The 57,671-nt window shown below is 45.4% G+C and carries 41 protein-coding genes and 1 pseudogene (1 of these 42 only partly in view); 16 read left to right on the top strand and 26 right to left on the bottom strand.

From position 1 onward, the window contains the following. Positions 1–483, bottom strand: the beginning of a protein-coding gene (locus AB4589_RS10730; RefSeq protein WP_029222962.1) for an isochorismate synthase MenF. Its footprint begins 825 nt before the window's first position; 483 of the gene's 1,308 nt are visible here — the first part of the coding sequence; it begins with the start codon at positions 481–483; its stop codon lies off the left edge, out of view. Positions 484–779: 296 nt separating this feature from the next. Between AB4589_RS10730 and AB4589_RS10725 the strand changes: the two genes are divergently transcribed. The 3 genes from AB4589_RS10725 to AB4589_RS10715 all read left to right on the top strand — a co-directional run bounded on the left by AB4589_RS10725 (position 780) and on the right by AB4589_RS10715 (position 4,326). After that, the gene (locus tag AB4589_RS10725) at positions 780–2,012 is read left to right on the top strand and encodes a pyridoxal phosphate-dependent aminotransferase (protein ID WP_372100380.1); all 1,233 of its coding nucleotides are present in this window, start codon (positions 780–782) and stop codon (positions 2,010–2,012) included. Positions 2,013–2,343: 331 nt separating this feature from the next. After that, complete coding sequence (gene yfbR / locus AB4589_RS10720; protein WP_009847276.1) at positions 2,344–2,928, top strand: 5'-deoxynucleotidase; 585 nt, start codon at positions 2,344–2,346, stop codon at positions 2,926–2,928. A gap of 54 nt (positions 2,929–2,982) precedes the next feature. Next, positions 2,983–4,326, top strand: a complete 1,344-nt coding sequence (locus AB4589_RS10715; protein ID WP_371707646.1) for an anti-phage deoxyguanosine triphosphatase — start codon at positions 2,983–2,985, stop codon at positions 4,324–4,326. A gap of 26 nt (positions 4,327–4,352) precedes the next feature. Here the strand turns inward: AB4589_RS10715 and AB4589_RS10710 are convergent, their stop codons facing one another. After that, positions 4,353–4,952 (bottom strand): tRNA-uridine aminocarboxypropyltransferase, encoded by a 600-nt coding sequence (locus tag AB4589_RS10710; RefSeq protein ID WP_372100378.1) that lies wholly within the window; start codon positions 4,950–4,952, stop codon positions 4,353–4,355. A gap of 9 nt (positions 4,953–4,961) precedes the next feature. On the opposite strand from AB4589_RS10710, the gene rrtA reads away from it, so the two are divergent. Further along, positions 4,962–5,504, top strand: coding sequence for a rhombosortase (rrtA, locus tag AB4589_RS10705; protein WP_102582478.1), 543 nt, complete (start codon positions 4,962–4,964; stop codon positions 5,502–5,504). Here rrtA and AB4589_RS10700 read toward each other — a convergent pair. The 8 genes and pseudogenes from AB4589_RS10700 to AB4589_RS10665 form a co-directional block, all read right to left on the bottom strand. After that, positions 5,501–5,800, bottom strand: coding sequence for a ComEA family DNA-binding protein (locus AB4589_RS10700; protein WP_012604502.1), 300 nt, complete (start codon positions 5,798–5,800; stop codon positions 5,501–5,503). The two genes, rrtA and AB4589_RS10700, sit on opposite strands and share 4 nt — an antisense overlap. 221 nt (positions 5,801–6,021) lie before the next feature. Further along, positions 6,022–7,887: a peptidylprolyl isomerase gene (gene ppiD, locus AB4589_RS10695; protein ID WP_372100376.1), complete on the bottom strand. Its 1,866-nt coding sequence runs from the start codon at positions 7,885–7,887 to the stop codon at positions 6,022–6,024. Positions 7,888–8,108: 221 nt separating this feature from the next. Next, complete coding sequence (locus AB4589_RS10690) at positions 8,109–8,402, bottom strand: HU family DNA-binding protein (RefSeq protein ID WP_012604504.1); 294 nt, start codon at positions 8,400–8,402, stop codon at positions 8,109–8,111. A gap of 170 nt (positions 8,403–8,572) precedes the next feature. Then, a complete protein-coding gene (gene lon, locus AB4589_RS10685; protein ID WP_372063527.1) occupies positions 8,573–10,924 on the bottom strand; it encodes an endopeptidase La in 2,352 nt (783 codons plus the stop codon). A 132-nt stretch (positions 10,925–11,056) separates the two neighbouring features. Beyond that, positions 11,057–12,337: an ATP-dependent protease ATP-binding subunit ClpX gene (gene clpX / locus AB4589_RS10680; RefSeq protein WP_009847283.1), complete on the bottom strand. Its 1,281-nt coding sequence runs from the start codon at positions 12,335–12,337 to the stop codon at positions 11,057–11,059. A gap of 81 nt (positions 12,338–12,418) precedes the next feature. Beyond that, positions 12,419–13,045 carry an ATP-dependent Clp endopeptidase proteolytic subunit ClpP gene (clpP, locus tag AB4589_RS10675; RefSeq protein WP_004736080.1) on the bottom strand — a complete coding sequence of 209 codons (627 nt, stop codon included), beginning with the start codon at positions 13,043–13,045 and terminating at the stop codon, positions 12,419–12,421. A gap of 105 nt (positions 13,046–13,150) precedes the next feature. Continuing rightward, positions 13,151–14,449: a trigger factor gene (tig, locus tag AB4589_RS10670; protein WP_004736079.1), complete on the bottom strand. Its 1,299-nt coding sequence runs from the start codon at positions 14,447–14,449 to the stop codon at positions 13,151–13,153. Between the two features lie 294 nt (positions 14,450–14,743). Further along, positions 14,744–14,926 (bottom strand): annotated as a pseudogene (locus AB4589_RS10665) (hypothetical protein); the annotation flags it as partial. Between the two features lie 163 nt (positions 14,927–15,089). Between AB4589_RS10665 and AB4589_RS10660 the strand changes: the two are divergent. From AB4589_RS10660 to AB4589_RS10650, 3 genes are all read left to right on the top strand, one after another. Then, a complete protein-coding gene (locus AB4589_RS10660; protein WP_017103217.1) occupies positions 15,090–16,898 on the top strand; it encodes an ATP-binding protein in 1,809 nt (602 codons plus the stop codon). Between the two features lie 60 nt (positions 16,899–16,958). Beyond that, entirely contained in the window at positions 16,959–18,308 is a 1,350-nt protein-coding gene (locus AB4589_RS10655) for a sigma-54-dependent transcriptional regulator (protein WP_372100375.1), read from the top strand. Between the two features lie 77 nt (positions 18,309–18,385). Next, positions 18,386–18,559: a hypothetical protein gene (locus AB4589_RS10650; RefSeq protein ID WP_017101579.1), complete on the top strand. Its 174-nt coding sequence runs from the start codon at positions 18,386–18,388 to the stop codon at positions 18,557–18,559. Between the two features lie 32 nt (positions 18,560–18,591). Here AB4589_RS10650 and AB4589_RS10645 read toward each other — a convergent pair whose 3' ends face one another. The 3 genes from AB4589_RS10645 to AB4589_RS10635 all read right to left on the bottom strand — a co-directional run bounded on the left by AB4589_RS10645 (position 18,592) and on the right by AB4589_RS10635 (position 21,772). Further along, on the bottom strand, positions 18,592–19,953 hold the full coding sequence (locus AB4589_RS10645) for a TRAP transporter large permease (RefSeq protein ID WP_004736074.1): 1,362 nt from the start codon (positions 19,951–19,953) through the stop codon (positions 18,592–18,594). A gap of 2 nt (positions 19,954–19,955) precedes the next feature. After that, entirely contained in the window at positions 19,956–20,711 is a 756-nt protein-coding gene (locus AB4589_RS10640; protein ID WP_009847290.1) for a TRAP transporter small permease, read from the bottom strand. A 65-nt stretch (positions 20,712–20,776) separates the two neighbouring features. Further along, positions 20,777–21,772, bottom strand: coding sequence for a TRAP transporter substrate-binding protein (locus AB4589_RS10635; RefSeq protein WP_012604509.1), 996 nt, complete (start codon positions 21,770–21,772; stop codon positions 20,777–20,779). Between the two features lie 345 nt (positions 21,773–22,117). On the opposite strand from AB4589_RS10635, the gene AB4589_RS10630 reads away from it, so the two are divergent. After that, on the top strand, positions 22,118–22,525 hold the full coding sequence (locus tag AB4589_RS10630; RefSeq protein WP_009847292.1) for a thioesterase family protein: 408 nt from the start codon (positions 22,118–22,120) through the stop codon (positions 22,523–22,525). A 20-nt stretch (positions 22,526–22,545) separates the two neighbouring features. On the opposite strand, the gene AB4589_RS10625 is transcribed toward AB4589_RS10630, so the two are convergent. Further along, positions 22,546–23,373 carry a 4'-phosphopantetheinyl transferase superfamily protein gene (locus AB4589_RS10625; protein ID WP_372100373.1) on the bottom strand — a complete coding sequence of 276 codons (828 nt, stop codon included), beginning with the start codon at positions 23,371–23,373 and terminating at the stop codon, positions 22,546–22,548. 527 nt (positions 23,374–23,900) lie between these two features. On the opposite strand from AB4589_RS10625, the gene AB4589_RS10620 reads away from it, so the two are divergent. Genes AB4589_RS10620 through pfaD form a run of 5 tightly spaced genes read left to right on the top strand, consistent with a single transcriptional unit; the run spans position 23,901 to position 41,588 of the window. Then, entirely contained in the window at positions 23,901–24,092 is a 192-nt protein-coding gene (locus AB4589_RS10620) for a hypothetical protein (protein ID WP_081324588.1), read from the top strand. Continuing rightward, positions 24,092–31,906 (top strand): phosphopantetheine-binding protein, encoded by a 7,815-nt coding sequence (locus AB4589_RS10615; protein WP_372100368.1) that lies wholly within the window; start codon positions 24,092–24,094, stop codon positions 31,904–31,906. Before AB4589_RS10620 ends, AB4589_RS10615 begins: the two co-directional genes overlap by 1 nt. Further along, complete coding sequence (locus AB4589_RS10610; RefSeq protein ID WP_372100366.1) at positions 31,906–33,954, top strand: PfaB family protein; 2,049 nt, start codon at positions 31,906–31,908, stop codon at positions 33,952–33,954. Before AB4589_RS10615 ends, AB4589_RS10610 begins: the two co-directional genes overlap by 1 nt. Next, positions 33,951–39,920 (top strand): beta-ketoacyl synthase N-terminal-like domain-containing protein, encoded by a 5,970-nt coding sequence (locus AB4589_RS10605; RefSeq protein ID WP_372100364.1) that lies wholly within the window; start codon positions 33,951–33,953, stop codon positions 39,918–39,920. The genes AB4589_RS10610 and AB4589_RS10605 overlap by 4 nt, the downstream gene beginning before the upstream one ends. 30 nt (positions 39,921–39,950) lie before the next feature. Further along, positions 39,951–41,588 carry an eicosapentaenoate synthase subunit PfaD gene (pfaD, locus tag AB4589_RS10600; RefSeq protein ID WP_372100362.1) on the top strand — a complete coding sequence of 546 codons (1,638 nt, stop codon included), beginning with the start codon at positions 39,951–39,953 and terminating at the stop codon, positions 41,586–41,588. A gap of 94 nt (positions 41,589–41,682) precedes the next feature. On the opposite strand, the gene rnd is transcribed toward pfaD, so the two are convergent. The 8 genes from rnd to AB4589_RS10560 form a co-directional block, all read right to left on the bottom strand. Beyond that, positions 41,683–42,801 carry a ribonuclease D gene (gene rnd / locus AB4589_RS10595; RefSeq protein ID WP_372100360.1) on the bottom strand — a complete coding sequence of 373 codons (1,119 nt, stop codon included), beginning with the start codon at positions 42,799–42,801 and terminating at the stop codon, positions 41,683–41,685. Positions 42,802–42,943: 142 nt separating this feature from the next. Next, on the bottom strand, positions 42,944–44,638 hold the full coding sequence (gene fadD / locus AB4589_RS10590; protein WP_009847299.1) for a long-chain-fatty-acid--CoA ligase FadD: 1,695 nt from the start codon (positions 44,636–44,638) through the stop codon (positions 42,944–42,946). A gap of 106 nt (positions 44,639–44,744) precedes the next feature. Then, positions 44,745–45,596 carry an alpha/beta fold hydrolase gene (locus tag AB4589_RS10585; protein WP_372100358.1) on the bottom strand — a complete coding sequence of 284 codons (852 nt, stop codon included), beginning with the start codon at positions 45,594–45,596 and terminating at the stop codon, positions 44,745–44,747. 47 nt (positions 45,597–45,643) lie between these two features. Further along, complete coding sequence (locus AB4589_RS10580) at positions 45,644–46,204, bottom strand: Slp family lipoprotein (RefSeq protein ID WP_372100356.1); 561 nt, start codon at positions 46,202–46,204, stop codon at positions 45,644–45,646. Between the two features lie 39 nt (positions 46,205–46,243). Further along, on the bottom strand, positions 46,244–46,549 hold the full coding sequence (locus AB4589_RS10575; RefSeq protein WP_009847302.1) for a hypothetical protein: 306 nt from the start codon (positions 46,547–46,549) through the stop codon (positions 46,244–46,246). Positions 46,550–46,621: 72 nt separating this feature from the next. Next, positions 46,622–47,323 (bottom strand): tRNA (adenosine(37)-N6)-threonylcarbamoyltransferase complex dimerization subunit type 1 TsaB, encoded by a 702-nt coding sequence (tsaB, locus tag AB4589_RS10570; protein WP_371709051.1) that lies wholly within the window; start codon positions 47,321–47,323, stop codon positions 46,622–46,624. A gap of 59 nt (positions 47,324–47,382) precedes the next feature. Then, positions 47,383–49,311 (bottom strand): ATP-dependent DNA helicase, encoded by a 1,929-nt coding sequence (locus AB4589_RS10565; RefSeq protein ID WP_372100354.1) that lies wholly within the window; start codon positions 49,309–49,311, stop codon positions 47,383–47,385. Between the two features lie 150 nt (positions 49,312–49,461). Next, complete coding sequence (locus AB4589_RS10560) at positions 49,462–49,662, bottom strand: hypothetical protein (RefSeq protein WP_009847305.1); 201 nt, start codon at positions 49,660–49,662, stop codon at positions 49,462–49,464. A 300-nt stretch (positions 49,663–49,962) separates the two neighbouring features. On the opposite strand from AB4589_RS10560, the gene purU reads away from it, so the two are divergent. Further along, entirely contained in the window at positions 49,963–50,796 is an 834-nt protein-coding gene (purU, locus tag AB4589_RS10555; RefSeq protein ID WP_012604522.1) for a formyltetrahydrofolate deformylase, read from the top strand. Between the two features lie 297 nt (positions 50,797–51,093). On the opposite strand, the gene AB4589_RS10550 is transcribed toward purU, so the two are convergent. Beyond that, positions 51,094–51,690 carry a VOC family protein gene (locus AB4589_RS10550; protein WP_009847307.1) on the bottom strand — a complete coding sequence of 199 codons (597 nt, stop codon included), beginning with the start codon at positions 51,688–51,690 and terminating at the stop codon, positions 51,094–51,096. Between the two features lie 349 nt (positions 51,691–52,039). On the opposite strand from AB4589_RS10550, the gene argS reads away from it, so the two are divergent. Together argS and AB4589_RS10540 are read left to right on the top strand one after the other, a co-directional pair. After that, complete coding sequence (gene argS, locus AB4589_RS10545; RefSeq protein ID WP_009847308.1) at positions 52,040–53,773, top strand: arginine--tRNA ligase; 1,734 nt, start codon at positions 52,040–52,042, stop codon at positions 53,771–53,773. A 106-nt stretch (positions 53,774–53,879) separates the two neighbouring features. Then, positions 53,880–54,308, top strand: coding sequence for an HIT domain-containing protein (locus AB4589_RS10540; RefSeq protein WP_065110960.1), 429 nt, complete (start codon positions 53,880–53,882; stop codon positions 54,306–54,308). Between the two features lie 136 nt (positions 54,309–54,444). On the opposite strand, the gene AB4589_RS10535 is transcribed toward AB4589_RS10540, so the two are convergent. Genes AB4589_RS10535 through AB4589_RS10525 form a run of 3 tightly spaced genes read right to left on the bottom strand, consistent with a single transcriptional unit; the run spans position 54,445 to position 57,167 of the window. Beyond that, complete coding sequence (locus AB4589_RS10535; protein WP_017103228.1) at positions 54,445–54,675, bottom strand: FeoC-like transcriptional regulator; 231 nt, start codon at positions 54,673–54,675, stop codon at positions 54,445–54,447. After that, on the bottom strand, positions 54,672–56,945 hold the full coding sequence (feoB, locus tag AB4589_RS10530; RefSeq protein WP_372100351.1) for a Fe(2+) transporter permease subunit FeoB: 2,274 nt from the start codon (positions 56,943–56,945) through the stop codon (positions 54,672–54,674). The genes AB4589_RS10535 and feoB overlap by 4 nt, the downstream gene beginning before the upstream one ends. Beyond that, positions 56,946–57,167 carry a FeoA family protein gene (locus AB4589_RS10525; protein WP_004734203.1) on the bottom strand — a complete coding sequence of 74 codons (222 nt, stop codon included), beginning with the start codon at positions 57,165–57,167 and terminating at the stop codon, positions 56,946–56,948. Positions 57,168–57,671 lie beyond the last annotated feature (504 nt).

The raw sequence follows: 57,671 nt of genomic DNA, 5'->3' as shown, positions 1-57,671 counted from the left end.
AACGTGGTTAATCTGCTCAATGTGCGCCGACAAAGGGGCCAATATCGCCGCTTCGACAGAAAGCTTATTTAGAGCATTAATAGAAGCAACGCGATCAGGAGATAAGTTGACGGCTAACGACCAAGTCTTGTCAAAGCGGATCAGTTCAACCTGAGGAAGGAAGAAAAACGATTCCATGCAACGACGGTTTTTTGCGGTGTGCCCGTCAAACGAGCGCCCACCCCAGATTCGTTGGTCTTCACCAAGAATTGCGTACGCGGGAGCGGGATCAGAAAAAGTATGTAATTGCCCGAGCGCAACGACCTCTTCACGAGTATCACGTGACTGCCAGTAGAACTTTGGAAAGAGCGGTTGAGCATGAAGCCATTCTATAAATGCAAACGATGGTTTTTGCGTTAGAACTTCAACACAACGAACTTCACTTGCTTGGGCATTTTGTACTCGCTCAATCAAAGCGGAGATAGTTTGCTGGAAATGTGACAAATCGACCTCGTTCACATCTAAATTATTATTATATTAGTTTGATACTTTATGGGCAGCACCCACTTAGATCAAGAATCTACTATATCTTTTGAACATTCGTGTGATTTTAAGCGATCTAGCCCCTTTATTCACCTTAGCCAATAACAAAGAAAGCGATTAATTAAAATTTAGAAAAGAGTGACAACAAAAAGACCAAACGTGACACTGAAATACGACATTCATCAGATTTTTATTCTATCAAACGTCATTTTGCGGTACTTTAATAAAGTATTTAAATTAATTTCAGGAAATCGGCAATGCAAAATATCGGGATGTCGTCAAAACTCAACAGCGTATGCTACGAAATCAGGGGGCCTGTACTCAAACATGCTAAGCGCATGGAAGAAGAAGGGCATAAAATACTGAAGCTTAATATTGGTAACCCCGCCCCATTTGGTTTTGACGCCCCTGATGAAATCCTTGTTGATGTAATCCGTAACCTACCGACATCTCAAGGTTACTGCGACTCAAAAGGCATCTATTCAGCCCGCAAAGCGGTTGTTCAGCACTACCAGAAAAAAGGCCTACGTAACCTTGATGTAGAAGACGTTTACATTGGTAACGGCGCATCAGAGCTTATCGTTATGTCTATGCAGGCGCTACTGGATAATGGTGATGAAATCTTAGTTCCCGCTCCAGACTACCCACTATGGACAGCGTCTGTTGCGCTTTCTGGTGGTACACCGGTTCATTACATGTGTGATGAAGATGCCGATTGGTACCCAGACCTTGATGACATGCGTGCGAAGATCTCACCAAAGACTCGCGGCATCGTTCTTATCAACCCGAACAACCCAACAGGCGCTGTATACAGCCGTGATTTCCTATTACAAGTTGTTGAAATTGCTCGTGAGCATGGGTTAATTATCTTCGCTGATGAAATCTACGACAAAGTGCTTTACGACGGTGCGGTACACACTTCAGTTGCAACGCTTGCCGAAGATGTATTAATGGTCACATTCAACGGTCTGTCTAAGGCTTACCGTGTATGTGGTTTCCGTGGTGGCTGGATGTTCTTAACGGGTCCAAAACACATAGCGAAAGGCTACGTTGAAGGGCTAGAAATGCTCGCCTCGATGCGTTTGTGTGCCAACGTGCCAATGCAACACGCGATCCAAACCGCGCTCGGCGGCTATCAGAGTATTAATGAACTGATTCTGCCAGGCGGTCGACTACTTGAGCAACGCGACCGCGCATGGGAGCTGATCAACAAGATCCCTGGCGTTTCTTGTGTTAAACCGAAAGGCGCAATGTACCTGTTCCCTAAGATCGATACCAAGATGTACGCCATCAAAGACGATCAGAAGTTTGTGCTCGACTTCCTTAAGCAAGAGAAGGTGCTATTGGTTCAAGGTACTGGCTTCAACTGGCCAAAACCGGATCACTTCCGCATCGTGACTCTGCCACATATCGAAGACCTAGAAATCGCGATTGGTCGTCTAGAGCGCTTCTTACAGACTTACAGCCAAGATGAGCTCACAGTCGATTAATTAACGCAAAAAGTTATGACTACAATTTGCTGTTTTAAAAGACTTTAACTTGTATTCATTCACTTCTATGCTTAAAAGGCTCCTGTTTGGGAGCCTTTTTTGTATCCGCTGTCTCGTGTCCCTGTGCAAACACAAGATACGAGTGGAGCATTGCTTATACCAATCACAGTAAGTAAGTGTTCAGAAATAGCGCAGGGAAAAAACTTGAGAACAAGGCAGGATTTTTTGGTAAGTAGTTATTCTACAATCAAAAATTCTAACAAAGTTATCGAGTTTTTTAACAAGCTAGGATGACCAGTTATTTACTACGATTGGTACTATAAGGACATTTATGAAACAGAGCCATTTCTTCGCCCATCTTGCCCGTATGAAGCTGATTCAACGCTGGCCTTTGATGCGCTCAGTCTCAAGCGAGAACATTTCAGAGCATAGCCTACAGGTCGCTTTCGTCGCCCACGCCTTGGCGCTTATCAAAAACAAGAAGTTTGATGGCAAACTCAACCCCGAGCACATTGCTCTGCTTGGCATGTACCACGATACCAGTGAAGTGCTAACAGGTGATTTACCGACGCCAGTTAAATACTACAATCCAGACATCGCACAAGAGTATAAGAAGATAGAAGCGGCAGCAGAGCAAAGACTGCTTTCAATGCTGCCAGAAGAGTTCCGAGACGACTTCTCCCCGTTTTTGATATCTGGAACAGCAAACAAAGAAGAGCAAAGCATCGTTAAGCAAGCCGACACTATCTGCGCTTACCTCAAGTGTTTGGAGGAACTCAGTGCGGGCAACCATGAGTACGAACAAGCGAAACGCCGACTAGAAGAGACTCTCGAACAGCGTAAAAGCCCGGAAATGGACTACTTTCTCACCACATTTGCGCCGAGCTTTGAATTATCACTAGACGAGATAAGCTAGCTGGGTATAAGTTGAGTGTAATTAGCTAAATAAATCAATTTGATAGGTGCTATTTTGAATTCTCCACTCGAACCACCATTTGAACTCGAACAAGAATGGCAACATCGAAATGACGATGAACATAAAATAAGGCGTGATGACCACCGTAGCCCGTATCAACGCGATCGTGCGCGGGTGCTTCACTCTGCCGCTTTTCGCCGCCTCCAAGCAAAAACCCAAGTTCATGGCACCACGGTAAACGATTTCCACCGAACTCGCCTTACTCATTCGCTAGAAGCCGCTCAGCTAGGTACCGGTATCGTTGCCCAGCTGAAAAAAAAGCAGCCCGAGTTTCGAGATTTGTTGCCTTCAGACAGTTTGATTGATTCATTGTGTCTTGCTCACGACATTGGCCACCCACCTTATGGGCACGGTGGCGAAGTCGCGTTGAACTATATGATGCGCGATCATGGTGGCTTTGAGGGCAATGCTCAAACATTTCGCATTGTCACGCAGCTAGAACCTTACACTGAACATCACGGGATGAACCTATCTCGACGCACTTTGTTAGGTCTGATTAAGTACCCTTCTCTGCTGAGTGAGGTTCAAGCTAAATTACAGTCTGAGCCTGTTAAGCATCAACGACAGCTCCGAGCCAAAGATTGGATGCCAGCAAAAGGCATCTACGATCATGATGAAGAACTTTTTAACTGGGTGCTTGAACCGCTTTCAAGCAGCGACCAACAGCTCCTAAAACAGAAAAGAAAAACACACACCGAGCCTCTTGAACATAACAAGACCAAATATAAGTCGCTGGATTGTTCGATTATGGAGTTGGCTGATGACATCGCGTATGGCGTGCACGATTTAGAAGATGCGATTGTGCTTGGCTCTGTCACCAAATCTCAATGGGTCGAGTCGGCTTACCCTCAACTTAAAGAGATGGCCGACCCTTGGGTTTGTGAACACCTAGATTCAATCACAGAGATGCTTTTCTCTGGTGAGCAGTATCGTCGAAAGGATGCGATTGGTGGGATAGTCAACGCACTGTTGACCAGTATTTCGATTGAACGAGTAGATGCTAGATTTGAGAATGTACTGCTTGCTTACAATGCGGTGCTTGAACCGAGCATGGACGCCACACTCGACAAACTGAAACATTTTGTCAGCGAGTTCGTGATTCAAGTGCCACAGGTTCAAGTGATCGAATATAAAGGTCAGCAGATTATCATGGATATGTTTGAAGCATTCAGCGCAGATCCTGAACGCTTGCTGCCACTACCTATCAAGAAGCAATGGCTACAACATCAAGATGAGTCTCGAAAAATGCGCGTGATTGCGGATTACATTTCATCAATGACCGATGATCTTGCGCAGAAAATGCATCAGCAACTGTTCTCAGCTCATACCGAGTTTTAATTCCTGGCTCACTTTACTGAAACAGCTTAATCTAAGTAGTTTTTCTCAAACACGCCCGGTGGCATTTGATTGATTTGAAACTGAATCATTCGGTCAAATGCCGTTAGCAGAGGGCTAAAGTCTCGATCATTTTCTAACAAGCTCAACAGATGATAACCCGCCTCTACTGTCGAAAGGCTGTTTTCACTTGGCGCTTTGCGAATTCGGTAATTACCCTTGAGATCTTTCGGCAAGTGAACCGTATTCAGCGCATGCAAGTTACTCGATACTTGCCACATTTTGAACGCCTTCTTCCACGTGCCATCCAATAAAATCACACGCAACTTCTTATTTGGAGATGTTGCCGACTCAACTGAAACAGAGTTTTCACTTGGGTATAAAATCACATGTTGGTAATGTTCATCGGCCAGCAATGCGTTCAATTGTTCGTTGTCTGAAAAATCTTCACCGACAAGCGTCACGCTGTTATTTAGAGATAACGAGAGGATACGCGCAGTTCCCATCGGGCGATGCTCTTCTGATGGGTGCTGAAGAATGATAAGCTCAACATTCGATTCGAGTGGTGTAACCCACTGACAAATACAAGCTTTCAAAGCCTTGCTGCATTGGGGGCAATAACGAGACATGGATTTAATGTGTACCCTGTTTTAATTTTCACTTCACTTTTATGCGTCTTATTCCAATTTGAGCCAATACAAGCTTGGGTCGTATGGGATAGCAATGCGATTGCCGAGGGGCAATGGTGGCGGATCCTAACAGGAAACTTTTCACATACCAACTACTCGCACCTTCTGATGAATCTAGCAGGCTTATGGATCATCAGCTATCTGTTTCAACCGAGTAAAAAACAGCTTGTTCTTGCTCTGCTTGTGATTAGTTTAGTGACTGGAATCGCTCTGTTGTTTTCGAGTATTCAGATCTATGTTGGCCTATCTGGCACTTTGCATGGGTTGTTTGGCTTATTCGCGCTCAGTGAGGCTTTAAACGGTAGGAGATCAAGTTGGCTGTTAGTATTGGGATTAATCGCTAAAATCGCTTGGGAGCAGCTTATTGGCCCTTCTAGCACGACTGGCGAACTGATTAATGCTCGTGTCGCGATTGAAGCCCACCTAGCAGGTGCATTGGCCGGAGGCTTCATATCTATCGCTTCATTTCTAACAAGTAGACAAACGGATTAAAGTTGAATTCTTTCGCGGTTCTTTTTAACCGTGGCTTCACCTATCCCTTTCACACTCACCAAATCATCAGCAGTCGTAAATGCCCCGTTTTGATCCCTGTAATCGACGATCTCTTGAGCTTTCTTATCCCCAACACCAACCAATAGCGCTGACAGCTCTTCAGCTGTCGCGGTATTGATATTGACCGTAATCTCAATGCCATCGTAAAGCTCTGCCTTAGTTGGGCTGTCTGCATACGCTGCGGGGCTTAACAGAATCAGAAATGTAAGAAATAATGTTGAATATATCGTGCGCATAAACCGTTCCTTTGTTCAAAAAACGTAACTTATGCATTTGCTGCGCTAGATAAAACACTCACCAGACAAAAATAAAGCGGGTCACCTAAGTGACCCGCTTCGTTATACATCTAATTTTCATCAATTTGTTAGCTAGCTCGCAAACCGAGTTGCTGCACTACTTTCAAGTTGTATTCTCAAGTTGCATTACTCGGCAGAAGACTACCGAGTAAATTCAAAGCTTATTGAGCTTGACCAACGATGTAGTATTCAACGTCTGCATTTTTACGCAGTACGTTTAGTACATTAGTAAGGTCTTGTTGATTACCAACGCGCTCTAACTGTGCACCAAGTTGTGTGCTGTAAGCAGGGTTGATTTCAGCCGTTACTTTAGAAAGCTCAACAACAACGATGTTACCGTCTTGATCTTTAGATTGACCGAACACAGCTTGGCCGGCTTCTGGTTTCACTAGAGCGAATACAGATGCAGCTAATGGAGAATTACGGTCAATGGTTTCAAGTTCAGTAAACTCAAGGCTGTTATCCGCCAGTACCGCTTCATTACCTTGCTTAAGTTCGTTTACTAGAGAAACACCTAGCTCTACCGCTTGTTGCTCTGCTTTTACAGCAGACAATGCAGCTACAACTTGATCTTTCACTTCTGCTAAAGGAAGAACTGTTTCGTCGCGAGTCTCTTCTACACGTACAACAATAACGTGCTCAGGAGCCACTTCGATAACTTCAGAGTTCAAACCGTCTTCTTTCACTTCAGGGCTCAAGATAGCTTGCATTACTGCAGGCGTCATCAGAACTTCTGGAGCGTCAGCTTGAGAGATGAAATCAGTCGTCGTGATCTTCGCGTTGATAGCTTCAGCAGAGTCGTCTAGAGAATCTGGGAATTCAAACGCTACTTTTTCAAGTTCAGTTTGTTGCTCGTAGAACTGATCAACGGCGTGTTGGTCTAGAAGCTCTTGCTTAATATCAGTAGCAACTTCAGTGTAAGGCTGAGCTTGAGATGCTTTTACTTCGTCTAGCTTGATGATGTGGTAGCCAAAATCAGATTTAACTAAGCCAGTCGTATCGTCAATATTCTCAAGAGCGAAAGCCGCCTCTTCGAATGCTGGGTCCATAACATCGCGTTCAATCCAACCTAGGTCACCGCCAACATCGGCACTACCGAAGTCGTCAGATTTTTCTTCTGCTAGCGTAGCAAAATCAGCACCTGCATTTAGCTCGTCTAGGATAGACTTAGCTTTCGCTTCTTCATCACCTTGAACTAGAATGTGGCTAACTTTACGTTGCTCTTCAGTAGAGTACTTGTCTAGATGCTCTTGGTAATATTTCTGTGCTTCCTCATCGCTAACTTCAAGTTGCGATTTAAGTGCTTCAGCAGAAAGTTCGATGTAAGACACCTTAGCCTGCTCTGGACGAGTGTAAGCCGCAGGGTTCTCTTGGTAATACTGTTCGATTTGCTCGTCAGTTAACTCGATGGTTTTCGCTAGGTCAGCAACAGACAGTGTCACTGTGCGAATGTCACGAGTTTGAGCAATAAGCTTGCTCTGAATATCAATTTCGCCTTGAAGAACAAATTCACTGCCTTGAAGCGCAGTGACAAGCTGATTACGCATTAGGTCACGACGCATGTATTCTGCGAAGCTTTCTGCGCTGAAACCTGCACGACGTAATGCTGATTGGTAAACTTCTTGGTCGAATTGACCAGCCGTTTGGAACTGAGGCATTTCTAGAATCATGGTACGGATTTGAGAATCACTGATTCGTAGGCCTAGAGATTCTGCTTGCTGCTCAAGTAGAACATCGTTGATCATGCGATCAAGTACTGACTTACGGAAAGACTCCACGTATGCAGGGTCTGCAAGCATTTGAGCGAAGTAATCGCCAAGTTGAGATTGCATGCGATTACGTTCGTTTTGGTAAGCTTGTTCGAACTCACCACGAGCAATTTCTGTGTTGCCAACTTTAGCTGCTGCGTTGTTACCGCCACCGGTGATGTAGCTGCCTACACCTGCGAATACGAATGACAGGATAATCAACCCAAGGATAATTTTTACCGCGATGCTATTCACGCCTTCGCGTAATCGATCCATCATAATTTAAGTGCTCTCCGGATATGAAGCATTGGCTTCAAAATAAAAATCTATTCACGCGATATTATCAGAAAAAGAAATGCGCATCAGTAGGATGCGCATAATTTAAATAAGTTCAATGTGCTTTGCACATATACTGTTTGAAAATGAAACATCATTGTTCAAACAGTAAACGCATATTACTGCCTTCTCCTCACAAAAACTTGAGGTTTCAGCAACAAAAATTAGTTACATGCGTCTTTAAGTGCTTTACCCGCTTTGAAGCCAGGTACTTTAGCTTCTGCGATTTGGATCTCTTCACCAGTTTTTGGGTTACGACCTGTACGAGCAGCACGAGTACGAACACTGAAAGTACCAAAGCCAACAAGTGCAACTTGGTCGCCTGATTGTAGCGTTGTGCCAACTGCTTCGATGAAAGCGTCTAGAGCGCGACCAGCTGAAGCTTTAGAGATGTCTGCGTTTTCTGCGATTGATTCTACTAGTTGTGTTTTATTCACTGTTTTTCCCCTATGTGTCATCTGTGACTACTTCTCGATGACTGTACGTTCCATTTTGGTTTTAATTTAGCCGCAAGCCTTATTACAAAAGGGCTGCCGCTTTAGTCGAATAACTTAGCGTCCAAAAAAAACGCTGACAAGCCTTTTCGGGTCTATCAGCGTAATTCTTTACTTATTTTTGCTATGCATCACTATTTTTTCACGTCAAACTCGACCCCTGACGGATCTCGTTCTAGCGCGACTTTAAGTACTTCATCAATCCATTGGACCGGAATCACCTTTAAGTCAGCGATTACATTGTCTGGAATCTCTTCCAAATCACGCTCATTGTCTTTAGGAATCAAGACTGTTTTAATGCCACCACGGTGCGCTGCAAGCAGCTTTTCTTTCAAGCCACCGATAGGTAAAACTTCACCACGAAGGGTAATTTCACCGGTCATACCAACCTCTGCTTTTACAGGGTTACCCGTTAAGCTAGAGACCAATGCAGTACACATTGCGATACCCGCACTCGGGCCATCTTTTGGCGTTGCACCTTCCGGTACGTGAACATGAATGTCACGTTTCTCGTAGAAATCGGTGTTAATACCCAGATTTTCTGCACGAGAACGAACCACTGTCATTGCCGCTTGAATCGACTCTTTCATCACATCGCCTAGTGAACCGGTTTGCGTTAGCTTACCTTTACCTGGCATTGATTCAGTTTCGATGGTCAGTAGATCGCCACCTACTTGCGTCCATGCTAAGCCAGTTACTTGGCCGATACGGTTGCTTTCATCCGCTTTACCGAAGTCATGACGTTGCACACCTAAGTACTCTTTCAGGTTATCAATGTTAACCGTTACAGATTTAAGGCTGCTGTCTAACAAGATATTCTTCACTGCTTTACGACAGATCTTAGAGATTTCACGCTCTAGGCTACGCACACCCGCTTCACGCGTGTAGTAACGAATGATGCCGATGATTGCAGAGTCTTCAATCTCAATCTCATTAGGCTTAAGACCGTTGCGTTGAACTTGCTTGTCCAATAGGTGGCTCTTAGCAATGTTCAGCTTCTCATCTTCTGTGTAACCCGACAGACGAATCACTTCCATACGGTCCAATAGTGGGCCCGGAATATCCATCGAGTTAGACGTTGCAACAAACATCACATCAGATAAATCGTAATCGACTTCTAGGTAGTGATCGTTAAATGCGTTGTTTTGCTCAGGGTCTAGCACTTCTAGAAGCGCAGAAGATGGGTCGCCACGCATATCAGAAGACATCTTATCGATTTCATCTAATAGGAACAGTGGGTTCTTAACACCAACTTTAGACATCTTCTGGATTAATTTACCCGGAAGTGAACCGATGTACGTACGACGGTGACCACGAATCTCAGCTTCATCACGAACGCCGCCTAGCGCCATACGTGTGTACTTACGACCCGTTGCCGCGGCAATCGAACGGCCTAGTGAAGTTTTACCAACACCAGGAGGACCTACAAGACAAAGGATTGGACCTTTTAGTTTGTTGATACGGTTTTGTACTGCCAAGTATTCGAGAATACGTTCTTTAACACGTTCTAAGCCGTAGTGATCTTCGTTTAAGATCTCTTCCGCTTTCGCTAAATTCTTTTTAACTTTTGAACGCTTAGCCCAAGGAACGCCTACCATCCAATCAATGTAACTACGTACTACTGTTGCTTCAGCAGACATTGGCGACATCATTTTCAGTTTTTGCAGTTCTTGCTCAGTTTTTTCACGAGCTTCTTGAGGCATCTTAGAATCTTCGATCTTCTTCTTCAGAGTCTCGAATTCATCAGGCGCGTCGTCCATCTCGCCCAGTTCTTTCTGAATCGCTTTCATTTGCTCATTCAGATAGTACTCACGCTGAGACTTTTCCATCTGTTTCTTAACGCGGCCACGGATGCGTTTTTCAACTTGCAGGATATCAATTTCTGACTCCATTTGGCCCATCAAGAATTCCAGGCGTTCCGTCACATCTGAAATTTCTAGAACGTGCTGCTTATCTACCAGTTTAAGTGGCATGTGCGCAGCAATCGTATCAGCAAGGCGAGCAGCCTCATCAATACCGTTCAGCGAGGTTAGAACCTCTGGTGGAATCTTTTTGTTCAGCTTAATAAAGCCTTCGAATTGATTGATCGCACTGCGAACAACCACTTCTTGTTCTTTTTCGTCAAGTTCTGAGGTTACAACGTATTCGGCATCCGCTAAGAAAAACTCACTCTCTTTGAACTGGTGAATTTTTGCACGCTGCTGACCTTCGACAAGTACTTTTACGGTACCATCTGGCAGCTTTAGCAACTGAAGAATAGTAGCGACTGTACCTACGTTAAATAGGTCGTCGATTGAAGGCTCATCAGTGTCCGCTTCTTTCTGCGCTACAAGTAGTACTTGTTTGTTAGCTTCCATTGCCGATTCAAGGCAAGTAATCGATTTTTCACGACCAACAAACAATGGAATAACCATGTGTGGGTAAACCACTACATCACGTAGAGGTAGCACGGGGATTTCGATACGCTCGGAACGTTCCAAGTTCATATATTTCTCTCTTCCGCTTTAACTTATAAAGCAGTATATGGGGCTTAAACGACTGGATTCAATGGAAGAATAAAAAAAAGGAGGTAATTGCTTACCTCCTTTTTCAATTTGAGTGTGTAGTCTTAAAAAGACCTACTCTGCAACAGCTGCTTGGTTATCTGAGTTACTGTAAATCAATAGTGGTTCTGACTCACCATTAATTACCGACTCATCAATCACAACCTTGCTTACATCAGTTGAAGATGGCAGTTCGTACATAGTTTCTAGTAGAACACCTTCCAAGATAGAGCGTAGACCACGAGCACCCGTTTTACGGTTCATTGCTTTCTTCGCAATTGCGCGTAGGGCGTCTTCACGGAATTCTAACTCTGTATCCTCAAGTTCAAATAATGCAGCGTACTGTTTTGTCAGTGCATTCTTTGGCTCACAAAGGATTTGGATTAGCGCTTCTTCATCAAGCTCTGTCAGTGTTGTTGTAACAGGTAGACGACCAATGAATTCTGGAATCAAACCATACTTCACTAGATCTTCAGGTTCTACTTGAGTGAACAGTTCACCGATAGTTTTGGTTTCGTCTTTTGAACGCACTTCTGCGCCAAAGCCGATACCTGAACCTGTTTCTACACGTTGCTCAATCACTTTATCTAGGCCGGCAAACGCACCACCACAGATAAATAGGATCTTAGACGTGTCCACTTGCAAGAACTCTTGCTGTGGATGCTTACGACCACCTTGAGGTGGAACTGAAGCCACTGTACCTTCAACAAGTTTTAATAGAGCTTGCTGTACACCTTCACCAGACACGTCACGCGTGATCGATGGGTTTTCAGCTTTACGAGAAATCTTATCGATTTCATCGATGTAAACAATGCCGCGTTCCGCTTTCGCTACGTCGTAATCACATTTCTGAAGCAACTTCTGGATGATGTTTTCAACATCTTCGCCCACATAACCCGCTTCGGTTAGTGTTGTTGCATCTGCCATTGTGAAAGGAACGTCTAGGAAACGAGCCAGTGTTTCAGCCAGTAGGGTTTTACCACTACCAGTAGGACCGATAAGAAGAATGTTACTCTTACCTAGCTCTACGCCTTCAGCCGTCGTATCACCATTACGTAAACGCTTGTAGTGGTTATATACTGCAACTGCTAGCACTTTTTTCGCGTATTCTTGACCGATTACATAGTCGTCAAGATGCTCACGAATCTCACGCGGCGTTGGCAGCGATTCCGATTCTTTCTTTGGAAGAACATCTTTAATTTCTTCACGAATAATGTCGTTACAAAGATCGACACATTCATCACAAATGTAAACAGAAGGACCTGCGATTAACTTGCGAACTTCGTGCTGGCTTTTGCCACAGAAAGAGCAGTAAAGCAATTTACCGCTACCACCCTCTTTGCTTTTATCTGTCATTCGCTAACCTCTTAGCCTTTACTCTCTATGTTTGAGTGTATATCAATTTGAATCACTTTGCGTTAAACAATTGCCCTGCAATTATTGACCGCGGTGATTAAGAACTGAATCCACCAAACCGTATTCTACAGCCTGATCAGCAGACATGAAATTGTCACGATCTGTATCACGCTCAACAACCTCTAGAGGCTGACCTGTGTGCTCTGCCAATAGTTTGTTTAGCTTTTGCTTGATCGTTAGGATCTCTTGCGCGTGAATTTGAATATCAGACGCTTGGCCTTGGAAGCCGCCAAGTGGCTGGTGAATCATTACACGTGAGTTTGGAAGCACGTGACGCTTACCCGGAGTACCACCCGCTAGTAAGAATGCACCCATAGAGCAAGCTTGACCCATACATACTGTGCTCACGTTTGGCTTGATGAACTGCATTGTGTCATAGATAGACATGCCCGCTGTTACGCTACCGCCAGGTGAGTTGATGTAAAGATAGATATCTTTGTCTGGGTTTTCTGATTCCAAGAAAAGCAGTTGAGCCACGACAAGATTTGCCATGTGGTCTTCCACTTGACCTGTTAAGAAAATGATACGTTCTTTTAATAGACGAGAATAAATATCGTAAGAACGTTCACCACGGGAAGTCTGTTCAACCACCATAGGAACTAGTGCGTCCATAATCGATGGCATTGTATTTTTTTCTTGGTAGCTCATATTCTTATGTCCCTAAAATAAATGGCCCGAATGATTAAATCATACGGACCATTGTTAGCAGAATTGTTGACCGTACGTCAACCTTCTACGTCAGATATTACTATATTAAGCAGGTTGCTGATTCATTAGCTCGTTGAAGCTAACTTCTTTATCAGAAACTTGAGCTTTAGCGATGATTGCATCAATAGCTTGCTCTTCTAGAGCAACATTGCGCATGTTGTTCATCATTTGCTCGTTTTGCTCGTAGTAAGCAATAACTTCTGTTGGATCTTCGTATGCTGTAGCCATCTCTTCGATGATAGCTTTAACTTTCTCGTCATCAGCTTTTAGCTCTTCAGTCTTGATTACTTCACCAAGAAGAAGACCTACAACTACGCGACGTTTAGCTTGCTCTTCGAACAGCTCACGTGGAAGTTGGTCAGCAGCTTCAGTGTTACCACCGAAACGTTGAGCAGCTTGTTGACGTAGAACACCGATCTCTTGATCGATTAGAGCAGAAGGTACGTCGATGTTGTTTTCGTTAACTAGACCGTCGATTGCTTGCTCTTTGATGCGGTTCTTAACTGCTTGCTTAAGCTCACGCTCCATGTTCTTACGAACTTCAGCTTTAAGGCCTTCAACGCCTTCAGCTGCGCCGAACTTAGAAACGAATTCTTCGTTTAGTTCTGGAAGCTCACGAGCTTCAACTTTGTTCAGCTTGATAGAGAACTTAGCAGCTTTACCTTTTAGGTTTTCAGCGTGGTAATCTTCTGGGAAGTTTACTTCGATTTCGAATTCCATACCTGCTGTTTTACCAACGATACCGTCTTCAAAACCAGGGATCATGCGACCAGCGCCCATCTCTAGTGGGAAGTTCTCAGCTTTGCCGCCTTCAAACTCTTCACCGTCGATAGAACCAACGAAGTCGATAGTTGCACGAGAACCAGCGTCAGCAGCAGCTTCAACTTCAGTCCAAGTCGCTTGTTGCTTACGTAGAGTTTCGATCATCTCTTCAACGTCAGCTTCTTTAACTTCTACTGCTGGTTTCTCAACAGTGATGTTTTCTAGACCTTTCAGCTCAACTTCTGGGTAAACTTCAAAAGTTGCGTTGAATACTAGGTCAGCGCCTTCGTTGTTTTCAACTGGTGCGAAAGTAGGTGCGCCAGCTGGGTTGATTTTCTCTTTAACGATCGCTTCGATGAAGTGACGTTGCATTACTTCGCCCATCACGTCTTGACGTACTGCTTTGCCGTACATTTTAGCAACCATCTTCATTGGCACTTTGCCTTTACGGAAGCCATCGAAACGACGGTTTTTCGCGATGTTGCGTAGTTCAGCTGTAACTGCATCTTCGATGTTAGCAGCAGGAACAGTAATATTAAGACGGCGCTCTAGGCCTTCTAGCGTTTCAACAGTAACTTGCATTATATAAACCTCAAAACTGGCTCAGTAATCTGAGCATATGAGCCGTAACTTAGCTTTAATTCAAAAGCCGACGTTGTTGGCTGCATCCTTGTGTAGTGCTCTATCCGAACACCTAATTTAAAATCGAGCATTGATGTCTGAATTGATTATTCAACCAAACACCAGACTAATCAGCGATATCTTCGTTCTTCACGCGTCGATTAAAACGCAATAAAGCTTGTTTTCGAAAACAAGAAAGGTATCTCCGATTAGCCTCAGGACAGAAATTTTAGACGCGACATTCTAGCGATCTGTTTAATCTCTGTCGAGCCGTTCACCTCTGCATGATGATGAATGCTCTAAATTCGTCCAACTAAATGATACAAAAACGATCAAATCATCACTTAGCACAACAGAAATGGGGACAATAGCGACTTTTTCAAGGGAATCGAGGGCTTTTTTTGCTAAAAACCTTAAAAAGAGATCTTGCTCTTGTTTTACCCCTCAGAGTCGATAACTTTTTCAACAATCCCCGTTACAAACCCTTAACCTACATCCATCTGGCGACTGTCTACTTTCAGCAAACACTACCGCTATTTGCTACCATAAACGAGAGAAGACAGGCTTGATTATTTACCAAAGAAATGAGCGGAGAGCCTTCATGTTTCAAGCTTTGAGAATCCCAATCCTATTAATGGCCACATACAGTTTACTAATGGTGTTCGGCGGTCATTGGGTGTGGAACACAAGCCATGAAAGTTTGTTAAATGATCATCAATCTAAGCTAGACCGATTTTCGGTTCATATTTCAAGCCAACTCGACAAGTTCGCGCACATTCCCGAGCTGCTTTCAAAAGACAAAGAGTTGGTCGATGCTCTTCACTCTCCAAGTAACTCTGCGCAAATCGAACTCACCAATCGCTACCTAGAACACGTAAACTCGGTGATTCAAGCATCGGACACCTATCTGTTAGATAGCATTGGCACCACCATAGCAGCCAGTAACTGGAATCTACCGCGTTCTTTTATTCGGCGAAATTTCGCTTTCCGTCCCTACTTTCAAGAAGCGATTCTTGGCAATGAAAATCAATATTTTGCGCTAGGTTCAACCTCTGGGAAACGAGGCTATTATTATTCTTACCCCGTCGCCTATGCCGCCGAGATTATTGGCGTCATTGTCGTAAAGATGGATTTATCGCTGATTGAAGCAAGTTGGAAAGGCAAACAGAGTTTTTTTGTTGCTGACGATAAAGACCAGATCGTATTTATGTCGAGTAATCCCGAGTGGCTGTTCAAAAGCCTTCAACCATTAAGCGAAGAACAACACACTCGAATTCAAGAAAGCAGGCAGTATCTCGATACAAAAATAGAAAGCCTGCACTTCTCCGGTGACTTAGAGAGTGCTACTAGCAATATTGAGTCTCCCCACAAGCTCGTCCAAGAGCAGTTCTTTAACTCCTCACGCTTCCTAGCCGAGCCAAAACTCACCATACGAGTATTTTCTCCGACCCACTTAGTTTGGTGGGACTTGGTTGCTTACCTTGTGGTTTTGAGCCTTATTTTTGCGATTATTTATCTAACGATGCAACTCAATCACCATCGACAACAAAGACGAGCTCAGATAGACAGACTGCAATCCGAAGCCAAGCAAAAGCTAGAATTTCAAGTGCTTGAACGAACATCAGAGTTGCATGTCGAGATTAAGCACCGAATCGAAACTGAACATGTACTGAGGCAGACACAAGACGAACTCATCCAAGCCGCCAAACTGGCAGTGTTGGGGCAAATGTCAGCAAGCATCAGCCATGAACTGAATAACCCGCTTGCTGCGATTCGCAGTTATGCCGACAACGGCCGACTGTTTCTTGCCAAAGAAAAAACCGAGCGTGTCGATGACAACCTATCGCGAATCTCGGCGCTCACTGACCGTATGGCTAAGATAAGCCACCAGCTTCGTTCCTTTGCAAAGAAATCCACTGCGGAAGAGCTGCACACGTTACAGATACTGCCAGTATTGCACTCGTCAAAAGAACTGATGAAACCACAACTCAAGAGTGAACGAGTAAAGGTCAACGAACTTCCTGAAACCTTTGATGCTTGCGTGCTCGCCAACGCCATTCAATTGGAACAAGTGATCATTAATTTGCTGACTAACGCGATTCAGGCGATGGAACAACAAGACGACAAACAATTAGCTATTCTGTTAGAGATTAGGAAGCCCGACCATCAACAAGCCAAGACCTTGCTGATTCATGTCGATGACAATGGCCCAGGCTTCACCTCCCCTTCTAACGGAAATTTTTTTGAACCCTTCCATACCACCAAGAAAAATGGACTTGGACTTGGGCTATCGATTTCTCAACAAATAATCAGCGGAATAAATGGCAAGCTAGTTACCGATCACAGCCCACAAGGTGGTGCTCGATTTAGTATCGAGTTACCCATAGTTCCAACAAAAGAATCAGATTAGTCGCTAAGCAAACCAGTACACCTTCACCAACAATAAAAATAAAAGATTAAAGGAATAACTATGTGTCACGTCTATTTCATTGATGATGAATCCGATCTGAGAATGGCTATTGAACAGAGCTTTGAGCTCGCCGATATTGATGCCGAATTCTTTCCCGATGCGGAGTCTGCTCTGCTCGCGATTCAAGAGAACGGCTTACCTCACGTCATCATCACTGATATCTGTCTACCGGGCCTTTCCGGGCATGATCTGCTCAACACCGTGATGCACAAAGACAAAGAGATCCCCGTGATTATGATTACTGGTCACGGCGATATTTCGATGGCTGTACAAGCGATCCAAGATGGCGCCTATGACTTCATCGAAAAGCCGTTCGCCAATGAACGTCTAATCGAAACCACCAAACGAGTAATAGAAAAACGTCAACTCACACTCGAGAATCTTGAATTGAAGCGCTCTTTAAAGGCCAGTAAAGCGCTTGGGCCGAGAATCATTGGTGACACGCAATCAATGACCGACCTGCGTTCTATCATCACTCATGTGGCAGATACTAACGCTGACATTTTACTCTTTGGTGAAACTGGCACAGGCAAAGAGTTGGTCGCACGCTCTCTACATGAACAAAGCAGCCGGCGAGAACAAAACTTCGTCGCCGTCAATTGCGGTGCGGTACCTGAAAACCTGATAGAGAGTGAACTGTATGGTCATGAGAAAGGTGCGTTCACTGGCGCAGAAAGCAAGCGAGTGGGTAAATTTGAATTTGCTCAAGGCGGAACTCTATTCTTAGATGAAATTGAGTCCATGCCGATGCAGGCACAAATTCGCCTGTTGCGCGTCTTACAAGAGCGCGTTATTGAAAGGGTTGGCTCAAACGGTTTAGTGCCTCTCGATATTCGAGTAATCGCCGCAACCAAAGTCGACCTAAAGAAGGCGGCTGAAGAAGGCGTTTTCCGCCAAGACCTCTATTATCGACTCAACGTTGTCACCTTGGATTTACCGCCGTTAAGAAGCCGTCAAGAAGATATCCCAGCACTCTTCCACCACTTCTTACTGGTCGCTGCTGCACGTTATGGCAAGACAGCACCAGCACTTCCACAAAAGGAGCTGCACGCGCTTTTAGCCCATGATTGGCCGGGAAATGTACGAGAATTGCGTAATACAGCTGAGCGGTTTGTACTTTTAGGTAAGCTTTCTCACTTATCAGACAACACCAATCAAGTCACTCAAGAACTGTCTTTGGCAGAACTGGTGTCTGACTTTGAGAAAAACACGTTAAAACAAGCGCTTATTGAATGTAATGGCAGTATTAAACAGACTATGGATAGACTGCAACTTCCACGTAAAACCCTCTACGATAAAATGCAAAAACACCAACTGGTTAAAGAGTCATACCGACAGAGCGAAAACTAAATTAAATTTGGGAGCAAGATCACCTATACTTATTTCACAACAGGATGTTATGCAACCAAGGTGGTAAGGAGGTCATTATGGGTGAGAAAACAAAAGTTCCCTCGATCACCGATACGTTTGAAATTGACGGTATTTTTTACACTGACAATCATGTCAACTTAGACACGCCAGAATTAGAGGCAAAAAGAGCGCTGTATGAGCCGATTGATTCTGGCTCTCGATATGGAAAAATCATTGATGAGGAGGTTTAGCCCTCCCCATCACTTCGCTATGATTTCACTCTCTATTTCGTGATGATCTCCGGCCCCATCAAGGTAGTCGGTAACCATGTTGATACCCAAGGTACGTAGGTTACGATAATCAGGAATAAGAACATCACGCCAACCCATGGCAGTGCGGCTTTTACTACGTTCATCATCGACATCTTCGCGACCCCTGCGGTCACAAACAAGTTGAGCCCCACAGGCGGTGTTATCATCCCTATCTCCATGTTCACCACCATCATGATACCTAGGTGAATTGGGTCGATGCCCAGTGCAATTGCAATTGGGAATACCAACGGCGCAACGATGATCAGCAAGCCTGATGGCTCCATGAACTGCCCACCAATCAAGAGTAGAACGTTCACCACAATCAAGAAGGTGATCGGCCCTAAACCTGCAGACAACATGGATTCCGTGATCATCTGAGGAATGCGTTCTTCTGTCAGTACATGCTTAAGAATCAGAGCATTGGCAATGATAAACAACAACATGATGGTCAGCTTACCCGCATCATAGAGCGTGTCTTTGGTGTCTTTATGGAAAAACGTTTGGAACACTTTCACCAAAGCAGGCTTTGTATTCTTCTTGTCCGCAAACGGTCCCATATCTTTATAGATAAAGTTGGCAATGAAGAACGCGTAAACCGCTGCAACAGCCGCCGCTTCTGTCGGAGTAAAGATACCTCCGTAGATACCACCTAAAATGATAACAATCAGCAACAAGCCCCAGCTCGCATCCTTCGCGGCCGCGAACATCTCACCCCAGCCCACAAATGGCTGTGCAGGAATTTTCTTAATACGTGCTGCAATGTAGATAGCTATCATCAACATCACGCCCGCCAACAGTCCAGGAATCACACCGCCTAAGAACATACGACCCACAGATACATCCGTCGCCGCAGCGTAAACCACCATAACGATAGATGGTGGAATCAAGATACCCAACGTACCCGCGTTACAGATAACCCCTGCCGCGAACTCTTTTGTGTAGCCGTTTTTGATCATACCTGCGATAACAATACTACCGATGGCCACTACCGTTGCAGGAGACGACCCAGATAACGCTGCGAACATCATACACGCCACAACCGATGCCATTGCTAAACCGCCGCGGAACCAACCCACCATTGCAATAGCAAAACGGATAATACGTTTCGCCACACCACCTGTGGACATGAAGCTAGAGGCCAAGATAAAGAAAGGAATCGCTAAGAGAGTGTAGTGGCCTGCAAATGCATTAAACAGCGTTTGTGCAACGGATGCCAAAGAAGCATCTGAATGCATCAATAAGAATATGACGCTTGATAAACCGAGGGAAATCGCAATTGGTACACCGACCAACATGAAAGCAATTACCATTAAAAATAGAAATAACATTGCCATGATTAGTCTTCCTTACCGTTAGATTTTGTACCCGACTCGTTCGCCTTGTTTTGCTTAGTCGAATCCAATACCGCTGTCGCGTCTTCATCAGAACCCGCTAACACATCAGCTTTCAATGCATCCAGCTCTTCTTCGGCTTCATGCCCCGCAATCATGCGATCAAGCTTGCCTGTGACTACTTGGTAAGCAACTTGGGCAAAACGGAACGTCAGCATTGCCATACCAATAGGCAGTGCCATGTAAGGAATAAAACGTGGCAGTTTCTCGTATCGCTCGCCTTCATTCATCCAGTCGGCAAGGAACTGAAGCATCTCTGGCATTGGAATATCATCGGTCTCGTACCAAGCGCGCTCAGTCGCGAACGGGTACCAGTAATTCCAAGAACCTATAAGAAGTAAGATTGAGAATGCTAGGCAGCTTGTGACGGCGATTAACGCATACACTTTGCGTAGCTTTTCTGGGGCAAGGTTGATGATCACATCAACACCAATGTGGAAGTGTTTTTTAACGCCATAAGATGCGCCCACTAACACCATCCAAGCGAACATGAACACAGTCAGTTCTAGTGCCCATAAGATATTGCCATTGAATGCGTATCGAAATACCACATTGGCAAAAGTAAGTAGCGTCATTGCGCCAAGGAAAAATGCGATTAATGACTCTTCAATCACATCCGTAACTCTTCCGACTTTGGAAAAAAAAGAGGTTTCCAGTGCTGATTCGCTAGAATTTGGCTGTTCCATTTGAGGATTATCCATAATTGACTCCGCTTATAGTTATTTTAATTAGGAGTGGCGAAATTCACGCCACTCCTTTAGCGGTGTTATTGGTTTGAAGCTAACGCTGCATCGATAAGATCTGAACCGATGTCTTTTTCAAACTTCTTCCATACTGGTTGAAGCGCAGTTACCCATGCTTCACGCTGTTCAGGCGTAAGCGTACGAACCTCACCACCCGCTTCGATGATGTTGTTTTTGTTCGCTAGGTTAACTTTTGAAGATTCTGCGTTACGAGTCTCAGACACTTCTTGAACGATTGTGCCAAGTTGCGTACGTACATCTTCAGGTAGGTCTTTCCAGAAGTCGTTCGACGTTACTACCAGGTAATCAAGGATACCGTGGTTGGTTTCAGTTACGCCGTCTTGTACTTCAAAGAACTTCTTACCGTAAATGTTTGACCATGTGTTCTCTTGGCCATCGATAACCTTAGTTTGTAGGCCACCGTATACTTCTTTGAAAGACATCTTCTGTGGGTTAGCACCTAGCTGTTCAAACTGAGCAACCAATACGTCTGATGCTTGAACACGGAATTTCAAACCTTCCGCGTCTTCAGGATTGATAAGAGGTTTGTTTGCTGACATCTGTTTCATGCCATTGTGCCAAAACGCTAGTCCTTGAAGGCCACGACGCTTCATCGCGTTCTTCAGCTTTTCACCAGACTCTGAGTTTTGGAAACGGTCAACAGCTTCTACGTCTTCAAATAGGAAAGGAAGGTCAAAAATGCGGTATTTCTTAGTGAACTTCTCAAATTTAGACAGCGATGGTGCCGCCATTTGAACATCACCATTTAACAGGGCTTCCAGTACTTTATTATCATCGTAGAGTGTTGAGTTAGGGAAAACTTGCATACAAGCTTTGCCATTCATTTCCGTGTTTACTCGCTCTTCCAGTAAAGAAGCGGCAATGCCTTTCGGGTGCTTATCGGTATTGGTTACATGACTGAATTTAATCACGATTTCACCTGGGTCACAGTTTGCAGCAGCATTAAAACTTGTGAGCGCCAGAGCAGATACAGACAGCAGGGTAAGAGGCTTAAACATTATTATTCTCCTTAGTAAACAAAGCAGCCCTTCAATGGGAACTGCGTGCTTTCACTAAGGCAATTAACGCGCCACATTGAAACAAAACATTAACAAGCCTTTAACTATAAGGCTTCATGATATCTGCCTGCAGCAGTCACTAACTCGCTGCAAAAATCAATGGGTGGAAAATGACACATAGAATATTTGTAAATGGGTGGAAGCTGACCAATGTATTAGTGATGAATGAGGTCTGACCAAAAGCCCCATTCACGATGATGCCTTGAAGTAATTTCTACCTATCCTGTAGAGTGCTGCACAACTTAGTCAGATTAACTGATCCACTATTTACCAGAGTTGATACCAATGAGTCAGATCTACCATCACCCAGTACAAATTTACTATGAAGATACCGATCACTCAGGTGTGGTTTATCACCCTAACTTTCTAAAGTACTTTGAGCGTGCACGCGAACATGTATTGGGTAGCGATAAACTGGCAACATTGTGGAATGAACATGGGTTAGGTTTTGCGGTCTATAAAGCCAACATGACTTTCCAAGATGGGGTTGAGTTCGCTGAGATCTGCGACATCCGAACCTCTTTTGAACTTGATGGCAAATACAAAACGCTATGGCGACAAGAAGTGTGGCGTAAAGATGCAACCAAACCTGCGGTGATTGGTGATATCGAAATGGTTTGCCTAGACAAAGACAAGCAACTACAGCCCGTGCCAGCTGAAGTATTAAAAGCGATGCTTGGCGAAACGAGCTAACTTCACCTCACCAAACTCGCTTAAAAGAGATGAGACGACGAAAAGGTTCTCATCTCTAATTGCATTGGTAGACTCGCCCCACCAAGCGTAACCGCAAAGCGATACTGCTCATCCAGCCGCCCTAAGCAACATTGCCAACTTGTAGAACTATAGGTTTGCTCAGTAACATCCACCCCAACTCCACTGTATATGCTGATTTCACCATGCAATCTAATTTCATCCTGCAAGTTTGGTTGAAAATCCGAAGCGTGAAGTGACAGTGTTTGCTCCGTCAGATTGGAGAAATCGAACGAAAAGCTTCGCAACGATGTGGCTAGCCCTTTACCTGTCGCTTTGATATACGACTCCTTCAGCGCCCAAAGATCGAAAAAACGCTCTCTCTGCAGCTCTTTACTAAGTTCAAGTAAATCCGCTAGTTCTTTATCTGAAAAATAGTGCTTTATGATCGAATCGATATTGGTCGAGCTTCTTGCATGTTCGATATCGACACCTAATTGGACTGGCTTCCCTACTCGTTGGCAAACTGCAATCAACAAATGTTCTTTGCTATGACTGATATTGAAATTTAGCCCCGTCATGAGTTGCTGTTCGGCGACTAAACTGGGCTTTCCTTTCTCGCCATATTCAAAGCGCCACGCTTCGGGCATTAAATCAGAATAGCTAGACAACACCTTTCTTAGGTAGTTGCGAACATATAGGGCTTGAACTTGAGATGAGGGCATTCGATACCGCTCGACTTTCGCTATTTCATCAGCTGTGAGTGTCTGTTTGAGGTGTGACTTACTGCCTACATCATCACGCAAATTACTCAAAGAACATAGCCACAAATCAACAACGGGAGTTTTCATTTAACTCGAACTCACTTCTATAAATCACTCTTCAAAACACGATTGGAACAACCCAATCGAACAAATTTAACTCACCTATAAATTAAGTGGAACCTAGAGAATACGGGAGGAAAACCCCCTTCACATGAGGACTTAAAACTAATTTTTCAAATAATAACAAATTAAAACACAGATCACACTTAGCCTTACACAAGAGGCATCCATTAAATGTTACTTACAAAAATATGACATAGATCTCACCAAGTCAATATATAGAGTAAAAACACTAGAAAACAACCCATAACCGTTAATTATCAATAAGTTAATTAAATTAAAAATACAAAAATTAAAACCATGCCAAATTCATCTGGTCTGAACAGATCATAGTGGCCTCTGGGAGCATTGTATCGACCACTCACCTCGGGTAGCCTGCTCAACCATTAAACAAATTCACACGTTTTCTTTGCGGATACCGACTTGTCGTTTAGTCAGACTTTGAACAGGATTTTAATGGACATCGCCTCAACATTTGAATGCCACCGTCGCGCATGAAACACCTCCCCCACACTCGTAAGTCAACGCACTTCGAAAAACTAATTTCTATCTGGTTGCCGCCACTCAGCAACCTGAATTTTCAGCTGCGCTTCCCTAAGTCTGTTTCAGATTTTCTTTCTATAGCTTTAAAAGCGCAGCCTCAAAACACGACATCACTTTCTGTGATTTCTAGTGGAGACTCATAATGAGCCAACCCGAGACAAATACACCGGAATCAGTCGACGATTCTCGACTGAATAAACGCCTTAAAGATATGCCTGTCGCTATCGTTGGTATGGCGAGCATGTTTGCAAACTCTCGCTACCTGAATAAATTTTGGGATCTTATCAGCGAAAAGATCGATGCGATTACTGAAGTACCAGATACGCACTGGCGTCCAGAAGATTACTACGATTCAGATCGTACTACGCCAGACAAGTCTTACTGTAAGCGCGGTGGTTTCATCCCAGAAGTAGACTTCAACCCTATGGAGTTCGGTCTTCCGCCAAATATCCTAGAACTGACTGATACTTCACAGCTGCTTTCTTTGATCGTTGCAAAAGAAGTACTTGAAGATGCCAAGCTGCCTGAAGGCTACGATCGCGATAAGATCGGTATCACGCTCGGTGTTGGTGGTGGTCAAAAGATCGCTCAAAGCCTAAATGCTCGTCTTCAATACCCTGTTTTGAAAAAAGTCTTCAAGAGCAGTGGTATCAGCGACGACGACAGCGAAATGCTGATCAAAAAATTCCAAGACCAATACATCCACTGGGAAGAGAACTCATTCCCTGGTTCATTGGGTAACGTAATTTCAGGTCGTATTGCTAACCGCTTTGACCTTGGTGGCATCAACTGTGTAGTAGATGCTGCGTGTGCAGGCTCTCTAGCCGCAATGCGTATGGCTCTAAGTGAGCTGGTTGAAGGCCGCAGTGAAATGATGATCACAGGTGGTGTGTGTACTGATAACTCACCAACCATGTACATGAGCTTCTCTAAAACACCTGCGTTTACCACCAATGAAACCATTCAACCTTTCGACATCGACTCAAAAGGCATGATGATTGGTGAAGGCATCGGCATGGTTGCTCTTAAGCGTCTTGAAGATGCAGAGCGCGACGGCGACAGAATCTACTCAGTGATAAAAGGTGTCGGTTCTTCTTCGGATGGTAAGTTCAAGAGTATTTACGCACCTCGCCCTGAAGGACAAGCAAAAGCACTAAAACGTGCTTACGATGATGCTGGTTTCGCACCGCACACACTTGGCCTTTTAGAAGCGCACGGTACAGGTACTGCAGCGGGCGATGTGGCTGAATTTGGTGGCTTAAACTCGGTATTCAGTGAGAACAATGAAGAGAAGCAACACATTGCATTAGGCTCTGTGAAATCTCAAATTGGTCACACTAAATCAACCGCGGGTACTGCAGGTTTAATCAAAGCTGCATTAGCACTGCACCACAAAGTACTGCCGCCAACGATTAACGTATCGGCTCCGAATCCTAAGTTGGATATCGAGAACTCGCCGTTCTACCTAAACACACAAACTCGTCCTTGGATGAAACGTGTCGACGGCACACCGCGCCGTGCAGGTATCAGCTCATTTGGTTTTGGTGGCACTAACTTCCACGTGGTATTGGAAGAGTACACACCTGAGCACGCTCGCGGTGACAAATACCGTCAACGCCAAGTACCGCAAACTCTGTTATTCAGTGCGGAATCTCGTCAAGCATTGATCAATGAGCTCAAGCAGGTTTCAACTCAAGCTGCAGACGCTGCGTTCAAACTGGAAGCGCTTGCTGAGCAACACGCTCTACGCGAAGTTGACGCTAAGCATGCTCGTCTTGGTTTAGTCGTGACTGACCAAGCAGATCTTTTAGCGCAACTGACTCAAGCGCTTTCTATGCTTGAGAGCCAAACAAAAACACATTGGCAGATGCCAAACGGTACTAGCTACCGTGAGTCGGCACTGATTGCAGAAAATGGTGCGGGTAAAGTAGCAGCTCTGTTTGCAGGTCAAGGTTCGCAATACCTAAACATGGGTCGCGAGCTTGCATGTCACTACCCTGAGATGCGTCAACAGCTTGCTCAAGCGGATCAAGTATTTGGTCAGCACAAGAAAACAGCTCTGTCGCAAATTCTGTTCCCAATTCCAACCTTCACACCAGAAGCAACCAAAGCGCAAGAAGCTGTGTTAACCAACACGGCTAATGCGCAAAGTGCGATTGGTACTGTGTCTATGGGTCAGTTCGACATCATGACTCAAGCTGGCTTCAAAGCCGACATGGTAGCAGGACACAGCTTTGGTGAGCTAAGTGCGCTATGTGCATCGGGTGTTATCTCGCAAGACGATTACTACCAGCTAGCTTTCGCTCGTGGCGATGCTATGGCGGCGACACCAGAACAAGGCGACAGCGGTACTATGTTTGCGGTCATCTTAGACGCAGACAAACTTCCAGCCGTTGAAAGCTGCATCAGCCAATTCGAAGGCGTGAGTATTGCCAACTACAACGCTCCAACTCAACTGGTTATTGCAGGTCCAACTGCGACGGTTCAACAAGCAGCACAAGCGCTAACAGAACAAGGCTTCAAAGCGATTACTCTGCCAGTTTCTGGCGCTTTCCACACACCGCTTGTTGCTCACGCTCAAAAACCATTTGCTGCTGCAATTGATAAAGCTTCATTCAGCGCTCCAACGCTGCCGCTTTACTCAAACGCAACAGGCAAACTTCACAGCAAAGACGCTAAAGCGATCAAGAAAGCGTTCAAGCAACACATGCTGCAATCGGTTCGTTTCAGCGAGCAAATTGAAGCGATGTATGAAGCAGGCGCGCGTGTATTCGTTGAGTTCGGTCCGAAGAACATTCTTCAAAAGCTGGTTGAGAAAACATTGGCTGATAAGAACGAAGAGCTTTACGCAATCAGCATCAACCCAAGCCCTAAAGGCGACAGTGACCAACAGCTTCGCTTAGCTGCGGTTCAACTGTGCGTGGCGGGTGTTTCATTAGACAACATTGACCCTTACCAAGCTGACATTGCTGAACCTGCGAAGGCATCACCAATGAACATCAAGCTGAATGCAACCAACTACATCAGCCCTGCTACTCGTAAGAAAATGGATCAATCATTGGCTTCGGGCAACGTCACCGAAAAGACTGAGATTGTTGAAGTGAAAGTTGAAGTCGAGAAAATCGTGGAAAAAGAAGTGATTAAAACAGAAATCGTTGAAATACCTGTGGCTGCTCCTCAAGCTTCAAATGTACAACAGTCAGTTGCTCCTGCACCAAGTGCACAAGTAGTAACAGCAGCTCAGCAGCCACAAGTGGCGCAACCTGCACCAGCGACTATCCAGCCAGCAGCTCAAGTAACGGTTGATGAGTCTTCACTGCAATCGTTCTTCAATGCTCAACAACAAGCAGCAGAAGTACATCAGCAATTCTTGGCGATTCCTCAGCAATACGGTGACACATTCAATACCCTAATGTCTGAGCAAGCGAAAATGGCAACAGCAGGCGTAGCAATTCCTGAGAACCTGCAACGTTCTATGGAAATGTTCCACCAGCACCAAGCTGAAACGCTAAAAGCTCACGCTCATTACCTAGAGATGCAAGCACACAGCAACAACTCAGCACTTAATATGCTGACGCAAGGTTCAGTACAAACGGCACAACCAACCTTCGTTGCTTCTGTAAATGCTCAGCCTGCGATTCAAGCGACTCCAACAACTATCGTTCAACAGCCTGTAGCTCAAGTACAATCGACTTCTGTACAAGCAGCACCTGTTCAAAATGCGGTAGCTCAGAAAGCTCCTGCACCGCAAGTAGCGGCTCAAGCGGCAGCGCCTGTTGCAGCCCAACCTGTACCAGTTAAAGCACAACCAGCTCCTGTAGCTGCACCAGTAGCAGTACAATCAGCAGATGCTGAAAAAGTGATGCTAGAAGTGGTCGCTGAGAAAACGGGTTACCCAACGGAAATGCTTGATCTAGAAATGGACATGGAAGCAGACCTTGGTATCGACTCAATCAAGCGCGTAGAGATCCTTGGTACCGTTCAAGACGAAATGCCAAACCTACCTGAGCTGAACCCTGAAGATTTAGCTGAGTGTCGTACTCTTGGCGAAATCGTCGAGTACATGAACAGTAAAAGCATGAACAGCAAGATGCCAGCATCAGCGCCTGTGTCAGCACAGCCAAGCGCAACTGCTCCTGTTCAAGCCGCTAACGGTCTTGATGCGAAAGTCGTTCAACAAACCATGCTAGAAGTGGTTGCTGAGAAGACAGGTTACCCAACGGAAATGCTTGATCTAGAAATGGATATGGAAGCAGACCTTGGCATCGACTCAATCAAACGTGTTGAGATTCTTGGTACGGTTCAAGATGAACTGCCTACTCTTCCAGAGCTAAACCCTGAAGACTTAGCTGAGTGTCGTACTCTTGGCGAAATCGTTGCTTACATGAACAGCAAGCTTCCAACTTCGGCACCAGTAATCGCTCAAACTGCAGCAACTTCAGTTCAAGCAGCTAGCAGTTTAGATGCAGCTGTAGTTCAGAAAACCATGTTAGAAGTGGTAGCAGAGAAGACGGGCTACCCAACTGAAATGCTAGACCTAGCAATGGACATGGAAGCTGACCTTGGTATCGACTCAATCAAGCGTGTTGAAATTCTAGGTACGGTTCAAGACGAACTACCGACTCTTCCAGAGCTAAACCCTGAAGATCTCGCTGAGTGTCGTACTCTAGGCGAGATCGTCGACTATATGAACAGTAAGCTTCCGGTGTCTGCTCCAGTAGCAACTCAAGCATCTGCACCAGTACAAGCAGTATCAAACGGTTTAAACGCAGAACAAGTTCAAAGCACAATGTTGAGCGTAGTCGCGGATAAAACGGGCTACCCAACAGAGATGCTAGACCTAGCAATGGACATGGAAGCAGACCTTGGCATCGACTCAATCAAACGTGTTGAGATCCTTGGAACGGTTCAAGACCAGCTACCAACATTGCCAGAGCTGAACCCTGAAGATCTAGCTGAGTGTCGTACTCTGGGTGAAATTGTTGACTACATGAACAGCAAGTTAGCTCCTAGTTCGGAAACTGCGACAGTAGCAGCTACAGCCGCTGTAGAAAGCGCGAGCAACGACCTAAATCCTGCTCACGTTCAATCAACCATGATGGAAGTGGTTGCCGACAAAACAGGTTACCCAGCAGAAATGCTCGACCTAGCGATGGATATGGAAGCTGACCTTGGCATCGACTCTATCAAACGCGTTGAAATTCTAGGTACAGTTCAAGACCAGCTACCAACGCTGCCAGAACTAAACCCTGAAGACCTAGCTGAGTGTCGTACGCTTGGTGAAATCGTTACCTACATGCAAAGCAAGCTATCCGCAGCTGCACCTGTAGCGACTGCTAAAGTTGAATCAGTAACGCCTATCGCAGAAACAGCGACAGCGGAACTTCCTCCACACAATGAGGTAGCGCTAAAAAAGCTACCAGCGGCAGATAAACTCGTCGATTGTTTCTCAAAAGACGCTTGTGTCGTGATCACAGATGATGGTCACAACGCTGGTGTTCTAGCAGAAAAGTTGACCGCTAACGGCATTCAAGTTGCTGTAGTGCGTAGTGCTCTTTCTGCCGCGTCACCTTTAAACAGTGAAATCGCAAGCTACACACTCAACAGCGTCGATGATGCTGGTGTGACAGCTGTGATTAACGACATCGAAGCAGACCTTAAAACGTCGAACAAAGTGATTGCTGGCTTCATTCATTTACAAGCTATCGTTGATGCGAAACAAAGCAACGAGCAAGCGGTTAACTTGAATGCAGACTCAAGAGCTTCACTAACCACAGCGTTCTTATTCGCGAAGCACCTAAATGGTCAGCTAAATACCGTTTCTGGTCGCAGCGTGTTCTTCACGCTAAGCCGTATCGATGGTGGCTTTGGTTACCTAGATACTAAGCAATTAGCGAACGCAGAACTTAACCAAGCCGCGCTGTCTGGTCTAACTAAGACACTAAGCCATGAATGGTCAAACGTGTTCTGCCGCGCATTGGATGCTGGCGCTTCTATTGATGCTCGTCACCTAGCTGAAGCTATCACAGGCGAACTGTTCGATATCGATACCAACACGGTTGAAATCGGCCTTAGCCATGCGGAAAACGGTGAATCTGGTCGTGCAACATTGATTGCTGCAACACCAGGCGCTGCACAAACCAAAAACACAGGCGCTCAACTCACCAAGAACGACAAAGTTCTCGTGACAGGTGGCGCTAAAGGCGTAACGTTTGAATGTGCACTGACGCTTGCTAAGCAATGCAAATCTCACTTCATTCTTGCAGGTCGTAGTAAGCATATTACTTCAGCTGAGCTACCTCAGTGGGCACAAGGCAAACAAGAGAAAGAGCTAAAACCAGCGGCTATTGCTCACCTACAAGCAACAGGTGACAAACCAACGCCAAAGAAAGTTGATGCCTTACTAAAACCAGTATTGAGCAGCCTTGAAATCAACGCAGCACTTGCCGCTTTCAACGAGATTGGCGCAAGCGCTGAGTACCTAAGCCTAGATGTGTCGAACCATGAGTCAGTAGCGAAGACGCTGGCGAATTTCGACGGCATCACGGGTCTTATCCACGGCGCAGGCGTACTGGCTGACAAACACATTCAAGACAAAACACTTGATGAACTGAACATGGTTTACGGCACGAAAGTGGGCGGACTAGAAGCGGTTCTTGGTGGTCTTAATAGCAGCAAGCTAAAACTGATTGCGATGTTCTCTTCGGCGGCGGGCTTCTACGGAAACACAGGCCAAAGCGATTACTCGATGTCTAACGAGATCCTAAACAAAGCGGCTCTACAATTGTCTGCGCGTAACCCTCAAGCGAAAGTGATGAGCTTCAACTGGGGACCGTGGGACGGTGGCATGGTCAACGCAGCACTGAAACGTATGTTCACAGAGCGCGGCGTGTACGTAATTCCTCTTCAGGCAGGTGCAGAGCTGTTTAGTTCTCAACTACTAAACGAAACTGGCATTCAACTGCTGGTTGGTACGAGCATGCAAGGTTCTGACAACAAGGAAGCTGCTGTAAAAAAGCTTAATGCGGAGTCTGTGCATCTTGCAAAGAGTCCGCTGAATACAAGCATCACTGTGACACGTCATCTTGATCCTAAGGCTTTGCCTTTCATTCAAGATCACTGCATTGCCGGTAACCCAGTGTTACCGACAGTGTGTGCCATCCAATGGATGCGTGAAGTGGCAGAGCAACTGTTAGGGGTGAACGTTAGCGTTCACAACTACAAACTGCTTAAGGGTGTGATTTTTGATACTGATGAAGTGCAAGAGCTAAAACTGGTTCTTTCTTCTGATGCTAAATCAAAAGATCAGCTAAAAGCGGTGATCAGTTGCCAAGGGCGACCACAGTATCAAGCTCAGTTGCAAGTTGCCTCTGTGCAAGTGTCTGAAGATGTTCAACAAGCGTCAGTAAAACGCTTTGAGGCCAACACTTCAGCACCTGTAACAACGGCACAAGCTCTATACAGTGACGGCACTCTGTTTCACGGACCAAGACTGCAAGGTATTACCTCAGTCGAACGCTTTGACGACTTAGGTTTATTGGCTCAATGCCTGTTGCCTCAGATTGAAAACAGCGACTGTGGAGTATTTATTCCTAAGCAAGGCTTTGGCGATAGCCAGCCATTTGCCGAAGATTATCTGTTGCAAGCCATGTTGGTATGGGCTCGATTGAAATACGGCGCGGCAAGTTTACCGTCTGCAATCGGTGAGTTTATTTGTTACGCACCAATGCACAATGGTGACCAAGGTTGGCTAGAGCTGAACGTGATAAAAAGCACGGCTCGTTCGCTGCAAGCTGATATCTCGCTTTACCACCAAGATGGTCGTTTAAGTGCGGTAATGAAAGGTGCCAAAGTCACCATCAGCAAGAGCTTAAACGATGCATTTTTGCCGAAATCTCGCTCAGCAATATCAAAGAAAGAGGCGACTAAAAACGCAGAAAAGGAGCAATTGTCATAGTGACTGTTCCTACTAATAAAGCGATGCCATTGCGCATCGCTCTTTTAGCTCAGCTAGCAAACGCGGCTGAGCTTTCTGCCGACTTATTCCCCTCACTCCCAAACATAATGACTGTTGTGGTTGATGGCAATTTTAATCAAGCACTTACTCACGCCATCGAGACAGTCAGTCAAGGTGGTGTGGTTAAGCTTTGTTTGGATTCTCACTCACCATCATTGTTGATGCTGAGTGCACTGACCGCGGCTCAAAGCAAGATTCATCCACACGCTTATCTAGCGGGTTTTGTAGATACAGCTACCGGAGATAGCATTCAGCTAGCTCTGGATATTGCGCGCCGCCCCGCTTCAGACTTAAACCATCAACAACAATACTCTGCCCTATCTGCTTCGCAGCAGTTTGATGAATTGTTGAATATGGTTAATGCAATATCGAGCCGTTCATTACCGAGCGATTCATTACCGAGCCATTATTGGTTCACTGAGCCGAACAAAGCACGTGTTGCTGCGTTAACTTTCAGTGACGATAGCCAAAACGCCACCAGCCTGATATTGACCCAAGCGACCGGTTTGCAAGAACCAAAACCCTTGCTATCTAGCGAGCGTTTGATGTTTGTGGTTTCTGGCAATGACCAAGCTGAATTAGTTTCTCAGCTAGCTTCACTAAGAGCAGAGCTTAAATGCGTTAGTGATTCGGCGGACAGCGAACTTGCTATCACCACCTTGATGCATTCAAACCTATGCCACTTTCAAAGCGTTCTGCACAATGCTGGCCTTAGCGCGAACATCGTGATTCAAGCAGCTTCAATTGATGCTGCACTACAAGAGATCACAGCGCTAGAAAATGCGTTGCCAAAAGTAATGGCAGACAATAGCCACTACAAAACGCCTGCGGGCAGTTGTTTCTCACCGAAGCCTCAAAGCAAAGGTGGCGTTGCATTTGTTTACCCTGGTGTTGGCACGGTTTATCCCGGTATGTTGCGCGAATTTCACCACCATTTCCCACAGTTATTTGCCCGCTTAGAGCGCGAAGGTAACTTGAAAGAGATGCTACAGGCTGAAAAAACCTATGCTGACGATGCGCAAGAAATGTCGCTCAGTGAATTGGCCATTGCAGGTGTGGGCAGTAGTTATCTGTTAACACAACTGCTATGTGATGAATTCAAAGTGCAACCAGATTTCGCCTTGGGTTACTCCAAGGGTGAAGCCTCCATGTGGGCCAGCTTAAATGTTTGGAAAAATCCACATGCGCTGATTGAGATGACTCAAACCAGTCCTATCTTCACGACGGCTATTTCTGGCGAACTCACCGCAGTGCGTCAAGATTGGCAGCTGAACGGCGACGAAAGCATCCAATGGAATAGCTTTGTGGTTCGCAGTGATGCACAAGCGATTGAGGCTCTGTTACCAGAATTCCCACGCGCTTACCTCGCTATCATCCAAGGTGACACTTGCGTACTGGCAGGTTGTGAAAGCACATGTCGTGCATTGCTCAAGAAACTGGGTAAACGTGGCATTGCCGCGAACCGTGTTACTGCAATGCACACCACACCAGCACTAAGCCAGCATAGCCAAGTACGCGATTTTTACACACAACCACTGTTCGACGAGTTGCCAAAGCATATCCGCTTTATCAGCGCAGCAGGTCTACCGACTGGCGCACCAATCAATATCGACAGTGACAGCATCGCCCTTTCGATTGCCGACACTTTCTGTTCAACGCTGGATTTCACCGCGTTGATCCAGAGTGCGCGTCAACAAGGTGCTCGTCTGTTTGTAGAAGTAGGTGCCGATCGTCAAACCAGCACATTGATCGACAAGATCAATCGTAGCGACAACGTAGCAGACCAGTACTGCACAATCGCTTCCAATGCCAAAGGCGGTGACGATGTTGTCACGCTCATCAAATGCATTGGTCAGCTCATTACTCATCAAATTCCACTGTCTGTCGAGCCACTTATTCAAGGGCTAAAACAACAGATCACCACCGCTAAGCAATTAAGTGGTGTGTCTCAAGGCAGCGCAGTGAATCATCAAGGAGAGCTAGTATGAGTTCTCAATCGAAACCATCTCAATATAAATATCAGGCTCAGAATAAGCAGCAAGTGAAGTGCAATAAGATCGCGATTGTCGGTATTGCTAACCAATACCCAGAAGCTGATACGCCAAAAGACTTTTGGCGAAACTTGCTGGATAAAAAAGATTCTCGAACCACATTAAGCGCTGAAAAGTTAGGAGCTAAACCTGAAAACTATCAGGGCGTGCAAGGTGAGTCAGACCGCTTTTACTGTGACAAAGGCGGTTACATCGAAAACTTCAATTTCGATAGCAATGGCTACCGCTTAACAGCAGAATCGTTCAACGGTGTTGACCAGAGTTTCCTATGGGCTTTGGACACGAGTCGTAAGGCGTTAATCGACGCTGGCATTGATCTGAATGCCGATGTTTTAGAGCGCACAGGCGTGATCATGGGTGCCCTTTCGTTCCCAACCACACGTTCAAACGACCTGTTTCTACCGATTTATCACTCGGTGGTCGAGAAAGCATTTAAAGATAAATTAGCTAATGACCAATTTTCATTGCTACCAACCAATGAAACCGCGCAAGACCTCAACCCTATCAATGGTGCAGCGGCACACAACGCCTCTAAGTTAGTGGCTGATGCATTGGGTTTAGGTAACGTACAACTGAGTCTAGATGCCGCATGTGCAAGCTCTGTGTATTCATTGAAGTTAGCGTGTGATTACTTGAATACAGGCAAAGCCGACATGATGTTGGCAGGCGCGGTATCCGGTGCTGACCCATTCTTTATCAATATGGGTTTTTCCATCTTCCACGCTTACCCTGATCACGGTGTGTCGGTTCCGTTTGATAGCAACAGTAAAGGTCTGTTTGCTGGCGAAGGTGCGGGGGTTTTAGTCCTAAAACGCTTAGCTGATGCAGAGCGTGATGGCGACAATATTTACGCAGTCGTCAGCGGTATTGGCTTGTCGAACGATGGCCGAGGCCAGTTCGTATTAAGCCCAAACAGCAAAGGACAAGTCCAAGCCTTTGAACGCGCTTACGAGGCTTCGAACTTATCACCAGACAGCATTGAAGTGATTGAGTGTCACGCAACCGGTACACCATTAGGTGACAAGGTTGAGTTAACCTCAATGGAGCGTTTCTTTGCTGACAAATTGAATGGTTCGAACCCGCCATTGATTGGCTCTGCGAAGTCCAACCTCGGTCACTTGCTGACTGCGGCGGGTATGCCAGGGATCATGAAAATGATCTTTGCGATGAAAGAAGGTGTGCTTCCGCCAAGTATTAACTTGGATAAGCCACTATCGTCGCCAGAAGGTTTATTTGGCTCACAGACTCTGCCAACACAGGTTCAATCTTGGCCAAGTAAAGCGGGCAACTCAGAGCGCTGTGCGGGTGTTTCTGTCTTTGGTTTCGGTGGCTGTAACGCTCACTTACTGCTTGAAGCGTATTCAGACACCAGTCATGTAAACCCGACTCAAGAGTCAGCGTCTCCAAGCCTACAACCATCTAATTTAAGCATTACTGGTCTAGCGTCTCACTTTGGTTCTCTGCAGAGCATCAACGCGCTAAGCACTGCGATTGAGACCAACAATGATGCTTTCATTGCCTTGCCTAAGAAGCGCTGGAAAGGCTTAGACCAACATCCAGAACTACTGAATCAGTTTGGTTTACACGGTATTCCAAATGGCGCGTACATCGATCAATTCGATCTCGATTTCCTGCGCTTCAAAGTGCCGCCAAATGAAGATGACCGTTTGATCTCTCAGCAGTTGCTACTGATGAAAGTTGCAGACGAAGCCATCAAAGATGCCAAGCTTGTTGCAGGCCAAAAGGTTGCGGTTTTAGTTGCGATGGAAACAGAGCTTGAGATGCACCAATTCCGTGGACGCGTAAACCTGCATAGCCAATTGGCTGACAGCTTTGCCAACATGGGTATCGAACTAACTCAAGACGAATACCAAGCGCTAGAAACCATCGCGATGGACAGTGTGATGGACGCAGCCAAGCTGAACCAATACACCAGTTTCATCGGCAATATCATGGCTTCGCGTATCTCTTCATTGTGGGACTTTAATGGCCCTGCCTTTACGATTTCAGCTGCTGAACAGTCGGTTGCTCGTTGTATTGATGTTGCACAAAACTTGATGTCACAAGAATCGATGGATGCCGTTGTGATTGCAGCCGTCGACCTAAGCGGCAGTGCAGAACATGTGATTCTGAAGAACAGCGTAAGCCCAGTGACGCTAGCTCCAAAATTCGGACAGCTGCAAGATGGCAGTTGGAATGTCGGTGAAGGTGCAGGTGCGATTGTTCTTGTTGAAGAAAACCAAGTAGCGAGCAACCAAGATGCGGCTTACGGCAGCATCAACGCCTTAGCTTTTGGTTCAAGCGAGAATAACAACGCCGTTGTTGATGAGTTACTGACTCAAGTCGGTATGAGCTCGAACGATGTTTCTCTGCTTGAGCTTAACCATGCACCAGAATCTTCATCTCATCAGTTTTCGTCTCTAAGTTTAGGGAACACAAAGACTACTCAAGCAAGTCAACGTGTGGGTCATTGCTCTGCTGCTTCTGGTATGGCAAGCCTGCTACACGGTCTGCTCAACCTGAACCTTGCACCTCTGAATCCGAATGTCAGTTCTAAGAGCGCGATTGTTGCCAACATCAGCGAAGGACAATGTTCACAGCTGCTACTAAGCCAATCGAGTGTTGAATCTCAATCACTTTCCGTTCGTTTAAGCAATGAACTGGCGAGCGATGCTAAACGTCAATTAGTTAAGCAAGTGACTCTTGGTGGTCGTGATATCTATCAACATATTGCCCAAACCCCAGTGACCAACTTGGCAACGATTCAACAGAAAGCTTCTGGTAAACAAGCAGCAAGAGTGGCGTCGGTTCCAACGACAGCAAGCATTCAAGCAGCCCTTGCACAAAAAGAGTTAGAGAAGAATGCATTAGCGCAAAACGCGATAGAGCCAGTCATCGAAACTCCTACATCAGTATCCCCTACTCTGGCGCCAACTCGCCACAGTCAGCTAACAGGTAACCACAGCAATATGACTCATGTCCTATCCGCTAAAAATGGCGCGTCTCAAATCGACGCAGCTTCACAGCAGCCGCAAAATCTAAGCCAAAACCAAGCTTTTGCTCAAAACCAGCAAGCGGCTCAACAGGTACACAAAGCATTCCTGCACACACGTGCCCAAGGCATGCAGATGGCTGATGCGTTATTAAAAGCACAGCTAAACGCAGTGACATCTGGTTTAGATAGCAATGCCCTGATTCAACAAACGACCAGCCAACAAACAAATAGTCAACAAACGACTGGTCAACAAACGCCAGCTCAGCCTGTTCAAGCTCAACCGGCTCAGGTTTCGTCAACGCCAGTCAACGTACTTGCGACGCCAGCACCAGTAAAACCTATCCGTAAGCCATGTATCTGGGATTACGATGATCTGGTTGAATACGCTGAAGGCGATATTGCGAACGTATTTGGCCCTGATTACGCGATCATCGATAGCTACTCGCGTCGCGTTCGCTTGCCAACCACGGACTACCTACTGGTATCTCGTGTAACCAAGCTAAACGCGACCGTTAACGAGTACAAGCCAAGCACAATGACCACAGAATACGACATCCCAGTTGATGCGCCGTATCTTGTTGATGGTCAGATCCCTTGGGCTGTTGCAGTTGAATCTGGTCAGTGTGACCTAATGCTGATCAGCTACTTAGGTATCGATTTTGAAAACAAAGGCGAGCGAGTTTATCGCCTGCTTGATTGTACGCTGACTTTCCTTGGTGACTTGCCTCGTGGTGGCGATACGCTGCGTTACGATATCTCAATCAACAACTTTGCTCGCAATGGCGACACGTTGCTGTTCTTCTTCTCGTACGAATGTTTCGTTGGCGACAAAATGATCCTGAAAATGGATAACGGCTGTGCGGGCTTCTTCACTGATGAAGAGCTAGCAGACGGCAAGGGTGTGATTCACACTGAAGACGAAATCAAGGCTCGTAAACTTGCAACTAAGCAACGCTTCGACCCTATGTTGCACTGCCCTAAAACCCAGTTTAACTACCAAGAATTGCGTCATCTACTGACTGCCAACATTGCAGAATGTTTTGGTCTAACTCACCAATCCAATAGCCACCAGCCTTCTTTATGCTTCAGCTCAGAGAAGTTCATGATGATCGAAAAGGTTAGCCGTGTTGAACCGCAAGGCGGCACATGGGGACTTGGTCTGATTGAAGGTCACAAGCAGCTAGAGCCTGAGCACTGGTACTTCCCTTGTCACTTCAAAGATGACTCTGTAATGGCTGGTTCTTTGATGGCAGAAGGTTGTGGTCAACTGCTGCAGTTCTTCATGATGCACCTTGGCATGCATACGCTTGTTCAAAATGGTCGTTTCCAACCGCTTGAAAATGCCCCTCAACAAGTACGTTGCCGTGGTCAAGTTCTACCACAATCGGCAGAACTGACGTACCGCATGGAAGTGACTGAGATTGGTCTAAGCCCTCGCCCATACGCGAAAGCCAACATCGATATTTTGCTCAACGGCAAAGTGATTGTTGATTTCCAAAACTTGGGTGTGATGATCAAAGAAGACGACGAATGTACTCGTTACCTGCCTTCTTTAGAATCAGCTGTCGCGACCCCTGTTATCGAAAACTTGGACCATAAAAGCTTGGGCCATACACCAGCAGTGAACCAACAAGCTTCAGCGAATGCACCATTGATGGCTCAAATTGAAGACCTAGAAACTGCACCAAACAAAGGTGTCGTTCCTCTTCAACACGTTGAAGCTCCGGTAACGCCTGATTACCCAAATCGCACACCCGATACGGTTCCGTTCACGCCTTATCACATGTTCGAATTCGCGACTGGCGATATCGAGAAGTGTTTCGGTCCTGATTTCTCTATCTACCGTGGAATGATTCCACCACGTACTCCGTGTGGCGACCTACAGCTAACTACTCGTGTTGTTGAGATCGACGGTAAGCGTGGCGACTTCAAGAAGCCTTCATCGTGTATCGCTGAATACGAAGTGCCAGAAAATGCATGGTACTTTGATGAAAACAGCCACCACACCTTAATGCCTTACTCGGTGTTGATGGAGATTTCACTGCAGCCAAACGGCTTTATCTCTGGCTACATGGGCACAACACTTGGCTTCCCAGGTGAAGAACTGTTTTTCCGCAACCTAGATGGCAGCGGCAAAATGCTGCGCAACGTCGACTTGCGTGGCAAAACAATTACCAACGATTCTCGTCTGCTTTCAACAGTAATGATGGGCACCAACATCGTACAGAGCTTCAGCTTTGAACTGAGCACCGACGGCGTGCCGTTCTACCAAGGTACAGCGGTATTTGGTTACTTCAAGGGCGCAGCACTGAAAGATCAGCTTGGTTTGGACAACGGTAAAGTAACTCACCCTTGGCACGTTGATAACAACCGCACGCCGGATGTAAACATCAACCTACTAGACAAAACGGCGCGTTACTTCAATGCACCCGTTTCAGCTACTGGTGAAGTGCAAGAGCATTACCAACTGGCTGGCGGTCGCTTGAACTTTATCGATACGGTGCAGATCACCAGCGATGGTGGTAAAGACGGTCTGGGTTACCTATACGCTGAGCGTACGATTGACCCAAGCGATTGGTTCTTCCAGTTCCACTTCCATCAAGATCCGGTAATGCCAGGTTCTCTGGGTGTCGAAGCGATCATCGAGCTGATGCAAACCTACGCGCTAAACAAAGATCTTGGTGCTGGCTTCCGCAATCCGAAGTTTGGTCAAATCCAATCTGAAGTGAAGTGGAAATACCGTGGTCAGATTAACCCTCTAAACAAACAGATGTCTCTGGATGTACATATCACTGCGATTAAAGACGAAGACGGTAAACGTATCATCGTTGGCGACGCAAACCTGAGCAAAGATGGTCTGCGTATTTACGAAGTGAAAGACATCGCAATTTGTATCGAAGAAGCATAAGCCTGACACGGGACTAGGAAAGAAATAATTATGACAACTCAAACCACTATCAATAACGAAAAGCTATCTCCGTGGCCTTGGCAGATTAAAGAGAGCACAACTCACTTTGATAACGCAGCAATGTCGACAATTTTGAAAGATTTAAGCCTTGCTTGTTACGTAGTGAACCACCCAGAAAAAGGCTTAGGCGTTAGCCAACAAGCAGAGATTACATCGGGCGATTCAGCAAGTTCAGCGAACAACCAACCTGTTAGCGCATTTGCTCCTGCTCTTGGTACACAAAGCCTAGGCGACGAAGATTTTCGTCGCTGCCACGGCGTGAAATACGCTTACTATGCAGGCGCAATGGCAAACGGCATTTCATCTGAAGAGTTGGTGATTGCGCTTGGTCAAGCAGGCATTCTTTGTTCATTTGGCGCAGCGGGCTTAATCCCGTCTCGCGTTGAACAAGCGATCAACCGTATTCAAGCAGCACTGCCAAACGGCCCTTATGCGTTTAACCTGATTCACAGTCCAAGCGAACCCGCACTAGAGCGCGGCAGTGTTGAACTATTTTTGAAGCACAAAGTGAAAACCGTTGAGGCTTCAGCATTCTTAGGTTTAACACCGCAAATCGTTCACTACCGTGCCGCTGGCCTTAGCCGCGATGCACAAGGTGAGATTCAGATTGGCAACAAGGTTATTGCTAAGGTAAGCCGTACTGAAGTCGCGAGTAAGTTCATGCAACCAGCTCCAGCTAAAATGCTGCAAGCTCTAGTTGATGAAGGTCGAATCACAGCAGAACAGATGGAACTAGCACAGCTAGTTCCTATGGCTGATGACATTACTGCAGAAGCTGACTCTGGTGGTCACACGGATAACCGTCCGCTAGTAACACTGCTACCAACGATTCTAGCGCTGAAAGAGCAAATCCAAGCACAGTATCAATTCAAAACTCCACTGCGTGTCGGTTGTGGTGGTGGCGTAGGTACGCCTGACGCTGCTCTAGCGACGTTTAACATGGGCGCGGCATACATTGTTACTGGCTCTATTAACCAAGCGTGTGTTGAGGCTGGTGCGAGCGAACACACACGTAAGCTGCTTTCAACAACTGAAATGGCTGACGTGACTATGGCTCCGGCAGCAGACATGTTCGAAATGGGTGTGAAACTGCAAGTGGTTAAACGCGGCACTTTATTCCCAATGCGTGCCAACAAACTGTATGAGCTATACACACGTTACGACTCGATTGAAGCGATTCCAGGTGAAGAACGCTTAAAGCTTGAGAAGCAGGTATTCCGTTCAACACTAGATGATATTTGGGCTGGCACTGTGGCTCACTTTAACGAGCGCGATCCTAAACAGATCGAGCGTGCTGAAGGTAACCCGAAACGTAAAATGGCGTTGATTTTCCGTTGGTACTTAGGGCTTTCTAGCCGTTGGTCAAACACCGGTGAACAAGGTCGTGAAATGGATTACCAAGTATGGGCTGGCCCGGCACTTGGCGCATTCAACGCCTGGGCGAAAGACAGCTATCTAGATGATTACCAACAGCGTAATGCCGTTGATCTTGCTAAGCATCTGATGCACGGTGCTGCGTACTTAGCTCGTGTTAACCTGCTGACCTCACAAGGTATCAAGCTTGATCCGGAACTAGCACGCTGGAAGCCGACGCAAAGAATGGCTTAAGTGCCGAGTAGCTAGCTAAATTTTACCAAATAAAAAAGCGACCTTAATTAGGTCGCTTTTCTTTGAATCATCGAAATGTCATTGCAGTCGTTGGTTATTTGATCGCTTTATTTAGCTTCTCGCCAACCACATCTAAACGCCAACCTTGCATAACATCTGGCAGCTTTTCAGGATTACGATCGTGCTTCCATATCCAGCTTAACACTTGGTTAAGTTGCTTCTTCGACGCCAAAAACTCAGTCGCTAAACCACTGTGTTGCGATGCTGTTTTCACTTCATCTTTCAACACTTTGAAGAGTTGCTTGTAACCTGGGTAGTCCATTAGACGTTCTACTGGCGCAGGGTATTCTTCTTCTGGCGTATGCTCAGCTAACTTAACGATTGAACTGATTTTAGCGCCATGGCGACGTACAGAGCGGTAATCAAAACCTTCTTGCTCCATATGTTTAGGATCTTTCATCGCGAAACGCGCAACTGCCCATAGGTCTTGTTCTTTGAAGACAAAGTTCAGCGCTAAGTCACGCTTAATCGCTTCTTTTAAACGCCAAGTTGCTAGCGGTCTTAAAATAGCTAGCTGCTGAGGCTTTAGCTGCCACGCGCCTTTAATATCAAGGTAAGCGTTATCTGGGTTTGCTTTACGGATGCGCTTAGCCACTTGTAAATCAGACTCTTGCTGCGCCGCTTCCCACCAGCCCGCTTCCATCACTTTTTCTAGAAGCTTGTTGTACATTGGCATCAAGTAGTGAACGTCTGCTGCTGCGTAGTCGAGTTGCTTTTGAGAAAGCGGACGCGCTAGCCAGTCGGTGCGAGATTCACTCTTATCTAGGTCAACGCCTACAAACTCTGAAACGAGAGCTGCAAAGCCAGTTGAAAGACCATGACCTAAGAAGGCTGCCATGATCTGCGTATCAACCATTGGCGTTGGCGTACAGCCAAATGCGTTCTGGAACACTTCTAGATCTTCGCCACACGCGTGCAAAACTTTCAGTACTGAAGTGTCTTTCAATAACCCAACAAACGGGGTCATTTCATCAAGAGCAATAGGATCAATCAGTGACAGCGTTTCACCATCAAATAACTGAATTAAGCCTAATTGAGGGTAATAGGTTCTTGTACGAACGAACTCTGTATCAAACATAACAACATCGGCTTCACGTGCTTGTTGGCAAACTCGCTCAAGGTCTTTCACTTGGGTAATGATTTGATAATCCACAAAAACTCTCACTGATTTTACTTTGATCGCCGGATACAAAAATGCCGACATTAACTGTCGGCATTCTAACACCATTTTTCAGCGCTCGCTTAGATTAAGCGCCTGAATGGTTTCGAGGGCTAATTTCTCGCAAACCCGAGCACTACTCGCTTGCGCGTTTGGCAAGCTCTGCGTCGTTTTCTTCACGAAGCACTCGGCGCAAGATTTTACCTACATTGGTTTTTGGTAGTTCTTCACGGAACTCAATCAATTTAGGGATCTTGTAACCTGTTAGGTGTTCACGACAGTGCGCGATAATGTCTTCTTTGGTTAGGCTCGGGTCACGTTTCACAACGTAAATCTTAACCAGTTCACCTGACACTTCATGAGGTTGGCCGATAGCCGCAACTTCTAACACTTTGCCGTGTAGAGCCACTACATCTTCAATCTCGTTCGGGTAAACGTTGAAGCCCGACACTAGAATCATGTCTTTCTTACGGTCTACGATGTACAGCAAGCCTTCGTCATCAAACTTAACGATGTCACCTGTCGATAACCAACCGTCTTGATCGATCACTTCTTTGGTCGCTTCTGGACGCTGCCAGTAGCCTTGCATCACTTGAGGACCACGGACCTGCAATTCACCCACTTGGTCATTGCCAACCACTTTACCTTCATCATCAACAATACGAACTTCTGTTGATGGTACTGGTAGGCCGATTGCACCTGTGTAGTCTTTCAGATCGTATGGGTTACCTGTGACCAAAGGAGCACATTCAGTTAAACCATAGCCTTCAAGTAGGTGGACACCTGTCGCTTTCTTCCATTGCTCAGCAACAGCGCGCTGAACCGCCATACCACCGCCAACAGACAGACGCATGTTACTGAAATCCAACTCGTGGAAATCTTCGTTATTCACTAGCGCATTGAACAAGGTGTTTACGCCAGTAATCGCGGTAAACGGAACTTTTTGTAATTCTTTAATAAAGCCAGGAATGTCACGAGGGTTAGTAATCAAAAGGTTACGACCACCCATCTCAACAAACAGTAAGCAGTTCACTGTCAATGCAAATACATGGTAAAGCGGCAATGCCGTTACCACCAATTCACGGCCTTCTTGTAGCACAGGGCTGTATGCCCCTTTCGCTTGAAGTACGTTCGCAATCATATTGCGGTGCGTTAGAATTGCGCCCTTCGCTACACCCGTTGTACCACCTGTGTACTGTAGGAATGCGATGTCATCACCCGCCATAAACGGCTTCACATATTGAAGACGACGGCCTTTGTAAAGTGCCTTTCTGAATGAAATGGCACCCGGTAGATCGTACTTAGGCACCATCCCTTTCACGTATTTCACTACGAAGTCGACAATCGTACCTTTCGCTCGTGGCAACATTTGCCCAAGGCTAGTGAGTACAACGTGTTTAACCGGAGTTTTATCAACGACTTTCTCCAGTGTGCTCGCAAAGTTAGAAACGATAACAATCGCCTTTGCACCAGAGTCATTCAGTTGGTGTTCAAGTTCGCGAGGCGTGTACAGTGGGTTGACGTTCACAGCAATCATACCTGCACGCAGTACACCAAACAGTGCAATTGGGTATTGCAGCAAGTTTGGCATCATCAGCGCGACACGATCGCCTTTCTTCAGTTTTAGATCATTCTGCAAGTAAGCAGCAAAAGCACGACTGCGCTCTTCAAGCTTACGGAATGTCATAATCGATCCCATGTTCTCGAATGCAGGTTGGTCGGCGAACTTCTGTACCGACTGTTCAAACATTTCAATGAGAGATTGGTACTGATCTGGGTTGATCGTTTCTGGTACGTCACTTGGATAACGTGAAAGCCAAGGTTTATCCACGATGTTACTCCTCGTTTATCAGCTGACGACTGCTTCGCCGCTTTTTATCATTGCGGTATTACAGCACAGCTTTAGTGCATGAGCACTAAAAGGCTCAAACACTTGTTTAAATTTTGTTAACTACACCAAGAATTAGCTCTGAAACTAGCTCTGGGCTCTCTAAATGACAATGATGTCCGCCAGGAATCGTCTCTATATTCAGAGGACTATGCGCTGATTTGTAGCGATTATGCTGCAAATGTCGGTATCCATCATTCCCTAGGATTATTAATTGAGGGCATTCAATAGCCGCCATGATCGCTTCAGCGTGCGCCTGTGACATTCGATATAACGAGTCACATTTTAGATTAGGGTCGCATCGCCATTGCCAAGAGTTCTCAAACTCGACAATACCTCGCTCAACAATAGGAGCGATTAATTCAGCATTAATTTGGTTGGCGTGAGCTCTCAGCTTAATAGCATCCTCAAGACTTGCCAGAGGACGTGAAGGCTTTCTTCGCTGTCGAAGACGACTAAGTACCCCATCCCTCAAGCGAGAGACTGTTTCGTGGGGAGCTTCAGAAAGAGGTCCGTGACCTTCAATTTGAATTAATCCTGACACATTTTCAGGAAAGGCGGCACTATAGCAACTTGCTATCAATGCACCAAGTGAATGTCCTACCAGTAACAGTCTGTTTGGCGATAATTTGGTCACTAGCTGGTGCAAATCATCAATATAGTCGTGAAATGGGTAGTAACTCCCCGACTTATGCGACGAGAAACCGTGCCCAAAAAGATCGATCGCAACTAAGTGAGTATCTGGAGAAAGCTTAGAGACTTGCTGCATGACCTGAGTAAAACTTGCGGAATTGTCTAGCCAGCCATGAATAAAAACGACCGTCGTTGCGGTCGTTTGTGGGTTGCCAATCTGTTGAGTTGCAAGTGTCCCGCTCGCAAGGGAATATGACTGTTCAATCATTGATAGTATGGTGTCCCTGTCATTGGGTATGTCGAATTAAGGTTCGACTATTGCACATCTTGAATCACACGACCTGACTTAGGCATGGTTTGAAAGCTGCGACAATGTAAACTTCTGCAAGAGTAGTAAGTTGGCGCAAAGTCATTAATGACCACTCTTTCAGTGATCTGCCATAAACGTTGATTGTAGACATTCATGACTGGGAAAGTGTAAGGGTATTCACCAACCATACCGTCTTCAGTGCTATTTGATGTGCCAACTAAAGTAACTAAACGACCCTCTGCAAAGCTCAATGGTTCAACATAGCCATCAATGTAACCAACAAAACGTCCTTTTGGTTCCGCATCAATATCAGGCTTACCACTACTTGAGATAGGTAAGTTCACCACTTCCACACGCGTTTTATCTTTCAGATTAGTGACTTTAGCAATCACGCCACCCAAACGAACATCATCGGCATCCGGTAGTGTGTTTACCCACTCTTGGTAGTCAGTTACCACCTGTTCTGAGTTTGCATTAAGTTCTTTAGGTAAAGAGGAGCACCCCATCACCATCGTAGAGAAAGCGACAAGGAAAAATAAGCGAGATTTAGATATGAGAGAATACATAATGCAGCTCCTTAGAGCAGGATAAATGAAAACACAAAGCTAGATATAAATATCGACCCCAATTAGCTTTGCAAGTTCCTCTTTTTTAGCTTGATTCATCACATCCATATACTCCTCCATCGCACGTCGTCCGCGCCCTTCTGGAAGATCATATTGAATCTGAGCCTTGTGAATCTCAGACTCTTTGACCTGGCGAATAGAATGCGAGACAGCATTCGCGACCTTTGTTGGCTGACCAACAGAGGTCTTTGCATCGCCTTTTTTTACCTCATTCTTTTTGTTGGTTCGATTGGTTTTAGATGTATTGCCTATCGAAGAAGGAGGTAAGCCGTTGATTGAAACCATGCTTAAAGAATTTATTACCTGATTTTAATAACGGCTCTACAAAATAAACTGCAGAGCCAAAATAATACGTATTTACTCGCGACCAGGCAGTTTTTTCCAAGTCACTTTATCACGTAGGTAAACCGGCTCAGACTCTTCAGCTGCAACCGCTTTGCCTTCAGCATAAGCAAATTGAGCAAGGAACGCCATGTCTTGAGCTTCTGGGAATAGCACTTCACACACTTTGGTGTTGATCGCTAGTGTGTCCATGTGCTCTGCATACGCTTCCCAACCTGTGCCGACTTTTGCCCATGTCTCAGAATCCGCTTCAAGCTGTTCAGCCAATTCGCTTGGAGGCGTCACACATTCCGCATCGACCGCAGTCCAACGACCATCATCTTCACGGCTGTAACGAGCCCAGTAAACTTCACTCATGCGAGCATCAATTGCTGTTGCAACATGAGTTTCGCCAAATTTACGGTAGCTGCCTTGCGCCATCGCTGCCAGTGTAGACACACCGATCATCGGCAAATCAGCACCAAAAGCTAAGCCTTGAGCAATACCAATGCCAATACGTACACCCGTGAAACTGCCCGGGCCTTGGCCAAACGCGATCGCGTCGATATCGGTTAAAGCAACATTCGCTTCTTTCAGTACTTCATCAACCATAGGTAGAATTTTTTTCGTATGGTCTCGAGGTGCCTCTTCGCTACGTGCGAACACCTGGTCACCAATTACTAGTGCAACTGAACAGTTTTCAGTTGCGGTATCTACTGCAAGAATTTTCGCGCTCATTTGTGTCTCAAATATTCGTTATCTAATCTAAAAATAATGGCTAAGCTCAACAATGCTAATTACTCAGCAGCGGTTGAATGGTCTTTAGCTAAGAATTCTTTAATGACCCCTAAGTCACGAGTACGAGGGATAGGCGGTAAACTCGCCAAAAACACACCACCGTAATCGCGGGTCACCAAGCGGTTATCGCAAATAATTAAAGCGCCATTATCACGTTTATCACGTATTAATCGGCCAACACCTTGTTTCAAGGTAATCACTGCGTCTGGTAACTGTACTTGTGCAAAAGGATCACCCCCTTTCAACTTACAGTCTTCAATTCGAGCCTTAAGCAAAGGGTCATCAGGGGCTGTAAAGGGCAATTTGTCGATGATAACACAGCTTAATGCATCGCCCCTAACATCTATACCTTCCCAGAAAGCACCAGTGGCCACCAGCAATGCATTACCTAATTCCATGAATTCTGCTAAGGTTTTTTGCTTACTTGTCTCACCTTGCAGCAGAACGGGAACCGAGAGCGTTTCGCGGAACCGTTCACCCAACTCTTTCATCATGCTGTGTGAGGTACATAAGAAGAAACAGCGACCTTGGTTTTGCTCAATCACAGGGGTCAGCATTCTTACTAGCTTGTCCGCTAAGCCCGGGCTATTCGGTTCTGGTAGATAGCGAGGCACACACAAACGCGCCTGATTTGGGTAATCAAACGGGCTCGGTAGTGAAAACTGTGCCGACGGCTTTAGTCCTAATCGAGAAGTAAAATGATCGAAATCGTCCGACACCGCCAAAGTTGCAGAGGTAAACACCCAAGCACCCGGTTTTAGCTCAATCTGCTCATGGAATTTGTCGGCGACTGAGAGTGGCGTGATGTGCAAAGCAAAGTGTCGTGGCGTGGTGTCATACCAATACGAATAACCAGTAATCGACACGTCACATACACGTTCAATGCGCGACTTGATCATAGTGGCGCGTTCAAAAGCCGTGTCTAACAACTGGCTTCGACCCAATGCTAATTTCAATACATCAACGGCCAGTTGCAACGCATCTTGTAAGCGAACTAGCTCTCTCGCAATCGACTCTGACTTCAATGCTTCACGCCAGTTACCGCGAAAGCCCGTATCGCCAAGCACAATACGTAGATCGGCTGACGATTGAACGAGCCTATCCCCTACTTTCTGCAGTTGGCGCATGTCTTTGGCTTCAGTTCGGTAAGCGATTTCAATGTCCTTGGCTAGCTCTTGGATCTGTCGGCTGGAAACCGATTGTCCGAAGTATTGGCTAGCGATATCGGGAAGTTGGTGCGCTTCATCGAAGATAAATACATCGGCTTCAGGTATCAGCTCACCAAACCCGGTTTCTTTGATCGCTAAATCCGCGAGGAACAAGTGGTGGTTCACTACAACAACATCAGAATCCATCGCTTTTTTACGCGCCTTCAGCACAAAGCAATCGGTGTAGCTTGGGCACTCTTTGCCTAAGCAGTTGTCGTTAGTCGAGGTAATGGTTGGAATGACCGGGCTATCTTCAGCAATATCATCACAGTCACCTAAATCGCCAGTTTGAGTCGCGGACGACCAGCTGCGCACTTTCACCAACTGAGCTAACAGCGTTGGATCGGTGTGAGTGCCATGGCTCTCGATCATTTGACGACTGAGCCTGTCCAAGCACAAATAGTTTGAACGGCCTTTGAGTAACGCAACCTGACCATAAAAACCAAGCGCATCGACCATCAATGGTAAATCTCGGTGAAACAGCTGTTCTTGAAGGTTTTTAGACCCCGTACTGATGATCGTTTTCTTACCACTCAGCAGTGCTGGCACTAGATAAGCAAACGTCTTACCTGTCCCCGTTCCCGCTTCAACGACCAATTGGCTCTGTTGTTCAATAGCCTGTGAAACCGCTTCAGCCATGTCTAGCTGGGCTTGTCGAGGTTGGAACCCAGGGATCGCTTTACCCAAAGCACCATCAGCAGAAAACGTTTTAGATATCATAGAGTACGAAGTTTAGAAAAATAGAAGGCGAATTATGGCAGGTTTAGTGAGCCGGCGCGAATCAAGAATGACTTCGCACCGGAGGTGTTTGGTTCGGGTTAAGCTACCTAGAAGGTAAGAATTGAAGAAATAAAAATCAAAGAATCGTTATTATTTTCGGCTGAGATAACGCGACAACCAAGGGGCACCTTCAAAATGATTATCGCAAGGCTGCATGGCTTTCACTGCATCGGTTGGTGAGGTTTTACTTTCCCACATTTCATCTAGAACATTACCATCTAACTCTGTACTTCCCGCTAATGAATTCACTCGTTTGCAGTACAGTTTTTTTGCTAGTAACTCTTTATCCATAAGTATCACCTCTATTTTTGGCCAAAGCGTCAATGCCTCGGTTGAAGTTCAAATGCGTACTACGGTCAAAACTTGAAAAATGAAGCTTCTGCCTTTTTTTCTATCGAAAAACTGATATTTCTATATAAAACAATTTATCGATGCGATAAATGAGCAGCAGAATTTGTTGAAACCAACTTGATAATAGATTAATTATAACGGTGATACTGCGGCTCAGTTCACCGTTCGACGGCCTGCATTAAATTTTGAAGAATCCCGATTTCATATAATAAGTGCAACATTCATGGAAGTAAGATGCAAATGGAAAGAAAAACTTTATTAACACATTGTACTGACGCCCCTGGCCTCATCTCAAAGATCACCAACATTTGTTATAAGCACCAACTCAATATTATTCACAATAATGAGTTCGTTGATAACACAAGTGGCCACTTCTTTATGCGCACCGAGCTAGAGGGCTACTTCAATGACGAAACCTTACTCGCCGATTTAGACCAAGCCCTGCCAGAAAACACAAAACGTAAGCTGGTTGATTCATCTCGTAAGCGTGTTGTGATTCTGGTAACTAAAGAAGCACACTGCCTTGGCGATATTCTGATGAAGAACTTCGATGGCAGTTTAGATGTTGATATTGCGGCAGTAGTTGGTAACTACGATACACTACAAAGCCTAACCGAGCGTTTTGATATCCCTTACCACCATGTTTCTCACGAAGGATTAAACCGTGAAGAACATGAGAAGAAGATGCTTGAAGTCATTGACCAGTATGAGGCGGACTATCTAGTGCTTGCTAAATACATGCGAGTGCTGACGCCGGGGTTTGTTGAGAAGTACAACCACAAAATCATCAACATTCACCACAGCTTCTTGCCAGCATTCATTGGTGCCAAGCCATACCAGCAAGCTTACGAGCGCGGTGTGAAGATCATTGGTGCAACGGCGCACTTTGTGACAAACGATCTCGATGAAGGTCCAATCATCAAGCAAGATGTTATCCCAGTGGATCACAACTTCAGCGCAAAAGACATGGCACAAGCGGGTCGTGACGTAGAGAAGAACGTGTTGAGCAAGGCTTTAAACAAAGTGATCAACGATCATGTATTTGTTTACGGCAACAAGACCGTGATTCTGTAGGTCGGAGGTTCGATTTCCGGTAAGACTTCCAGTTAAAACCCAATAAAAAACGCGTAATAGGATTTCTCCATTACGCGTTTTTTGTATCTGATGATCTGACTAGCTTTATGAGATTTCCGACTACGGGAATGACGAACTCGGTGATGAATCTTATAACTATAGGCTCTAACATGCGCCCTAGAACACTCAGACTGTCAGCATCTAAAGGTAGACTCCGGCAAACACCATCAAACACCCCGTCATTCCGACGAGCCTTGGTGAGTTCAGGAATCTATTCCCAGCAACTATCCAATCAAATTAGGCCTGTTCTGACTCAACAATCTTCTTCAAAGAATGTGGATGCAGCTTAATGCAAATCCCTTGATGCTTGAATGCAACCGTTGGATTATTCAAACGTTCCCCCTCACCTTTCGGGCTAGAGAGTTTTATCTTAATGCCTTGATCTGCCAAATTTTCAAACTTAGCAGCGAACTGCGGGTAAGTCTCTTTAAGGTCTGCTAGATACTCATCGGCCGTTTGTGCGTGAGAAGGAATCACAAACTCTACATGCTCCCAATCTTGGCTCGGGTAAATCTTGCCTTCAGCTGGGTATGGAAGCTCTAAACATTCAATCTTCCAACCAAGGCTTTGCAATGGTTTATCGAAAGCCAACACCACAATGGGACGACCATTGATCATCGCTTCTGAAATCGTAGAGCCGTATTCAGACCATGCTTGATGTGCTGATTTCGCAAGCTCAGTTTCATTGATTCTTAATGCAATATGATCCGCTTGAGCAAAGCTTAAATCCAAACCCAGCACATTTCCGAGGTTCTCAATTTTCGTCATAAACGTATCAAGGCGTGCAATCATTTGTTGTGGTTCTAGTTCTGCTTGCTTCAGGCTCATCGTCATTGTCTATGTTCTCCAAATAATGGCAGCATGGTATCAGTTTTACTTCCAGCAACAAGCGCTGCTTTGACAAAAAACACTCAAAAAGTACCGTGTCTTACTTTCCTAAATAGACAAACTTGGCTTGGTCAAAGTTGATTGTCAAAAACCCCTCAGGAAATGTTAATTTTCTATCAATTCGACCTATAAGAAAGCCCACAAAATTGGTATGATTAACGCCATTTTTGTGAACTTAAACAGAGTCTGTTGTTCATTTCAGCATTAAATCGTTAACTAGAAGCATAATTAGCCAAATTTAATGCCCACGAAATAACGGCTACTCTTATTCATCCTTGAATTGAAGGAAACGCGTGTGAATATCCAAGCACTGATTAATGACAAAGTATCTCAGGCTCTAGAAGCCGCTGGCGCACCTGCAGGCTCTCCTGCGGCTGTCCGTCAATCTGCAAAACCACAATTTGGTGACTACCAAGCAAACGGCATTATGGGTGTTGCTAAACGACTAGGCACTAACCCTCGAGAATTTGCTCAAAAAGTATTGGACGTTCTAAACCTAGACGGTATCGCTTCTAAAGTTGAAATCGCAGGTCCAGGTTTCCTAAACATCTTCCTAGATGAAACGTTCCTGGCACAACAAGCAGACGCAGCGCTTGCTGACTCTCGCCTTGGTGTTTCAGCCGCAGAAGCACAAACGATTGTTGCTGACTACTCAGCTCCAAACGTTGCAAAAGAAATGCACGTAGGCCACTTACGTTCAACGATCATCGGTGATGCTGTTGTTCGTACACTTGAGTTCTTAGGTCACAAAGTTATCCGTGCTAACCACATTGGTGACTGGGGTACTCAATTCGGTATGCTTATCGCAAACCTTGAGCGCATCCAAGCTGAAACTGGTGAAGTTTCAATGGAACTGTCAGATCTTGAGCAGTTCTACCGTGAATCTAAAAAGCTTTACGACGAAGACGAAGAATTCGCTGTGAAAGCTCGTGGCTACGTAGTGAAACTGCAAGGTGGCGACGCATACTGTGCTGAAATGTGGAAAAAGCTTGTTGACGTAACCATGGTTCAAAACCAACGTAACTACGATCGCCTGAACGTATCACTAACACGTGATGATGTGATGGGTGAAAGTATGTACAACCATATGCTTTCAAACATCGTTTCTGACCTACAAACACAAGGTCTAGCAAAAGAGTCTGACGGCGCACAAGTTGTATTCCTAGACGAATACAAAAACAAAGATGGCGACCCTATGGGCGTTATCGTGCAAAAACGTGACGGTGGCTTCCTATACACCACCACCGATATTGCATGTGCTAAATATCGTTTTGAAGAACTGGGCGCAGATCGCGTACTTTACTTCATCGACTCTCGTCAGCACCAACACCTAATGCAAGCTTGGACTATCGTTCGTAAAGCGGGTTATGTTCCTGAGTCTGTATCTCTTGAGCACCACGCATTCGGCATGATGCTAGGTAAAGATGGTAAGCCATTTAAAACTCGTGCAGGCGGTACAGTACGTCTTGCTGACCTTCTAGACGAAGCAGAAGTACGTGCAACTCAGCTGATTGAATCTAAAAACCCTGAGCTAGCAGAAGACGAGAAGAAAACCATTGCGAACACAGTAGCAATGGCAGCAGTTAAATACGCAGACCTTTCTAAGCACCGTACCACTGATTACGTGTTCGACTGGGAAAACATGCTGGCATTTGAAGGCAACACAGCACCGTACATGCAGTACGCATACACTCGTGTCGCTTCAATCTTTGCTAAAGCAGGCATTTCTATGGACTCTCTAGAAGGTGAAATCAAAATCACTGAAGAGAAAGAGAAAGCCCTTATCGCGAAACTTCTACAATTTGAAGAAGCGGTACAGTCTGTTGCTCGTGAAGGTCAACCACACATCATGTGTAGCTACCTGTTCGAACTTGCTGGTCAATTCTCTAGCTTCTACGAAGCATGCCCTATCCTTGTGGCTGAAGATGAAACCGTTAAACAGAGCCGCCTGAAGCTTGCTGCACTGACAGCTAAGACTATCAAGCAAGGCCTGTCGCTTCTAGGCATCGAAACTCTAGAGCGTATGTAATTCCCTTCGGGTTACAATGAATAAATACAAAGGTTGATGTGAGAGCATCAACCTTTTGTTTTATCTAACGTATACTGAATTCAAGAAATCGAAATGGATAATAATAATGAGCTTTGAACTTCACCCACAGTTAGCAAAAGACACCACGCTTATCGGCGAATTTCCACTAAGCTTGGCACTGCTAAGCAAAGACAGCGCAGTGCCTTGGGTTATCTTGGTGCCAAAACGCGCCAACCTAAAAGAGTTGCACCATCTGCCAATGAAAGAACAACAGCAGTTCTTGCTTGAGTCTCAAGCGGTAAGCCAAGCATTAGAAGCGACATTCCAACCAGACAAATTAAACCTTGGCGCGCTGGGTAACATGGTGCCACAGCTACACATTCACCATATTGCGCGCTTCAAAGACGACATCGCATGGCCAGGCCCGGTATGGGGCAATACCAAAGGTGAGCAACGTACGGAAGAAGAACAAGCTGCAATCCATACTCGTATCCAAAACGTTTTGTCGCTGAGTTCTATCTTCAAGAAAGCGTAATTTGAGTTGTTCTCATTGAACTTTAAACAAGGCAGTTCAGAAAAGACACATAACAAAAAGCCGCTCACCTAAAATAGGTGAGCGGCTTTTTTATTGTCTAATCTCGTCGCTTTCAACGAGAGTATGAAGGCCTGAACTACATCATCACATTCAGTGACAAACCATCTTGTTTGCTGATGGTGTAGCGAATACGTGTTGTGTGACCATGCTTATTGGTGTCGACCAAGCGAGATATCTTGCCTTTCTTGACCCACACTCCCAGCATCGCATCGATACCGTCTTCACTTACCCCAAACTTAGATGCAAGCTCACTACGTGCAGCGACACCTTCGTTATCAATGTATCGATGAAGTTCAGTTAAAATCATACTACTTGCACCTCAAGTGCTTTTTGCTTACTGCCGATTTTCTTGAAGATGCGATACGTCACCACAAAACCACCAGCAATTGCCACCATCCACACAGCACTACTTACTGGGTGTACAGAGAAGTTTGCTGCTTGGTAATAGAAGGTCGCACCGAAGTAACCAAGTGCCATTGTCCAAACTGCGATGAAGCGGGCAAACGTCTGACCAAATTCACGAACATAAGCACCCATCGCTGCCACACAAGGTGTGTAAAGCAAGATTAGGATTAAGTAAGCAAACGCAGCGTGGCCTGATACAAACTTATCTTTCAAGTTACCAAAGATCGAAGTATCAACCTCTTGATCAGCAGCCACAGAACTAGAGTCAGACAAGTCACCAACTTCAATGCCTAATGGATCGGAATAGCTCAAACCAGCAAGGTTTTCAGGAATGGTCATTACGGCTTCTTCTAAACTTGCCGCTAGATCAAACTCAGCCGCTTCTTCATCAGAAGGTGTAGTGTATAAGCTATTTAGCGTACCAACCACAGCTTCTTTCGCAAAAATACCGGTAATGATACCAACCGTTGCAGGCCAGTTCTCTTCAGTAATACCAATCGGTTGGAACACTGGAGTTACAACTTGAGCCGCTTTAGATAGCACAGAACTTTCACTATCTTCGTTACCAAAACTGCCGTCCATACCTAATGAATTCAAGAAACTCAGAATTGCCACAACCATTACAATGGTTTTACCTGCGCCAAGCACGAAACGTTTCAGCTTCTGCCAAGTTTTCAGCATCACGTTTTGCACGGTCGGCAATTCGTAATCCGGCATTTCCATAACCAAGCTATCGCTGCTACCAGGATAGATAGTATTTTTAAGGAACAAGCCCGTAAATACAGAAGCCAGAATACCCATGATGTACAGAGCGAACACAACGTTTTGTCCAGCACCAGGAAAGAATGCAGCAGCAAACAGTGCGTATACAGGTAGACGAGCACCACATGACATAAACGGTGCCATTGAAGCGGCGAGTTTACGTTCGCGCTCTTGGTCAAGAGTACGCGTTGCCATGATAGAAGGTACGTTACAGCCAAAACCCAGAACAAGTGGTACAAATGCTTTGCCCGGTAAGCTAATTTTCTGCATCACTTTATCCAGTACAAATGCAGCGCGGGCCATGTAGCCTGAACTTTCTAGTACCGCTAAGAACAAGTAAAGCGCGGCAATAACCGGAATAAAGGTCGCAACCGTTTGGATACCACCACCAATACCATCAGCAAGAACGGTGACTAGCCAAACCGGTAAGTGACCATCTAATAAGTGATGTCCGCCATCAACTAATATTGCGCCAACACCAATATCGAAGAAGTCGATAAACGCGCTACCGATATTGATAGAGAACATAAACATTAGGTACATGATGACGAAGAAGAAAGGAATCCCGACCCATTTATTCAAAATGAATTGATCGGCTTTCTCTGTGAAATTACGGCTCAGTTTGCCTTCGCTGCGACGAACTCGTTTACAAAGTTCATGTAAGAAAGTGTATTTAGCGTCAGCAACAGCAAGATCAATATCGAAATCGGCACCAAGACGCACACTATCAATTTGAGTGCGAGTTTGTGGGGCCAAACCATTCAATACCAAGTAATCATTTTCTAAAGCACGAATCGCTAGCGCTCGGTGAGATACGTCAGCATCATCAAATTGTGACTCAACAGAAGGAATAAGAGCTTCTAACGCGACATCGTAATCAATAGAGATAGGATCAAGACTCACACCTTGAACCAGAAGCTTATGCAAACGCTCTTTAAAACGAACCACTTGTCCTTTATCGTTTGCTGACAAGCTTAGAACCGGGCAACCTAGCTCTTTTTCTAGAGCCTTAAGATTAATCACCTGACGCTCACGCTTTAATACATCCATTTTGTTCAATACAACGATCATTGGGCGACCCAACTCTCGCAATTGTAATGTCATGTATAAGCTTCTTTCCAAACAGCTAGCATCAACAACATTGATGATGACGTCCGCTGGGTGAGTAAGCACGGCGCGTGATGCAATAGACTCATCGATACTGTTTGCATCATTGCCACTGTCTAGTGCATAAATGCCTGGTAAATCCGTTAACTGAAATTGATCACCAGCGTGCGAATATAAACCGGTTTTCTTTTCTACGGTCACACCAACCCAGTTACCAACGTGCTGTTTTGCGCCAGTTAATGCGTTAAATAATGTTGTTTTACCACTATTAGGGTTACCAACAGTAAGAACTTGATAATCCATTTAGATAACCTCGATTTGTTCTGCAATGCTTTCACGAATGGCTATAGAAACACCTCTCACTTCAACTTGAAGCGGATCACCCATAGGTGCACGACGGATAAGTGTCACCTCGGTTTTTGGCAACATGCCCATAACCATTAGTTTTTTTCTAACGTCTGGTGTTAAACCTGTAAGTGCAACAATAGAAGCCGCTTTTCCTTGCTCTAGTTGTGAGAGTTTCATAAGTACCCAGTTCGAGATTGATAATGAGAAAGATTGTTATTACCGACATAATACACGCACATACCCACAATTCTATTGTGTGAAATCAATGTTTTCGAAAATACACTCTCGTAAATTTCGTTAAAAACGTTTACGTCAAAAACGTCACTTTCAACAATTAGTGGGGACTACCTTACTAGTACGTGTCAACCAGAAAACAATAAGGCAATAATAATCAACAACTTATAATAATGTCGGTTTTCTCACAGTCATCTGTCGTTAATTTTATAAGCAAAACAAGTCGCTACCCGTATAGTTACTCCATCGAAGAGAAACTCTTTCTCTTTAATTTTATTCCAGAGGTGATGTGGCTTGCCATATCACTCCGGCAGCAAGCGAAGGTGTCATTGGCACCCGTGGTATAGTCCCCCCGGCTATACCACGATATTTTTTTTCTTCCTTTTGTTTTAACCCAAAAACCTTTTTAAACTCCCCCAACTATCGTTATATCTCGTATCTCGTATC

This window comes from Vibrio sp. 10N.222.49.A3 (assembly GCF_041475145.1).
GTDB classification, from domain to species: domain Bacteria; phylum Pseudomonadota; class Gammaproteobacteria; order Enterobacterales; family Vibrionaceae; genus Vibrio; species Vibrio tasmaniensis_A.
The sequence above is the reverse complement of the archived record's forward strand: the minus strand, read 5'-3'. Positions and strand labels throughout refer to the sequence as shown.

Bases quoted from the DNA above. Each gene is read 5' to 3' on its own strand.
- tsaB (WP_371709051.1), bottom strand. From the start codon at position 47,323: ATGAGCGCGAAAATTCTTGCAGTAGATACCGCAACTGAAAACTGTTCA.
- AB4589_RS10645 (WP_004736074.1), bottom strand. From the start codon at position 19,953: ATGGCAATGTTATTTCTATTTTTAATGGTAATTGCTTTCATGTTGGTC.
- purU (WP_012604522.1), top strand. From the start codon at position 49,963: ATGGAAAGAAAAACTTTATTAACACATTGTACTGACGCCCCTGGCCTC.
- AB4589_RS10660 (WP_017103217.1), top strand. From the start codon at position 15,090: ATGTTTCAAGCTTTGAGAATCCCAATCCTATTAATGGCCACATACAGT.
- feoB (WP_372100351.1), bottom strand. From the start codon at position 56,945: ATGGATTATCAAGTTCTTACTGTTGGTAACCCTAATAGTGGTAAAACA.
- AB4589_RS10690 (WP_012604504.1), bottom strand. From the start codon at position 8,402: ATGACACATAGGGGAAAAACAGTGAATAAAACACAACTAGTAGAATCA.
- AB4589_RS10650 (WP_017101579.1), top strand. From the start codon at position 18,386: ATGGGTGAGAAAACAAAAGTTCCCTCGATCACCGATACGTTTGAAATT.
- AB4589_RS10525 (WP_004734203.1), bottom strand. From the start codon at position 57,167: ATGAAACTCTCACAACTAGAGCAAGGAAAAGCGGCTTCTATTGTTGCA.
- AB4589_RS10575 (WP_009847302.1), bottom strand. From the start codon at position 46,549: ATGGTTTCAATCAACGGCTTACCTCCTTCTTCGATAGGCAATACATCT.
- AB4589_RS10615 (WP_372100368.1), top strand. From the start codon at position 24,092: ATGAGCCAACCCGAGACAAATACACCGGAATCAGTCGACGATTCTCGA.
- AB4589_RS10550 (WP_009847307.1), bottom strand. From the start codon at position 51,690: ATGACGATGAGCCTGAAGCAAGCAGAACTAGAACCACAACAAATGATT.
- AB4589_RS10725 (WP_372100380.1), top strand. From the start codon at position 780: ATGCAAAATATCGGGATGTCGTCAAAACTCAACAGCGTATGCTACGAA.
- pfaD (WP_372100362.1), top strand. From the start codon at position 39,951: ATGACAACTCAAACCACTATCAATAACGAAAAGCTATCTCCGTGGCCT.
- clpX (WP_009847283.1), bottom strand. From the start codon at position 12,337: ATGACAGATAAAAGCAAAGAGGGTGGTAGCGGTAAATTGCTTTACTGC.
- AB4589_RS10535 (WP_017103228.1), bottom strand. From the start codon at position 54,675: ATGATTTTAACTGAACTTCATCGATACATTGATAACGAAGGTGTCGCT.
- AB4589_RS10640 (WP_009847290.1), bottom strand. From the start codon at position 20,711: ATGGATAATCCTCAAATGGAACAGCCAAATTCTAGCGAATCAGCACTG.
- AB4589_RS10635 (WP_012604509.1), bottom strand. From the start codon at position 21,772: ATGTTTAAGCCTCTTACCCTGCTGTCTGTATCTGCTCTGGCGCTCACA.
- AB4589_RS10565 (WP_372100354.1), bottom strand. From the start codon at position 49,311: ATGATATCTAAAACGTTTTCTGCTGATGGTGCTTTGGGTAAAGCGATC.
- AB4589_RS10630 (WP_009847292.1), top strand. From the start codon at position 22,118: ATGAGTCAGATCTACCATCACCCAGTACAAATTTACTATGAAGATACC.
- AB4589_RS10605 (WP_372100364.1), top strand. From the start codon at position 33,951: ATGAGTTCTCAATCGAAACCATCTCAATATAAATATCAGGCTCAGAAT.
- AB4589_RS10620 (WP_081324588.1), top strand. From the start codon at position 23,901: ATGAAACACCTCCCCCACACTCGTAAGTCAACGCACTTCGAAAAACTA.
- lon (WP_372063527.1), bottom strand. From the start codon at position 10,924: ATGAACTTGGAACGTTCCGAGCGTATCGAAATCCCCGTGCTACCTCTA.
- tig (WP_004736079.1), bottom strand. From the start codon at position 14,449: ATGCAAGTTACTGTTGAAACGCTAGAAGGCCTAGAGCGCCGTCTTAAT.
- ppiD (WP_372100376.1), bottom strand. From the start codon at position 7,887: ATGATGGATCGATTACGCGAAGGCGTGAATAGCATCGCGGTAAAAATT.
- AB4589_RS10580 (WP_372100356.1), bottom strand. From the start codon at position 46,204: ATGTATTCTCTCATATCTAAATCTCGCTTATTTTTCCTTGTCGCTTTC.
- yfbR (WP_009847276.1), top strand. From the start codon at position 2,344: ATGAAACAGAGCCATTTCTTCGCCCATCTTGCCCGTATGAAGCTGATT.
- AB4589_RS10540 (WP_065110960.1), top strand. From the start codon at position 53,880: ATGAGCTTTGAACTTCACCCACAGTTAGCAAAAGACACCACGCTTATC.
- AB4589_RS10655 (WP_372100375.1), top strand. From the start codon at position 16,959: ATGTGTCACGTCTATTTCATTGATGATGAATCCGATCTGAGAATGGCT.
- clpP (WP_004736080.1), bottom strand. From the start codon at position 13,045: ATGAGCTACCAAGAAAAAAATACAATGCCATCGATTATGGACGCACTA.
- AB4589_RS10710 (WP_372100378.1), bottom strand. From the start codon at position 4,952: ATGTCTCGTTATTGCCCCCAATGCAGCAAGGCTTTGAAAGCTTGTATT.
- AB4589_RS10560 (WP_009847305.1), bottom strand. From the start codon at position 49,662: ATGGATAAAGAGTTACTAGCAAAAAAACTGTACTGCAAACGAGTGAAT.
- AB4589_RS10585 (WP_372100358.1), bottom strand. From the start codon at position 45,596: ATGATTGAACAGTCATATTCCCTTGCGAGCGGGACACTTGCAACTCAA.
- AB4589_RS10700 (WP_012604502.1), bottom strand. From the start codon at position 5,800: ATGCGCACGATATATTCAACATTATTTCTTACATTTCTGATTCTGTTA.
- AB4589_RS10625 (WP_372100373.1), bottom strand. From the start codon at position 23,373: ATGAAAACTCCCGTTGTTGATTTGTGGCTATGTTCTTTGAGTAATTTG.